Origin of the sequence: Hymenobacter aquaticus (assembly GCF_004765605.1) — a bacterium.
Lineage (GTDB): Bacteria > Bacteroidota > Bacteroidia > Cytophagales > Hymenobacteraceae > Hymenobacter > Hymenobacter aquaticus.
Window position 1 is genome coordinate 568892 of record NZ_SRLC01000002.1, and the last position, 57671, is coordinate 626562.

Annotated in this window: 48 protein-coding genes and 1 tRNA gene (2 of these 49 running past the window's edge); 34 read left to right on the top strand and 15 right to left on the bottom strand. The window is 63.1% G+C overall.

The window, feature by feature from the left end; genetic code table 11:
- The 7 genes from E5K00_RS15185 to E5K00_RS15215 all read left to right on the top strand — a co-directional run.
- Positions 1-122, top strand: the 3' end of a protein-coding gene (locus tag E5K00_RS15185) for an ABC transporter ATP-binding protein (RefSeq protein WP_135464166.1). Its footprint begins 547 nt before the window's first position; 122 of the gene's 669 nt are visible here — the last part of the coding sequence; the start codon falls outside the window, past its left edge; the stop codon is at positions 120-122.
- Between the two features lie 162 nt (positions 123-284).
- Entirely contained in the window at positions 285-1526 is a 1242-nt protein-coding gene (locus E5K00_RS15190) for an ABC transporter permease (protein WP_135464167.1), read from the top strand.
- Positions 1527-1695: 169 nt separating this feature from the next.
- Positions 1696-2937: an ABC transporter permease gene (locus E5K00_RS15195; RefSeq protein WP_135464168.1), complete on the top strand. Its 1242-nt coding sequence runs from the start codon at positions 1696-1698 to the stop codon at positions 2935-2937.
- A 134-nt stretch (positions 2938-3071) separates the two neighbouring features.
- Positions 3072-4301, top strand: a complete 1230-nt coding sequence (locus E5K00_RS15200) for an efflux RND transporter periplasmic adaptor subunit (protein ID WP_245328308.1) — start codon at positions 3072-3074, stop codon at positions 4299-4301.
- Between the two features lie 90 nt (positions 4302-4391).
- On the top strand, positions 4392-5492 hold the full coding sequence (locus E5K00_RS15205; protein ID WP_135464170.1) for a DUF3616 domain-containing protein: 1101 nt from the start codon (positions 4392-4394) through the stop codon (positions 5490-5492).
- Between the two features lie 68 nt (positions 5493-5560).
- Entirely contained in the window at positions 5561-6082 is a 522-nt protein-coding gene (locus E5K00_RS15210) for an acyl-CoA thioesterase (protein WP_135464171.1), read from the top strand.
- A gap of 98 nt (positions 6083-6180) precedes the next feature.
- The gene (locus E5K00_RS15215; RefSeq protein WP_135464172.1) at positions 6181-6753 is read left to right on the top strand and encodes a type 1 glutamine amidotransferase domain-containing protein; all 573 of its coding nucleotides are present in this window, start codon (positions 6181-6183) and stop codon (positions 6751-6753) included.
- 84 nt (positions 6754-6837) lie between these two features.
- Here the strand turns inward: E5K00_RS15215 and E5K00_RS15220 are convergent, their stop codons facing one another.
- The 3 genes from E5K00_RS15220 to E5K00_RS15230 form a co-directional block, all read right to left on the bottom strand.
- A complete protein-coding gene (locus tag E5K00_RS15220) occupies positions 6838-7320 on the bottom strand; it encodes a GNAT family N-acetyltransferase (RefSeq protein WP_135464173.1) in 483 nt (160 codons plus the stop codon).
- A gap of 24 nt (positions 7321-7344) precedes the next feature.
- A complete protein-coding gene (locus E5K00_RS15225; RefSeq protein WP_135464174.1) occupies positions 7345-7872 on the bottom strand; it encodes a DUF6992 family protein in 528 nt (175 codons plus the stop codon).
- Positions 7873-7949: 77 nt separating this feature from the next.
- On the bottom strand, positions 7950-8678 hold the full coding sequence (locus tag E5K00_RS15230) for a porin family protein (protein ID WP_135464175.1): 729 nt from the start codon (positions 8676-8678) through the stop codon (positions 7950-7952).
- 202 nt (positions 8679-8880) lie between these two features.
- Here E5K00_RS15230 and E5K00_RS15235 point away from each other — a divergent pair.
- Positions 8881-8958, top strand: a tRNA-Val gene (locus tag E5K00_RS15235).
- A 62-nt stretch (positions 8959-9020) separates the two neighbouring features.
- Complete coding sequence (locus E5K00_RS15240) at positions 9021-9926, top strand: histone deacetylase family protein (RefSeq protein WP_135464176.1); 906 nt, start codon at positions 9021-9023, stop codon at positions 9924-9926.
- A 17-nt stretch (positions 9927-9943) separates the two neighbouring features.
- Here the strand turns inward: E5K00_RS15240 and E5K00_RS15245 are convergent, their stop codons facing one another.
- Genes E5K00_RS15245 through E5K00_RS15255 form a run of 3 tightly spaced genes read right to left on the bottom strand, consistent with a single transcriptional unit; the run spans position 9944 to position 12957 of the window.
- A complete protein-coding gene (locus tag E5K00_RS15245) occupies positions 9944-10645 on the bottom strand; it encodes a methyltransferase domain-containing protein (RefSeq protein ID WP_135464177.1) in 702 nt (233 codons plus the stop codon).
- A gap of 12 nt (positions 10646-10657) precedes the next feature.
- Complete coding sequence (locus E5K00_RS15250; protein ID WP_135464178.1) at positions 10658-11770, bottom strand: type III polyketide synthase; 1113 nt, start codon at positions 11768-11770, stop codon at positions 10658-10660.
- Between the two features lie 50 nt (positions 11771-11820).
- Positions 11821-12957, bottom strand: coding sequence for an NAD(P)/FAD-dependent oxidoreductase (locus tag E5K00_RS15255; protein ID WP_135464179.1), 1137 nt, complete (start codon positions 12955-12957; stop codon positions 11821-11823).
- A gap of 175 nt (positions 12958-13132) precedes the next feature.
- Between E5K00_RS15255 and E5K00_RS15260 the strand changes: the two genes are divergently transcribed.
- The gene (locus E5K00_RS15260) at positions 13133-13504 is read left to right on the top strand and encodes a T9SS type A sorting domain-containing protein (RefSeq protein WP_135464180.1); all 372 of its coding nucleotides are present in this window, start codon (positions 13133-13135) and stop codon (positions 13502-13504) included.
- A gap of 338 nt (positions 13505-13842) precedes the next feature.
- Here E5K00_RS15260 and E5K00_RS15265 read toward each other — a convergent pair whose 3' ends face one another.
- From E5K00_RS15265 to E5K00_RS15275, 3 genes are read right to left on the bottom strand one after another with little or no spacing between them, the layout of a single operon-like run.
- Positions 13843-14913 carry a flavin-containing monooxygenase gene (locus E5K00_RS15265; protein WP_135464181.1) on the bottom strand — a complete coding sequence of 357 codons (1071 nt, stop codon included), beginning with the start codon at positions 14911-14913 and terminating at the stop codon, positions 13843-13845.
- A gap of 32 nt (positions 14914-14945) precedes the next feature.
- Positions 14946-18479 (bottom strand): PAS domain-containing hybrid sensor histidine kinase/response regulator, encoded by a 3534-nt coding sequence (locus E5K00_RS15270; protein WP_135464182.1) that lies wholly within the window; start codon positions 18477-18479, stop codon positions 14946-14948.
- 11 nt (positions 18480-18490) lie between these two features.
- Positions 18491-19879 carry a sigma-54-dependent transcriptional regulator gene (locus tag E5K00_RS15275; protein WP_135464183.1) on the bottom strand — a complete coding sequence of 463 codons (1389 nt, stop codon included), beginning with the start codon at positions 19877-19879 and terminating at the stop codon, positions 18491-18493.
- Positions 19880-20227: 348 nt separating this feature from the next.
- On the opposite strand from E5K00_RS15275, the gene E5K00_RS15280 reads away from it, so the two are divergent.
- The 3 genes from E5K00_RS15280 to E5K00_RS15290 all read left to right on the top strand — a co-directional run bounded on the left by E5K00_RS15280 (position 20228) and on the right by E5K00_RS15290 (position 25564).
- On the top strand, positions 20228-22183 hold the full coding sequence (locus E5K00_RS15280; RefSeq protein WP_135464184.1) for a T9SS type A sorting domain-containing protein: 1956 nt from the start codon (positions 20228-20230) through the stop codon (positions 22181-22183).
- Positions 22184-22623: 440 nt separating this feature from the next.
- On the top strand, positions 22624-23505 hold the full coding sequence (locus E5K00_RS15285; protein ID WP_135464185.1) for a DNA/RNA non-specific endonuclease: 882 nt from the start codon (positions 22624-22626) through the stop codon (positions 23503-23505).
- Positions 23506-23836: 331 nt separating this feature from the next.
- Positions 23837-25564: a lysophospholipid acyltransferase family protein gene (locus E5K00_RS15290; RefSeq protein ID WP_167856915.1), complete on the top strand. Its 1728-nt coding sequence runs from the start codon at positions 23837-23839 to the stop codon at positions 25562-25564.
- 88 nt (positions 25565-25652) lie between these two features.
- On the opposite strand, the gene E5K00_RS15295 is transcribed toward E5K00_RS15290, so the two are convergent.
- Positions 25653-26225: a DUF4468 domain-containing protein gene (locus tag E5K00_RS15295; RefSeq protein WP_135464187.1), complete on the bottom strand. Its 573-nt coding sequence runs from the start codon at positions 26223-26225 to the stop codon at positions 25653-25655.
- Positions 26226-26712: 487 nt separating this feature from the next.
- Here E5K00_RS15295 and E5K00_RS15300 point away from each other — a divergent pair, with 487 nt between their 5' ends.
- From E5K00_RS15300 to E5K00_RS15370, 15 genes are all read left to right on the top strand, one after another.
- The gene (locus E5K00_RS15300) at positions 26713-26922 is read left to right on the top strand and encodes a hypothetical protein (RefSeq protein WP_135464188.1); all 210 of its coding nucleotides are present in this window, start codon (positions 26713-26715) and stop codon (positions 26920-26922) included.
- Between the two features lie 29 nt (positions 26923-26951).
- Positions 26952-27986, top strand: coding sequence for an amino acid--tRNA ligase-related protein (locus tag E5K00_RS15305; protein ID WP_135464189.1), 1035 nt, complete (start codon positions 26952-26954; stop codon positions 27984-27986).
- 228 nt (positions 27987-28214) lie between these two features.
- The gene (locus E5K00_RS15310; protein WP_135464190.1) at positions 28215-29060 is read left to right on the top strand and encodes a dihydroorotate dehydrogenase; all 846 of its coding nucleotides are present in this window, start codon (positions 28215-28217) and stop codon (positions 29058-29060) included.
- Between the two features lie 119 nt (positions 29061-29179).
- Positions 29180-29941, top strand: coding sequence for an orotidine-5'-phosphate decarboxylase (gene pyrF, locus E5K00_RS15315; RefSeq protein ID WP_135464191.1), 762 nt, complete (start codon positions 29180-29182; stop codon positions 29939-29941).
- Between the two features lie 152 nt (positions 29942-30093).
- The gene (pyrE, locus tag E5K00_RS15320; RefSeq protein WP_135464192.1) at positions 30094-30717 is read left to right on the top strand and encodes an orotate phosphoribosyltransferase; all 624 of its coding nucleotides are present in this window, start codon (positions 30094-30096) and stop codon (positions 30715-30717) included.
- A 124-nt stretch (positions 30718-30841) separates the two neighbouring features.
- The gene (locus E5K00_RS15325; protein WP_135464193.1) at positions 30842-33931 is read left to right on the top strand and encodes a phosphoribosylformylglycinamidine synthase subunit PurL; all 3090 of its coding nucleotides are present in this window, start codon (positions 30842-30844) and stop codon (positions 33929-33931) included.
- A gap of 2 nt (positions 33932-33933) precedes the next feature.
- Positions 33934-35448 (top strand): phosphoribosylformylglycinamidine synthase subunit PurQ, encoded by a 1515-nt coding sequence (locus E5K00_RS15330; protein WP_210114327.1) that lies wholly within the window; start codon positions 33934-33936, stop codon positions 35446-35448.
- A 106-nt stretch (positions 35449-35554) separates the two neighbouring features.
- Positions 35555-36955 carry a phosphoribosylaminoimidazolesuccinocarboxamide synthase gene (locus tag E5K00_RS15335; RefSeq protein ID WP_135464194.1) on the top strand — a complete coding sequence of 467 codons (1401 nt, stop codon included), beginning with the start codon at positions 35555-35557 and terminating at the stop codon, positions 36953-36955.
- Between the two features lie 12 nt (positions 36956-36967).
- Positions 36968-37351 (top strand): nuclear transport factor 2 family protein, encoded by a 384-nt coding sequence (locus E5K00_RS15340; RefSeq protein WP_135464195.1) that lies wholly within the window; start codon positions 36968-36970, stop codon positions 37349-37351.
- A gap of 66 nt (positions 37352-37417) precedes the next feature.
- Positions 37418-38698, top strand: a complete 1281-nt coding sequence (gene purD / locus E5K00_RS15345) for a phosphoribosylamine--glycine ligase (RefSeq protein ID WP_210114328.1) — start codon at positions 37418-37420, stop codon at positions 38696-38698.
- Positions 38637-39407 (top strand): phosphoribosylglycinamide formyltransferase, encoded by a 771-nt coding sequence (gene purN / locus E5K00_RS15350; protein ID WP_135464196.1) that lies wholly within the window; start codon positions 38637-38639, stop codon positions 39405-39407. The genes purD and purN overlap by 62 nt, the downstream gene beginning before the upstream one ends.
- Positions 39408-39471: 64 nt before the next feature.
- A complete protein-coding gene (gene purF / locus E5K00_RS15355) occupies positions 39472-40977 on the top strand; it encodes an amidophosphoribosyltransferase (RefSeq protein WP_135464197.1) in 1506 nt (501 codons plus the stop codon).
- Positions 40978-41155: 178 nt separating this feature from the next.
- Positions 41156-42256, top strand: coding sequence for an AIR synthase-related protein (locus E5K00_RS15360; RefSeq protein WP_135464198.1), 1101 nt, complete (start codon positions 41156-41158; stop codon positions 42254-42256).
- 560 nt (positions 42257-42816) lie between these two features.
- Positions 42817-43869, top strand: coding sequence for an outer membrane beta-barrel protein (locus tag E5K00_RS15365; RefSeq protein WP_135464199.1), 1053 nt, complete (start codon positions 42817-42819; stop codon positions 43867-43869).
- A gap of 62 nt (positions 43870-43931) precedes the next feature.
- Positions 43932-45299 carry an ammonium transporter gene (locus tag E5K00_RS15370; protein ID WP_135464200.1) on the top strand — a complete coding sequence of 456 codons (1368 nt, stop codon included), beginning with the start codon at positions 43932-43934 and terminating at the stop codon, positions 45297-45299.
- Between the two features lie 61 nt (positions 45300-45360).
- Here E5K00_RS15370 and E5K00_RS15375 read toward each other — a convergent pair whose 3' ends face one another.
- Both E5K00_RS15375 and E5K00_RS15380 read right to left on the bottom strand, forming a co-directional pair.
- Positions 45361-45906, bottom strand: coding sequence for a hypothetical protein (locus E5K00_RS15375; RefSeq protein ID WP_135464201.1), 546 nt, complete (start codon positions 45904-45906; stop codon positions 45361-45363).
- A 302-nt stretch (positions 45907-46208) separates the two neighbouring features.
- Complete coding sequence (locus tag E5K00_RS15380; protein ID WP_135464202.1) at positions 46209-46421, bottom strand: heavy-metal-associated domain-containing protein; 213 nt, start codon at positions 46419-46421, stop codon at positions 46209-46211.
- A gap of 201 nt (positions 46422-46622) precedes the next feature.
- Here E5K00_RS15380 and E5K00_RS15385 point away from each other — a divergent pair, with 201 nt between their 5' ends.
- The gene (locus E5K00_RS15385) at positions 46623-47168 is read left to right on the top strand and encodes a DUF4240 domain-containing protein (protein ID WP_167856916.1); all 546 of its coding nucleotides are present in this window, start codon (positions 46623-46625) and stop codon (positions 47166-47168) included.
- A gap of 81 nt (positions 47169-47249) precedes the next feature.
- Here the strand turns inward: E5K00_RS15385 and E5K00_RS15390 are convergent, their stop codons facing one another.
- Positions 47250-47765 (bottom strand): GNAT family N-acetyltransferase, encoded by a 516-nt coding sequence (locus E5K00_RS15390; protein ID WP_135464204.1) that lies wholly within the window; start codon positions 47763-47765, stop codon positions 47250-47252.
- Between the two features lie 70 nt (positions 47766-47835).
- Positions 47836-49332, bottom strand: a complete 1497-nt coding sequence (locus E5K00_RS15395) for a nicotinate phosphoribosyltransferase (RefSeq protein ID WP_135464205.1) — start codon at positions 49330-49332, stop codon at positions 47836-47838.
- Between the two features lie 407 nt (positions 49333-49739).
- Here E5K00_RS15395 and E5K00_RS15400 point away from each other — a divergent pair, with 407 nt between their 5' ends.
- From E5K00_RS15400 to E5K00_RS15415, 4 genes are all read left to right on the top strand, one after another.
- A complete protein-coding gene (locus E5K00_RS15400) occupies positions 49740-52742 on the top strand; it encodes a kelch repeat-containing protein (protein WP_135464206.1) in 3003 nt (1000 codons plus the stop codon).
- Positions 52743-52780: 38 nt separating this feature from the next.
- Positions 52781-52981 (top strand): PID-CTERM protein-sorting domain-containing protein, encoded by a 201-nt coding sequence (locus E5K00_RS15405; protein ID WP_135464207.1) that lies wholly within the window; start codon positions 52781-52783, stop codon positions 52979-52981.
- Positions 52982-53280: 299 nt separating this feature from the next.
- The gene (locus E5K00_RS15410) at positions 53281-54528 is read left to right on the top strand and encodes an efflux RND transporter periplasmic adaptor subunit (RefSeq protein WP_135464208.1); all 1248 of its coding nucleotides are present in this window, start codon (positions 53281-53283) and stop codon (positions 54526-54528) included.
- Between the two features lie 11 nt (positions 54529-54539).
- The gene (locus E5K00_RS15415; protein WP_135464209.1) at positions 54540-56024 is read left to right on the top strand and encodes a TolC family protein; all 1485 of its coding nucleotides are present in this window, start codon (positions 54540-54542) and stop codon (positions 56022-56024) included.
- A gap of 210 nt (positions 56025-56234) precedes the next feature.
- On the opposite strand, the gene E5K00_RS15420 is transcribed toward E5K00_RS15415, so the two are convergent.
- Positions 56235-56627 (bottom strand): YybH family protein, encoded by a 393-nt coding sequence (locus tag E5K00_RS15420; protein WP_135464210.1) that lies wholly within the window; start codon positions 56625-56627, stop codon positions 56235-56237.
- 435 nt (positions 56628-57062) lie between these two features.
- On the opposite strand from E5K00_RS15420, the gene E5K00_RS15425 reads away from it, so the two are divergent.
- Positions 57063-57671 carry the 5' portion of an ABC transporter ATP-binding protein gene (locus tag E5K00_RS15425; protein ID WP_135465014.1) on the top strand. It continues 60 nt past the right edge of the window, so only the first 609 of its 669 coding nucleotides appear in the window; the start codon lies at positions 57063-57065; its stop codon lies beyond the right edge, outside the window.

Here is a 57671-nt window from a genome sequence, read left to right on the forward strand (position 1 = left end):
ACATTTTCAAGGCCGTGAACAAGGAAGGCATGACGGTCGTCATCGTGACCCACGAAAACGACATTGCCGAGCAGACCCAGCGCCTGATCCGCATTCGGGACGGGCTGATTGTGAAGGACTAGATGGTGAGATGGTGAAGTTGTGAGTTTGTGGTTTTGCCTGGGGCATTCAGAGCCGAATATGGCCACTCATTCCGCCGCATTTCGCACATTTTTCACATTCCAACCACATCAGCACATTTCTCACATTTCCCACATTTCCCACATTCCCCACATTAACAACTCATGTTTGACCTCGACAAATGGCAGGAAATCCTGGGGACGATGCGCCGCAACAAGCTGCGCACGTTCCTGACGGCTTTCGGCGTGTTCTGGGGTATCTTCATGCTGGTGCTGCTGCTGGGCGCGGGCAAGGGCATGGAAAACGGCATTTGGAAAGAGTTTGGCGGCGGGGCCATGAACAGCCTGTTCGTGAGTGCGGGCAAAACCTCGTTGCCGTGGCAGGGCCTGCAGCCGGGCCGGGAGCTGAAGTTCACCAACGACGACCTGGAAGCCATTCGCCAGCAGGTAGATGGGGTGGAGCTGCTGGCCGCGCGCAACCGGCTGTTTGGCGAGTACACCATCGTGAACAAAACCAAAAACGGCTCCTACCAGGTGTTTGGGGCCAATGCCGAGTTTTTCCAGCTCAACGGCGAAACCCTCACCCAGGGCCGCCTGCTGAGCCCCCTCGACGGCATGGAGCGGCGCAAGGTGATGATTATGGGCGAAAAGGTGCGCAAGGTGCTTTTCGGCGACGCGCCGGCCATCGGGCAGTACGTGCAGGTGAAAGGCGTGTTTTTCAAGGTGGTCGGCATCTTCACCACCACCCAGAACAACGGCCGCAACGAGGAGCGGGCCTTCGTGCCGTTCAGCACCTTCCAGACCACCTTCAACCAGTACAACCAGGTGCAGCGCATCGGCATCAGCAGCACCAAGGGCACGCCCGTGAAGCAGCTCGAAGACCAGGTCCGCACGTTGCTGGCCCGCCGCCACCAGTTCGACCCGGCCGACAAGCAGGCCCTGGAGCTGGACAACAACGAGGAAGAAGTGAAGCGCTTCGAGGGCCTGTTTACCGGTATCAAGCTGTTCGTGAGCGTCATCGGGGTGCTGACGCTGGTGGCCGGGGTGGTGGGCGTGAGCAACATCATGCTCATCATCGTGCAGGAGCGGACCCGGGAAATTGGGGTGCGCAAGGCCCTGGGCGCCACGCCCTGGAGCATCATCAGCATGATCGTGCAGGAGTCGGTGGTCATCACCAGCTTCTCGGGCTACCTGGGGCTGCTTTTTGGCGTGGCTTTGCTGGACTTCGTGCGCTACCTGCTCGAAAAAGCCGGCGGCACCACCTCCTACTTCGACCACCCCGAGGTGAACCTGGGCGTGGCCGTGAGTGCCACTTTATTGCTGGTCATATCCGGGGCCGTGGCGGGCCTGATTCCGGCCATGAAAGCGGCCAACGTGAAACCGATTGAAGCCCTGCGGGCCGAATGATTTAGAAACTAGTTCCCCTCCTTTTTTCAAGGAGGGGTTAGGGGTGGTTAGCTAAGGCTAAAAAGTTTAGAGCTAGTAAACGACCCAATGGCCCAACGATTGAACCACCCCGCCCTTCGGGCACCCCTCCTTGAAAAAAGGAGGGGAATTGAAAACTAACTGACTACCCATGTTTGACCTCGACAAATGGAGCGAAATCTGGAGCACGGTGCGGCGGCACAAGCTGCGCACGGGGCTCACCGCGTTTGGCGTGTTCTGGGGCATATTCATGCTGGTCGTGCTGCTGGGCGCGGGCAAGGGCTTCCGCAATGGGGTCGAAAAGGAGTTTGACGTGGCCAAAAACGCCGTGTTCGTCTGGACCCAGCGCACGAGCGTGCCCTACGCCGACCTGAAGGTGGGCCGCTTCATCCAGTTTACCAACGATGACGTGGCCGCCCTGCTGCGCGAGGTGCCCGAGGCGGCCGTGGTGCTGCCCCGCAGCTCCCTCGACGGGGCCTTCACGGTGCAGTACGGCCCCAAAAGCTCGGCCTTCACGGTGAATGGCGAATACCCCGGCTACCCCGCCGTGAAGGCCCTGCACCTCACGGCCGGCCGCTTTATCAACGACGTCGACATCGACGAGCGGCGCAAGGTGGCCATCATCGGCGACCGGGTGGCCGAGGTGCTGTTCGGCACCGACAACCCGCTGGGCCAGGAAATCCGCATCAAGGGCATCTTCTTCCGGGTGGTGGGCTTGTTCAAGGCCGAGGGTAAGCCCGAAAATGCCCAGCAGGACGCCCAGACCATCATGATTCCGCTCACGGCCCTGCAAGTCACCTTCAACCAGGTGAACAAGGTGGGCTACTTCGCCTTTATTCCCAAGCCCGGCATTCCGGCCGCCGTGGTCGAAACCAAGGTGAAGCAGCTGCTGGCCCGGCAGCACAAAGTGGCCCCCACCGACGACCGGGCGTTTGGCTCGGCCAACGTGGAGGAGGAATACGCGCGGGTGCAGGGCCTGTTCACCGGTATTTCGGGCTTTAGCTGGCTGGTCAGCATCGGCACCATCCTGGCCGGCATCATTGGGGTCAGCAACATTATGCTCATCGTGGTGAAGGAGCGCACCAAGGAAATCGGCATCCGCAAGGCCCTGGGCGCTACTCCCGGGAGCATCATCAGCCTGATTGTGCAGGAAAGCATCGTTATTACGGCCGCCGCCGGCCTGGTCGGGCTGCTGTTTGGCACGGCTCTTATGGCCGGCATCAACTCGCTCATTGCGGGCCAGGACGTGGGCTTTTTCGCCAATCCGCAGGTCGATATCGGCGTGGCCCTTACGGCCGTGGTGCTGCTGGTGGTGGCCGGCGGCGTGGCGGGCCTCGTGCCAGCCGCCATTGCCGCCCGCGTGCAGCCCGTGGTGGCTCTTAAGGATGAATAAGCGGTGATTTAGAGACTTAGTGACTTAGTGACTTAGTGAGTTTGATGTTCGGCTTGCGCCACTTGGACGACAACTCACCTAAGTCGCTAAGCCACCAACTCACTAAATCACCAACTCACTAAATCACACTGGCTATGAACAACCAAGCACTGCCCGATGAAGCTGTCGACGTGGAGCCGCTCACGGCTCCGGCGCGTCCCTCCCACGAGTATCAGGCGCCATATCAGGCGCCCAAACCACCGTTGATTACTATGAAGCGAATTTTCCTCGGCATCCTGGTGCTGCTGTTGCTGGCCGGGTTTGGCTGGCTGGCCAACTATTTCTGGAAGCAGGCCCACACCGACCCCATCACCTACAAAACCGAAACGCCCTTCCTGACCGACATCGTGAAGAAAACCGTGGCCACGGGCAGCATCGTGCCCCGGCGCGAGGTCCAGATCAAGCCCCAGGTGTCGGGTATCGTGGAAGAGCTGTTCGTGGAAGCCGGGGAGCCCATCAAGGAAGGCCAGCTCATTGCCCGCATCCGCACGGTGGCCAACGCGGCCAACGTGAACAACGCCCAGAACCAGATTCAGGCGGCCCGCGTGGCCCTGGAAACGGCCCAGACCGAGCTAAACCGGCAGCGGCCTTTGTTTGAGCAGAAGGTCATTGCCGAGCAGGAATACAACCGCCTGCTGGCCGACGTGCGCGCCAAAAAGCAGGCCCTGAACGCCGCCGAAAACGACCTGCAGATTGCCCAGCGCGGCGCCTCCCGTAACACCGGCGGGGCCTCCAATACCGTCCGCTCCACCATTACCGGCCTCGTGCTCGACGTGCCCATCAAGGTCGGCTCGTCGGTGGTGGAACGCAACAACTTCAACGAAGGCACCACCATTGCCGCCATTGCCGACATGAAAAGCCTGGTGTTTGAGGGCAAAGTCGACGAGAGCGAAGTGGGCAAGGTGCGCGAAGGCATGGACCTGAACCTGACCGTGGGCGCGCTGGAAGGCGAGAATTTCCCGGCCACCCTCGAATACATTGCCCCCAAGGGCATCACCGAGGAAGGCGCCATCAAGTTTCAGGTGCGGGCCAATGTGCGCCTCAAGCCCGGGCAGTTCCTGAGGGCTGGCTACTCGGCCAACGGCGACATCGTGCTGGGCCGCCGCAAGCAGGTGCTGGCCATCCGGGAGAGCCTGCTGCAGTTCGGTAAAATCAACAAGGATAGCGTGTTCGTGGAAGTGCAGACCGCGCCCCAGCAGTTTCAGAAGCGCCTGATCAAGACCGGGCTGTCGGATGGCATCAACGTGGAAGTGCTGTCGGGCCTGAAAAAGGACGACCAGATAAAGGTGCTGGGCCCGCCGGCGGAAGGCGAGAAGAAGGGGTAGCAGTTCGCACAGCTAATCGGACAACGCCCAAACGGCCCAACCCTGCGCGGGGTGGGCCGTTTGCTGTTTACGTTTAATCTTTTTCTAATCATGCGCCCCCAGCCCTACACCCTGCATTTCAACCCCAAGCTCAGCCTCAACGCCGCCGGCAAGCACGTGCGCGACGGCTTGTCCACGGTGCTCCAGACCGGCGACAACCTCTGGGTGAGCTGCGACGAGCGCACCAGCATCGAGCGGCTGCGGCGCACCGGGCCCCACGAGTTCGGGCAGCACACCTGCTACCAGCTCGCCGATCTGCTCGACCTGCCCGCCGACGAAGCCAGGGAAATCGACATTGAGGGCCTCGCCGAGGCCGACCACTACCTCTGGCTTATCGGCTCCCACAGCCTCAAGCGCAAAAAGCCCGACCACGAGCACGAAGACGTGGTCAAGCAGCTGGGCAAGCTGGCCAAAATTGAAACCGACCCCAACCGCTACTTGCTGGCCCGTATTCCGCTGATCTTAAATGAGAAAACTGGCGACTACGAGCTCTGCAAAACAGCGCCGCACCCCACCAAAGCCACCGAAACCCTGCGGGCCGCCCAGCTCCACGGCAGCACCGAAACCAACGAGCTGATGGACCTGCTGGCCGACGACCCGCACCTGAAGCCCTTTATGAAGCTGCCCGGCAAAGACAACGGCTTCGACATCGAGGGCCTGGCCGCTACTCCCGACGGCCGGCTGTTTGTGGGTCTGCGCGGGCCGGTGCTGCGCGGCTGGGCCGTGGTGCTGGAGCTGCTGCCCGAGCTCGACAAGCACGGCCGGCTGCGGCTGGGCAAAATCGGGGGCGAGCAGAAGTACTACAAAAAGCATTTCCTGGCGCTGGGCGGCATGGGCCTGCGCGAGCTGCGCCAGCAGGGCCAAGATCTGTATCTGCTGGCTGGCCCCACCATGGACCTCGACGGCACCATTGCGGTGTACTGCTGGCCCAACGCCCTGCGCCAGGAAACCGACAGCCTGATTGGGCCCGATAAAATCAAACGGCTGTTCGACGTGCCGCACGGCCACGGCCCCACCGCCGGCCAAGACCGGGCCGAGGGCATGGGCCTACTCGACGACCGGCACCTGCTCTTCGTATTCGACAGCCCGAGCGACGCCCGCAAGCCCGCCGCCCACCAGGTGCGGGCCGATGCCTACCGCCTGCCCGCCTAACCCGGCGCGGGTCTGGGCCCTTTCCCCGTTCTTTACGCCTCTCTTTACCACCGCCCCACACCCCACGTATGGCTGCCAAATTGCTCCAAACCCCGGAAACCACCTACCGCATCCATTTTCAGGACTGCGACATGCTGGGCCACCTCAACAACGCCCGCTACCTCGACTATTTCCTCAACGCCCGCGAAGACCACACCACCGAGCACTACGCCCTGAACCTGGGCCAGATGGCGCAGCAGCAGGGCGCCGGCTGGGTGATTACCAAGCACCACATTGCCTACCTGCGCCCCGCCAACCACGGCGAAACCGTGCGCATCCGCACCCAGCTCATCAACTTCGACAACTCCAACCTGGTGGTCGAGATGCAGATGCTCAGCGAGGACGGGCAGCGCCTGAAGTCGGTGCTGTGGTCGGAAATGGCCTTCGTGCGGGTGGCCACCGCCACCCGCACCGACCACACCGACGAGCTGATGGACCTGCTCGACCAGCTCGACGTGGAAGACGTGAGCTACGACCCCGACGGCTTCGACGACCGGGTGAAGCGCCTGCGCAAGCAGCTCAAGCGCGACCGGGCCGGCTCCGACGAGTAACCCCGCTTCCCGATTCCCGTACTACCAAAGCCGGTTCTGCCCAGCGCGAACCGGCTTTTTCGTTCTCTTCCTACCCCCCAACCTAAACAACCTACCCCATGAGCATCTTTGGCAGTGATAAACTAAAAGGCAAGAAAATAGCCATTGTGGCCACCGACGGTTTCGAGCAGTCGGAGCTGGAGTCGCCCAAAAAATACCTGGAAGGCGAAGGCGCCGAAACCCACGTTATTTCCCTGAAAAGCGGCTCCATCAAGGGCTGGGACGAGAAAGACTGGGGCAATAAAGTCGACGTGGATAAAACCATCGACGAAGTCAGCGTGGGCGACTACGACGCGCTGGTGCTGCCCGGCGGGCAGATGAACCCCGACGTGCTGCGTACCGAAAAGAAGGTGGTAGACTTCGCCGCCGAGTTTATGCGCTCCGGTAAAGTAGTGGCCGCCATCTGCCACGGCCCCTGGACGCTGATTGAAACCGGTCTGGTCCACGGCAAGAAAATGACCAGCTGGCCCAGCCTGAAAACCGACCTCACCAACGCCGGCGCTCAGTGGGAAGACAGTGAAGTAGTAGTCGATAAAGGCCTCATCACCAGTCGCAACCCCAACGACCTGCCGGCCTTCAACAAGAAAATCGTGGAGGAAATTCTGGAGGGCAAGCACGCGCCCCGCTCGTAATTTGCGCTGAACCCTCGCCCATAAAAAAGCCCCGACCAGCAACCTGGTCGGGGCTTTTTTGTAGCCTTGCGTGAGCAGTCTGGCTTATAAGTCGACGGCCATTTTGATGTCGCCGCGCTTGTACATGACGGTTCCCAGGGGAATTTCCCGGAAGCCCAGCTTGCCGTACACATGCAGGGCAGGCAGCAGGGTGCGGTTGGATACCAGCTCGACGCGCTTGACGCCCATCGTGCGGGCCCGGTCCAGAATGGCTTTGCACAACGTATAGCCAATGCCGCGGCCCTGCATCTGGTCGGTAACAGCCATTTTGGCCAGCTTCCAGTTGCCGTCGGGGTTGTAAAGCAAGGCACCGGTTCCGACTATCGAGCCCTGGGCGCGGGCCAGCAGAATAAAGCCGCCGGGGTCAAGAATGTGCGTTTGTGGGTCGCCCAGCGTGATGTGGTCGGCGGGCTCCAACTCGAAGTAGCGCGTTATCCATTCCTCATTGAGGCGGCGGAAGTCGGGTTGGTACTGGGGCGCGTAGTCAATGATGTCGATATCGGCGGCAGCGGTAGTCTGGTTGTTCATGCGGCAAAGATGCCGGGAGTAGCGTTACGGCTGCACCAAAGCCAGCAGCGCGGCGGCGAAGCGGTGGTACATCAGGTAGAACCCCAGGTCGAAGAAAAGCAGAAAGCCACCCTGCAGCCACAACGACCGGCCGAAGCCCAGCAGGCGTTCGGGCCGCTTACCGGCCACCAACCCGCGGGTGCGCAGCCAGCTGCCCGTCACCAGGTAGGCCACGTCGAGGCCCACGTTCAGCAGCAGGATTTTCTCGAAGTCGAACTGGGCCGAGAGGCTGGCGGCCAGCGTGAGGCCGGCCACCTGGCCCGGGTGGGCCCGCAGAATGCCCACCACGGCCAGCACGGCATTCACGAAGTTCCAGCCCACGTTCATCTGGTGGAAGTAGTGGGCTTCGGTGCGCGGGTCGGTGCGGGCCACCCGGTAGCCGCTCACCAGCAGGTTCAGCAGGGCCCAGGTGCCGAGCACGGCCATGCCCTGCTCGGCCAGCAGCTCCCGGCTATGGTTGAGGGCCGGCAGCAGGGTGGCCGGAGCACTGGCGAGTAGCGTTGGTAGCGGCATAAGACAAATGAAAGGCTACGGCACAAAAAAAGGAAGCCCCGCGAGGCTTCCTTTTTCAGAAGAGGTATCCGGGTCGGCTACTGGGTGAAGCCAATGCCTACGTACACCTGGAAGTTGCTGTTTTTGATGTCGCTCAGGGCTTTGTTGCCCGTCGTAGCCAGGTTCTGATCCTTGATGATGTTGGCAAAGCCAGCGTTGTAGCGGGCCCCAACGCGGGCCGGGCCTACGCGGGCCTCGGCGCCCACGGCCAGACCGTAGTCGAAGCTGGTGTAGCTGTAGCCATAAACGCCGCCGTCATCGGCAATTTTCCGCTCTTTGCCGTCTTCCACCACTTTCGTCAGCAGCGAAACCTGGGGTCCGGCGTGGATGCTCACGTTGTCCAGAATGTTGAACACCATCAGCACGGGCACTTGCAGGTAGTCCAGGCGCCGCTCTTTCACGGTGCTGGTGCTGGTGGCGGTACCGGTTGTGGTAGTTTTGGTAGAGTTGCCCTCGAAGCCCTGGCGGCTGTAGAGCAGCTCGGGCTGGATGGACAGCCGGTTATTGAAGCCATACTGGCCGTAGATACCGGCGTGGAACGACTTGTAGTTGGAGCCGTCGGTGAAGTTCTTCTTGTCGTCGCCATACACGTCCGACAGGTTGAAGCCGCCTTTAATCCCGAAGCCGGTGTTGCGCGAGTCGGTGGTGCCGGTGCCGTAGTCGGTAGAGGAGCGGAGCCCGACGGGGCCGTTGGTGTCTTTGGTATTCTGGGCAAAGGCCGTCAGGCTGCCGAGCGAAAGCGCGAGGAGTACGGTGATTTTTTTCATGGGAGCAGGGAAAGTCTGGTGTGGGAGCAAGTGCCGGCCTTGGGAAAATGCAGGCCGGCATTTGTATGCGACTATACTTGCCCGCCGAAAGCAAGGTTGCGCCCGAGTGCTATTCCCCGGAAATATTTCTGCCGCGCGTAGTTGGATCAATCAGGGAAGCCCGTATCTTTGGCGCTTTCCGGCCGCCGCCAGAGTGTTTATTGGGATATTAGCTCAGTTGGTTCAGAGCACTACCTCGACAAGGTAGGGGTCATTGGTTCGAGCCCAATATGTCCCACCAAACGCCTTCAATACCCGCCCTTACCCGGCGGGTATTGCTGTTTCTGGCCTTTTCCTTCCGCTATGCTCTCTGTTGCCTGGGCGCCGCTCTACGCCCACCCGCTGCCCGAAAACCACCGGTTTCCCATGCTCAAGTACGAGCTGCTGCCCGAGCAGCTGCTGCGGGAAGGCATTATCACGGAAGCCGACCTGTTTGAGCCTCGGCCCCTGGCGGAAACCGAGATTCTGCGCACCCACGACGCGGAATATTACCGCCGCCTGGTGGCCGGACAGCTTACGCGCCAGGAAGAGCGGGCCACCGGCTTTCCGTGGTCCGAGCAGCTGATCCGGCGCGAAGTCACGATTCTGGATGGCACCGTGGAATGTGCCCGCCGGGCCCTGCTGCACGGCATTGCCCTGAATATTGCCGGCGGCACCCACCACGCCTTTGCCGACCGGGGCGAGGGGTTCTGCCTGCTCAACGACCAGGCCGTGGCCGCCAACTACCTGCTGGCCCACGCGCCCGGCGTCCGCACCATCTTGATTGTGGACCTCGACGTGCACCAGGGCAACGGCACGGCGGCCTTGTTCCAACACGAGCCGCGGGTGTTCACCTTCAGCATGCACGGGGCCCGCAACTACCCGCACCGCAAGGAGCAGTCGGACCTGGACCTGCCCCTGGCCGACGGCACCGACGACGCGGCCTACCTGCAGCTGCTGGCCGCCACGCTGCCCCGCCTGCTCGACGAGGTGCAGCCCGATTTCGTGTTCTACCTGGCCGGCGTCGACGTGCTGGCTACCGACAAGCTGGGCCACCTGAGCCTCACGCGCGAAGGGTGCCGCCGCCGCGACGAGCTGGTGCTGCGCCTGTGCCGGCAGCACGCCCTGCCCGTGGTAGTGTGCATGGGCGGTGGCTACTCGGTGCGCATCGCCGACATTGTAGAAGCCCACGCCAACACGTTCCGGCTGGCGGCTGAGCTGTTTGGCTGAGAAAAGCGCCTGGAAACCTAGAAAATAACCTGCCAGCGGAACGCCCAGCACCAGCGCAGCGTGTACCGCTCGATGCCGGCGGCGGCCAGAATAGCCTGCCACTCGCGCCGCGTAAAGGCCCGGGCCACCGACAGCGGCGCGTCGTTCTGCACCAGGTACGAGCCCCGAAACAGCCGGGTGAGCCACTTGATGCTGTAGTAGGCCAGGGGCTGGCGGTGCAAGTCGTTGATGATAACCCCGACCTGGGCCTGCCCGTGCAGCTGCCGCAGCAGAACGGCCAGCGCCTCGCTGGAAAAATGGTGGCAGAACAGGCTGCACGTAATAACGTCGAAGCGCTGCCGCCGAAACTCGGCCGAGAAAATATCCTGCTGGGCAAAGCTGATTTCGGGAAAGCCGGCGGCTTTTTCGGCCGCGTACGAAATCATAAAAGCGTTGGCGTCGACGCCCACCAGCTCGGCCGGCACGCGGTGGCGGCGGGTCCAGGCGGCAATGTGACGCAGGGTGTCGCCGCCGCCGCTGCCTAGGTCGGCCAGGCGCAGGGCACGGCCCGGCGGGAAGCGGGGTTGCAGCCGGCGCAGGCCACCGAGTACCACCCGGTAGCCGCCCAGCCAGGTGTTGATGGTTTCCAGCTCGTCGAGGTTTTGCCGCAGGGCGTCGGAGGCCAACGATAGGTCGTCCATCAGCTCCTCTTCCGTGGCGCGGCGGCTTAAATCGGGCATGGCGGCGGCAGGTTAGGCAAGATGCACCTGAAGCAGCATGGCCTCCAGCGTCAGGCCCGGCCCGAAGGCAAAGCTCAGCACCGGCGCCCCGGCCTCGGCAGCGGTGAAGGAGGCCAGCAGGTCGCGCAGCACAAACAGCACCGTGGCCGACGACATGTTGCCGTAGTCGCGCAGCACGTTGTAGGCGAAGCGGTTGTCGTGGGTGGTCAGGCCCAGCTCCTGCTCAATGGTTTCCAGGATTTTCCGCCCGCCCGGATGAATGGCAAAGGCGTGAATGTCCTTGAGCTTAACCGGCAGCTTGCGCAGCAGCCCGTCGGTAAGCTGCCGGATGCCTTTCTGAATCATTTTCGGCACGTACGACGACAAGGTCATTTCAAACCCGAAGTCGTTGATGTGCCAGGCCATGTCGGCGCGGCCGTCGGGCTCCAGCTCGCAGTGAAAGGCTTCCAGGCTCAGACTGTAGCCGCTTGTGGCCGGCTGGGCCTGCACCAGCGCCGCCGCCGAGCCGTCGCCGAACAGGGCATTGGATACCAGGTGGTCTTCCTCCTTGTTTTTCTGGAAGTGAATGGTGCACAGCTCGGTACACACCAGCAGCACCTTAGCCGTGGGGTCGGCCAGGCAGAACGCCTGGGCCAGCTTCAGGGCGTTGAAGGCCGCGTAGCAGCCCATAAAGTTGACGCAGGTGCGGCGCACGTCCGTCCGCAGCCCCAGCTTTTCAACCAGCTCAATGTCGAGGCCCGGGGCGTACATGCCCGTACAGCTCACCGTAATCAGGTGGGTGATGTCGGCCACCGTCACGTCGGGCTGCTGCTGCAGGCAGTTGCGCACGGCCTCCACCGAGAGCGGCAGCGCGTACTGCCGGTACGCCGTCATGCGCTGCCCCACGGTGGGAAAGGGTTCCAGGTCGGGGGTGTTGGGAAAAAATTCGAACGAGCCGTTGGCCCGGCCGTAGTCGGCCAGCACGGAGTAGCGCTGGGCAATGCCCGTGACGCGGTACAGGGCCCGCAGCTTGCGGGTTTCGGCCGCGTCGAGCTGAAGGCCCTCGGCCATGAAGGTGGCAATCTGGGGTTGCGGAATACGGTGGGGCGGGGTAGCGGTGCCAATGGCACAGAGGTAGCTCGTCATTGCTGGCAGTATACGGAATTACCGGTGGTTCGGCTTAGCGGGGCAACAAACTAATTGGCGGGCTGTTCGGCCCCAAAGGGCGCGCCGTGGGTGCGCCGCATCAGGGCCCGCACGCCACCCGGCCAGTGCCGCATGCCGCCCACCACCACTTCGCTCAGCAGGGGCCGGCCAAACAAGCGCTGCACGGCCCGGCCCACCCACAGGCGGGGCCCGAAGTGCTGCTGCCAGTCGTGGGCGTAGGCCGTTTCCAGGGCCGGGCGCGCCACCTGCCCGCGCAAAAACCGGTCGATGTGGACGGCGGCCCGCTCGGCCCCGTGGATGGCCATGGCCATGCCGTTGCCGCAGAGCGGGGTAATCAGGCCGGCCGCGTCGCCGCACATCAGCACGTGGCTTTCCACCGGGTTTTTGGGGGCGAAGGATATTTCATTGATAACCTCGGGCTGGTCGTAGAGAAACTCCGCCTCGCGCAGCACGGCCCGCAGGTAAGGGTTCTGGGCCAGCACCTGCCGCTCCATTTCCGCAATGGTGCCGTGGGCTTTCAGGTTCTGGCGGGTGGTGAGGTAGCAGAAGCAGTACTTACCGTCCTCAATGGCCGACAGCCCCGCGTAGCCATCGGCGAAGTTGTGCAGGGCAATGGTGTCGCGCGGGAAGTCGAGGCGCAGGTGGTATTTGACGCCGACGTAGGGGGAGCGTTGCTGAAAAAACTCCCGCTGCAGCTGCCGGTCGAGGTTGGCGCGCTTGCCGTAGGCCCCCAGCACCACGCGGGCCGTCAGTTGCCGCCCGTCGGTGAGCTGTACCGTGTGCCGCTGGGCCGTTTCGTCGAACGTTACCTCGCTTACCGTCGCGCCCTGGTGCACGGCCACGCCCCGGGCTTCGGCCGCCTGGCACAGGAAATAGTCCAGCGCGTAGCGGCTCACCCCGAAGCCGCCCAGGTCGAGGGGGCAGGCCAGGGTGCGGCCGGCCGGCGAGCTGAGCGTGAAGCGCGAAATGGCCGCCGGCCCCAGCGGGGCGGGGTCGACGCCGAGGCGGCGCAGGTAGGGCAGCACCTCGTTGGAAACGTACTCGCCGCACACTTTATGAAACGGATAGTGCTTGCGCTCCACCAGGGCTACGGCGTAGCCGCGCTGCCGCAAATCGAGGGCTGCGGTGAGTCCGCCCAGGCCGCCGCCAATAATGAGAACGTCCAACTTAATTCGGGTAGTAACTGGGTGAGAAAGAGAGAAGAAACAAATCTTTTATCCGCGCGTAGTTATATTTCATAACTCTAATGAATATTCCGTATTATCTTTGCAAACTTAATCGGGAGCCGGCCGTTAATCTATCTGCTTACCCGGTTTGCCCCGTCCCACCCTACAGTATGCTATGATGCAACGCTTACGCTTTTTCTTTCTACTACTCGTGCTCGGCTTCGGTTTCGTCCGCAGCACCTTGCCCACGGCAGCTGCCCAGGCCACCGTGCGCCCCACGGTTCCGGGGCGCGTTGCCGACGAGAAATCGTTTCTGGTGTACCCCAACCCCAGTAGCGGTATAGTCCATATTGCCATCAACGGGTTTGAGGGCCGTCGCCTGGAGCTGCGGATTCTCAACGTTATTGGCACCGTTATATACCGCGAAGCCATTACGGAGCTGAACGGCCCCAAAACCCTGGATTTGAGCAAGTTTGCCAGCGGCCTGTATTACGTAAAGCTGGAAGGTGAAAACGCCAGCGAAATGCGCAAGCTCGTAATCCGCTAGCCGACCCTGGTTTCTCATAGCACCCACAAAAAAAGCAGCCCCGGAAGAGGCTGCTTTTTTTGTGCATTGCCGGGGCGGCAATGCCCGGGGCCTAGCGGTTGTGGCGCGCCCGGACCCGAACCGGGACCGGTTGGAGCTTGGGTTGCTGCTTACCGAAAACGTTCAAAGAGAAAAGGGCAGTGGCCAGGGCCAATCCGCTGAAAATGAGCAATGACATACGAGCAGTATTAGGAACAATACAAATTCAATCGGCGAAAACGAACAACAACGCTTGCTGATCCTTCACGATTGGTTACTGCTAAGCTAACCTTAAAAGTCGGGAATGGGTTTCTATATAATTATGTCTTTTTTAATAAAACCTCCACAACATGGCGGGCATCGGCGCCTACACCCCCCATCAGGGCCGAGCTGCGGGTGCCCAGCCACGGCAGCCCCAGAAAAGCCAGGCCCGGCGCGGCCGTCAGGCCCCGCTGATGCACGGGCCGGCCGTGCGCATCAAATACCGGCACCCGAATCCAGTCGAAGGCGGGGCCGTAGCCGGTGGCCCACACCACGGCCTCTAGGGCGGGCGTGGTAGCCTGCTGCCCGCGCAGCCGGGTGCCGGCTTCCACGCCCTCGGCCCGGCCGATAAAGTGCACGTTGGCAAACGTGCGCAGCCGGGCCAGGTCGCCGCTGACCACGGCCTCGGGCCGCTCCCGCAGCCGCCGGCCCAGGACCGAGTGAGTGGGTATCCGCAGCATGCCCGTTGCCGTGAGAAAAACCCACATGGCCGTGTTGTTGGGCAACGTCGGCGTCTGCTCGTGGTAGGCCGCGTACACGGGCCGGCCGGTGGCGGCCAGGTCGGCGGCAATCTGCAGGGCTGAATTGCCGCTGCCCACCACGGCCACGGGGCCGAAGCCCGGCAGTTGACCGGCGCGGCGGTAGGCGCTGCTGTGGAGCTGAACCACTTCAGCGTGCAGCTCGGGGGCAAAAGCGGGCCGGCGGGGCGCGTTGTAGGCCCCGGTGCACACCAGCACGTAGCGCGCCCGGTAGTGCTGGCCCTGGGCCGTGCTGATGGTGTAGCCCTGCTCGGGAGCGGCGGCCGGCGCCACCTGCACCACGCGCTGACCCAGCGCGAGCGGAAAGCGGAAGTGCGCGGCGTAGCGCCGCAGGTAGTCGGCGGCTTCGTCCTTGGTGGGGTAGCGCCGCTGCCGGCCCGGCCACGCGTAGCCGGGCAGGGCACTGGCCCAGGCCGGCGAAAACAGGCGCAGACTATCGTAGCGCGTGGCCCACACGTGGCCCACGGCCGGGTGCTCGTCGAGAACGACAAACCGCAGGCCGCGCTGCTGCAGATAATAAGCCGCGGCCAGCCCGGCCTGACCAGCACCAATTACAACGGCATCAAGGGAAACAATGGTTGGTGCAGGCATGGGAAAGCGGGGAAAGGGCGCCGCGAAGGTACTTAGCCCGGGCTAGGAAACTCCTGGCGCAGCCGGACAATGACCTGCCCGGTGAGAGTGTCCACCTGCTGCACCAGCGCCTGAATGGTGGGCAGGTCGGGGCTGGGCTCGTGGGCCAGTAGCTCAAGGCGGCGCACGGCTTCACTCAGGGTATGCACCTGTAGGCCGGTAAAGGAGCTTTTCAGGTGGTGGGCCGTGGCCCCGAGCTTGGGCCAGTTGTGCTCCGTCAGGGCCTGCTCCAACTCCCGGATAATGGCGGGCGTAGTTTGGATAAACACTTCTACCAGCCGGCCCACAAATTCCTCGTTGCCGTGCGCGATGCGCCGGATGCCGCTCAGGCTGTAGAGCGGCTCCGGCTCGGCCGCGTGCGGCGTTGCGGCGGGAAGCGTTTTATTCAGCGCCTGAAAAAGCTCTTCCTGACGGAAGGGCTTGGAAAGGTAGCCATCGAAGCCGGCGGCCCGGTAGCGCTCCGCCTCGCCCGGCAGGGCATGCGCCGTCAGGGCGATGACCGGGGTAGCGGCCCGGTGCGCGTCGGGGTGCTCGCGCAGCAGGCGGGTCGTGGCCATGCCATCCAGGCCCGGCATCTGAATATCCATCAGCACGGCATCGTAGCGCCGCTGCTGAAACAGCAGCCAGGCCTCTCGGCCCGTGCCGGCAATGTCGACCTGGCAGCCCCAGCCGCGCAGCTGCGCTTCCACCAGCAGTTGATTGACGGCATTGTCTTCGGCCAGCAGAATGCGGCGCGGGCCCAGGGTGCGGTACTCGGCCGATGGGGCGGGGGCGGCCGGCAGGCGCGGCACCGACTCGGCGGGCGTGAAGGACAGCGTGACCCGGAAGGTGCTGCCCTCGTGCAGGCGGCTTTCTACCGTAATGCTGCCGCCCAGCAGCTCGACCAGCTCCCGCGAAATGCTCAACCCCAGCCCCGAGCCGCCATACTCGCGGGCCGTGCTGGCGGCCGCCTGCGTGAAGGGCTCAAACACCTGCTCGAGCTGGTGGGGCGGAATGCCGATGCCGGTATCGGTAACGGAAAACTCAAACACCAGCGTCCCGGCCGGGGCAACCAGGCGGCGGCAGCGCAGGCACACCCGGCCCTGGTCCGTGAACTTTACCGCGTTGCCGAGCAGGTTCAGCAGAATCTGGCGCAGCCGGTACGGGTCGCCGATAACCAGGGTGGCCTCGTCGGGCGGGGGCAGCTCCAGCTCCAGGGCAATGTCTTTCTCGGCCGCTTTGGGCAGCAGCAGCTGGCGGCAGGCGGTCAGCACCTCGCGCAGGTCGAAGGAGGTGGTTTCGAGCCGGATTTTGCCCGCCCCCAGCTGGGCCATGGCCAGAATGTCGTTTATCACGACCAGCAGCTGCTCGGCGGCGTGGCGGATGTGGTCCAGGTACTGGCTTTGCCGCTCATTCAGGGGCGTTTTGTGCAGCAGCTCGGCCAGGCCCAGAATGCCGTTCATGGGCGTGCGAATCTCGTGGCTCATGTTGGCCAGGAAATCCTGCTTCACCTGGGCATTTTCCTCGGCCGTTTCCTTGGCCTGCCGCAAGGCCTGCTGGGTTTGCTTTAGCGCCGTGATGTTGCTGTCGACGCCCAGGACCCGGATGGTGCCGTCAGCCATCCGGAATGGCCGCTTGATGCTGTGAAACCACAGCACCTCGCCCGAGGGACGGGTGAAGGTCTCTTCGGTCACCATTTCCTGGCGGGCCGCAATCACCTGCCGGTCGGCGCGCAGGTAGCGGGCCGCGTCGGCCGCTACGCCGGGCAGGCGGGCCGTGTTGGTGCGCGTCACGGCCTCCAGGCTCAGGCCGTACAGGTCGGCCGTGGCCTGGTTGGCCAGCAGGTAGTTGCCGTCTCCGTCTTTGAGGTACACCAGGTGGGGCGTGGTGTCGATAACCTGGCGAAACAGGTTGTTTTGCTCGGCCAGGCTGCGGTTGGCCGCCCGGCGCTGCTCCTCGGCCTGCTTCCAGTGCGAAATATCCTCGCCCGCCCCCACTACCAGCTTCACCTCGCCCGCGGCGTTGCGCTCAAACGGTGTGTTGTTCAGCCGCAGCCAGCGCAGGCTGCCGTCGCGGTGGTAGAGGTAAAGCTCCAGGGAACGGGTTTCGCCGTCGGCACAGCGGGCCACCTGCACGAAGTGCTCCTGCAGTAGCAGCAGCTGGTCGGGCGGGGCCATCTGCTGGAGCAGGCTGGGGCCCATCGACTGCAAATCGGCCTCGGTGTAGCCCAGCACCTGCTCCACGTACTGGTTGCAGTACACGTTGCGCCACTGCTCGATGTCGAGAATGTAAATCAGGTTGGGCACGGTGCTGGCCACGCGCTCCACGAAGAGCTGACTATGGCGCAGCCGCGCTTCGATGCAGCGCCGCACCGTCACGTCCTCGGCGCTGGCCACCATCTGCTGCACGCGCCCGTCGGGGTGGCGGCGGAAGGGCGTGCTTTTAAACTTCATCCAGCGCCAGCTCCCGTCGCGGTGGCGCAGCTGGTACTCGGCTTCCAGGGTTTGCCCGTCGGCGGTGCGGGCCAGGTCGGGCACGTGCTGCTGCAGGGTGCGCAGGTCGGCGGGGCGCAGAAACGTGGGCAGCGCCCGTCCGCCCAGCGTTACCATTTCCACGTCGGAGTAGCCCAGCAAGGCCTGGCTTTGGGAGTTGCAGTACAGCAGCCGGCTTTCGTCCAGATCCAGCACCACCACCAGGTTGGGAATGGTGTCGGTGATGCGCTGGGCAAACAGGCGACTGTGCTCCAGCTCCCGCTCGGCCTGGTAGCGGGCCGTAATGTCGGTCAGGTACACGTTGGCGCCTTCCTGCTCGGGTAGGGGCGCGATGGTCCAGAGGTAGCGGGCGGCCCCGAGGCTGTACTCGTACACGCGCGGCTCCCGGGCCGCCAGCACCGCCCCGATTTCGTCGCGCAGTATGCCGCGGCAAGCGGCTTCCGCGGGGCTTTCCAGGGCCTGCAGCACGGGTTGGGCGGCCGGGTTGGCATAGCGGGCCCGGCCATCGGGGGTGAAGCAGATAATGGGGTTGGGGCACTGCTCGGCCAGGCGGGAAAGCTCCTGCACGTGCTGCCGGATGCGCTGCTGCTGGGTCACGTCGTCGTAGCTCCACAGGTGCAGCCGGGTTTCGCCCTGGTGCACCACCGGCAGGTAGTCGACTTGCAGCACCGTGCCGTCGGTGAGTTCCTGGAGCAGCCCTTTCACCTGCGCCTGGCCGGCCACGGCAGCCTGCATCTGGGCCCGGGTTTGGTCGGGGTGAGCAAAAGGCGCCTGGGCCAGCATGGCCGCGCCGCGCCGGCCCAGGTAAGCGGCCGGCGGCTGGGGTAGTTGCAGCAGCTGCCCCAGCCGGGGGTTGAGCGTAACGATGCCCTGCTGATTTTCGACCAGCAGGCCCGTGCTGATGGTTTGCAGCAACGCCTGGGTTTGCTGCGTGGCGGCCGTCTGCTGCTGTTCCAGCTGGGCGCGCAGCGTGTGCAGCTCAAGCCGGGTGGCCGCCTGCTGCTGCTGAGCGTGCCGCAAGCGTCGTCGCAGGTGCCGGGAAGCCGCTGTAGTCATAGTGCCGTGGGCTAGGAGGACGAGGAAGGAAGCTCTACTTCTCTTTTCTGAACCATACGATAAATAGTCGACTTCCCGATTTGCAGGCGGGCGGCTACTTCCATGATATTGCCCTGGTAAAGCCACAGGTAGCGCTGCACGATGGCCGCCGTCTGGCTGCGCAACGACTCATCGGCTTCCGGCCCGGGCAGCTCCGGGGGCGCGCTGCCGGGCCGCTCGCCCCGCAACGACAAGTCCTGGGGCTGGATAACGTCGCTTTCGGCCAGCACGGCGGCCAGCTCTACCACCGCTTTCAGCTCGCGCACGTTGCCGGGGAAATGGTACTGCAGCAGCCGGCTCTGCGCCGCCGCCGACAGCGTGCAGGCCGTCATGTTGTTCTGCCGGCAGAAAGCCTGCAGAAAGGAGTTGGCCAGCAGCAGAATGTCGTGGCCCCGGTCGCGCAGGGGCGGCAGCTCGATGGGCAGGCCCAGCAGCCGGTAGTACAGGTCTTCGCGGAAGCGGCCCTCCTTCACGCGCTGGTTCAGGTCGCGGTGGGTGGCCACCACCAGGCGGGCGTCGAAGGGAATGCGGGCGTTGCCGCCCACGCGCACCACTTCGCGCTCCTGGAGCACGCGCAGCAGCTTGGCCTGCAAGCTCAGCTCCATTTCGGAAATCTCGTCCAGAAACAGCGTGCCCCGGTTGGCTTCCTCAAACCGGCCAATGCGCCGGTTGAGGGCCCCGGTGAAAGCACCTTTCTCGTGCCCAAACAGCTCACTTTCCAGCAGCTCACTCGGAATAGCGGCCACGTTTACGGCCACGAAAGGGGCGTTGCGCCGCTCCGAACGGAAGTGAATGGCCTTGGCCACCAGCTCCTTGCCCGTACCGGTCTCGCCGCTGATCGACACCGAGATATTGGCCCGGGCCGCTTTGTCGATGAGCGTGAACAGCTGCTTGATCTGCGGGCTTTCGCCCAGGATGGCCCGCTCGGAGTCGTACTGCTGCCCGATCTGTTCGCGCAGCCGCTGGTTTTCGCGCCGCAGCAGCAGCTGCTTGCGCCAGTTGCCCACCGAGTTCCAGAGCCGGTCCAGGGTTTCCTCATCCTTCACGAGGTAGTCGTAGGCGCCCTGGTGCAGCAGGCCAATGGCCGTCCGCACGTCTTCCTGCCCCGAAATAACGATGACGGCCACCTCCGGCAGCCGGTCTTTAATCAGCCGCAGCACCTGGTCGCCCGAGCCATCGGGCAGGGAATAATCCAAGGTGATAAGGTCGGGTTTCTCGTGCAGGCAGGCCAGGCAGTCCTGGGCCGTGGTGAAGCGGCGGATCTGGTGGTCAGGGTTTTGAGCCAGCCGGTACTCCAGCAGCTCACCATACAAGGCGTTGTCCTCGACAATAAAGATGGTGATAATAGGGGAGGTAGGCATAAGAATAGGGGGAATAAAGCCAGGTTGCGTAGTGCACAAACTGGGGTGCTAGTTTCAAAGTGAGAAAAACGTAATAACTAGGAATAATTCAATTGATTCCGGGTTAGTTTGTGCAAAACAGGGGTGAGAATGACTTTAAAACGCGAGTATAGGCGTAAAAACGGGTTTTGGCAAAGTTTCTCAAATTGGGAAGTACAATCTAAGATTGGGAAAATATGTTTCTATTGAAATGTACATAATTTATTGATTTTAAGAGTGTTAAATATTTGGTCGTGACTTGGCAAACCGATTGATTATCCGGCCCCAACTGCCAGTCGGTTGAGCAGCCAAACAAATTGGTTTTTTTATATGAAACACTCTTTACTCTTCCCGGTTCGTACGCTTGGTGCTCTGCTGCCGGCCTTGTTGGCCGGTTTCAGCGCTTTTGCCCAAAGCGGCGCGGCTTATTACTCCACGTTCGAGAACCCCGTGCTCAACTCTACTTACGCGGTAAGCTCCACGGGTGACGGTCTTTGCCTGGGCTGCTTCGTGGCCAACCCGGAGCGGGCGGCCGATACGGACATCAACAACTACGCCGTGGTCCAGAACTCGCTGGGCGTGGTAGGGGGCGGCGTAGCGCTGAATCTGCGCCTGAACGGGGCCGGCCTGGCCAACTACCGCGCCGGGGTGGTGATTAGCACCGGCAGCCTGCTGAACGTCAGCACGCTGGCCACGCTCACGCTACGCACCTCCCTGAACGGAATTCCGCAGGAGGAAGTGAAGGGCTCGGATGCTATTGTCAGCACCCGGCTGCTGGCCGACAGCCGCTACGGCGTTGAGTTTGGGGCCAGCAAGGCGTTCGACAAAGTCGAATTGGTAGTGGGTGGCCTGCTCAACGGCATTAATACCGTGCGGGTACTGTATGCCTACGCCGTGCCGGCCGCCACCCAGCTCGACCGGGCCGTGGGCTACATTTCGCGCAGTGCCCAGCCCGCCGCCGGCGACTACGTGGTCCGCTCGGGTGGGGGCAGCCCGCTGGCCGTGTGCGTCGGCACCGGTGTTACCAACCCCGAAAACACGGTTGACGCCGACTTGGACAACTTCGCCACGCTCAACACGGTAGCCGGCGTGAACGGCTGCACCACGGCTCTGCAAGTGAAGCTCGACGGCCTGGCGCCGGCCGGCTACCAGGCGGGCTTCGTGGTGGGCAATGGCAGCCTGCTCGACCTCAACGTGCTGGATGGCCTGCAACTCACGACCTACCTGAACGGCGTGCAGCAGGAAACGCGGCGCGGCGCCGACCTGCTGACCCTGACCCTGCTGCCCGACAACCGCTATCAGGTGAGCTTCAAGTCGACGGCGGCCTTCAACCAGGTTGAGCTGCAGCAGGGCGCTCTGGTTAGTGCCCTGAACACGCTGCAGGTCTACTACGGCTTCGGCATCGAGCCCCGGGCCTTCCGCGACGTGACGCCGGTGCTGTCGAACTTCACGGCTCCGCAGCGGGGCACCGAGTTTCAGGAGTCGGCTGGCGGCCTGCTGTGCCTGGGTTGCAACTCCTATAACACTGCCCGCGCGGCCGACAACGTCTTCACCCCCGGCGACTACGCCGGCGTGCAGTTTCCGGTGCTAGCGCTGGGCACCTACCGGCTGAAGCTGCGCCTGAACGGCAGCGGCAAAGGCGGCGACCGGGCCGGCATCGTGCTGCGCACCAACAAGGGCCTGCTCAACACGACCCTGCTCCAGAACATCCGCATCAACACGTACTCGGGCATCAACGGCACCCAGCTGGAGGAGTCGGCCTCGGGTAGCAGCCTGCTCGACCTGGGCCTGATCAGCGACAACCGGCGCTCGGTAGCCTTCCTCACCAAGCGTAACTTCGACTGGGTGGAAGTGGAGCTGACCGGCGGCGTGGGCCTGTTCTCCGATGCGCGCATTTACTATGCCTTCGCCGAAGACCCGAACCCCGGCTTCCCGGCCGTGGTTGGCCCTCCGGTTATCGTGCCCCCAGGCGGTGGCGGCGGCGAGTCGGAGTTGCGGGTTGGTCGCGGCAGCGGCTTCAGCTCCTCCTCCGACGCCCTGGACCTGTTCCCGAACCCGGCCGCTGGCGTCCGGCAGGTGGAAATCAGCTTGGCTACGCCTCCCACGGCTGGCTCGAGGGTGCAGGTCTACACCACGCTGGGGCAGCTGGTGCGCAACGTAGCCGTTACGGAACGCACCGTGCAGCTGTCGACCACCGGCCTTGGTGCCGGCCTCTACCACGTGGTGCTGCTGAATGGCAGCGGGCAGCGGGTCGCCAGCAAGAGTCTGCTGCTGGCTGAGCGCTAAACGGCGCACACTGCTTACCAAAAAGCCCCGTCACCGCAAGTGACGGGGCTTTTTACGTAATGTTGGTTCTTTTTTAAATTCAACTTTCTCTATTCTGGAAACATGGTGGTGAGGTACACGAGTTGTGTTAAAGAGTGGGGCAGAGGCTGGGTTGTAAACAGGATATAGCCGGGATTAAATATGTGTAAGATTATGGGCTGAGTTCAAGGCTAATTGAATAACAATAGTTGCTTTTTGGGCTGTATGACGCGTTCTATTGAAATAAATTCAATAAAACGACTAGTAAAATAATAATGTGATAGAACTGGATTTGTTTGAGGAAGAGAAAATGGTAATATTTCGGTAACACATTTGGGTGGCCGGCCCGGCATCTTTGCGCCCGGTTTCCAGCCCCCGGTCTGATCTTTCTTTCTTCTCTTTTTTCACCAAACCTCTTTCGAATGAAGCGTACCCTCTACCGCTTGCTCAGCTTTGGCCTGCTCGGCACCCTGGCTGTTTCGTGTTCTAAAGACGAAACCGTAGCGCCCGCCGCGCCCACCGCTGTTTCACAGAGTTTTGATGCCACCCGGGACAGCAACCTGGCTATGGGTAACCCCAGTGGAGCTACCACCAGCACCACCAACTACACCAATTACCTGATGACGAAAACCCAGTACTCGATGTCGTATCACCGCGACCGGGCGATTCCAAACTGGGTAAGCTGGCACTTGAGCAGCGCCTGGCTGGGCAGCACGCCCCGCCAGGATAACTTTGCGTCCGATGCGACCCTGCCCACGGGCTGGTTCCGGGCCACGAGCAGCAGCTACACCGGCTCGGGCTTCGACCGGGGCCACAACTGCCCCTCCGCCGACCGCACCGGCTCCGTGGCCGACAACTCGGCCACGTTCCTGATGACCAACATGATGCCCCAGGCTTCGGTGAACAACCAGCAAACCTGGGCCGGGCTCGAAAACTACTGCCGTACGCTGGTCAACCAGGGCAATGAGCTGTACATCATCTGCGGCAGCTACGGCAGCGGCGGCACCGGCCTGAACGGCTACGCTACTACCATTGCGGGCGGCAAAATTGCCGTGCCCGCCCGCTGCTGGAAGGTAATCGTGGTGCTGCCCGAAGGTAGCTCCGACGCCAGCCGCGTGACCACCAGCACCCGCGTTATTGCCATCAATACGCCCAACACGACATCCATCGGCACCAGCTGGGGCAGCTACCGCACCACCGTCGACGCCATCGAGCAGGCCACCGGCTACAACATCCTGTCGGCAGTGTCTTCCACGGTGCAGGCCACCATCGAGTCGCGCGTAGATACCGGCCCGACGAGCTGATTCGGACCACCGATTTAATTTGCGGAATGCCCTGGCGACTATTTGGTTGCCAGGGCATTTTCGCTATATTGTTGCTGTGCTATGCCGCCGTTTAAAGTTTAGCTGGCTGGTGCTTTTTCAAGAATTTATCCTTTACTCTATCCTGTAATTTTTCCGTGTCCTGAAAGGAGTGAAAGGTGATAAGTACCCGAAAGCCGCGCTGCAACGCGGCTTTCGGCATATAGGGGCGGGTAATAAATTGGTAATACCCTCGTAACGCTCACCCAATATCCAGGAGTGAAATTTGTAGAGTGCCGGTGCCCAATCAGTTATGGTGCCGGGCCTCCCGCCGATGGACTTCTCCGCTACGCCCAGCTTTCCATTCCCGTCTTTCCTCGGCCGCCGGGCCACCGAGCTGTTGCGCCCTGTGCTCGACCCCCTGGCCGGCCTGCGGGAGCTGCGCCGCCTGCACCAGCAGCATGCCCATCTGCAGGGGCGCGAATACATCGGCATGCTGCTGCGCAGTCTGAATATCTCCCTCGACTATGATGCCGCTGAGCTGCGCCACGTGGCCAGTACCGGGAGCTTTCTGGCCGTGAGCAACCACCCCTGCGGCCTGCTCGACGGGCTGGTGCTGCTCTACGTGCTGGGCGAGGTGCGCCCCGACTTCCGGCTGGTGGCCAACGATCTGCTGGCGCCGCTGCTGCCCCAGCTGGCCCAGCAGCTGATTCTGGTGACCCCTGCGCCCCGCAAGGCCAGCCACAACGTGCCCGGCGTGCGCCACCTGCTGCGCTACCTGCACAACGAGGTGCCCGTGGGCCTGTTTCCGGCGGGGGAGGTGGCCAGCCGGCCGGCTCCTTTTCGGCCCGCCACCGAGGCCGACTGGCACCCCACGGCGGGCCGCCTGCTGAGTGCGGCCCACGTGCCCGTGGTGCCGGTGTGGCTGAGCGGCCACAACAGCGAAACCTTCAGCGTATTGGGGATGCTGCACCCCTGGCTGCGCACGGCCCGGCTACCGGCCGAGCTGCTCAACAAGCGCGGGCAAACCATTCGGGTGCGGATCGGCCAGCCGATTCAGCCTCCGACGCTGGCCCGGGTACCAGCCTGCGAGCGGCTGGCCTACGTGCGGGCCCGGGTGTTTGCCCTGGGTTCGGGAGCAACCATAGCCGACCCTGAAGCCGCTCTGGCCGTGCCCGCAGTAGCCGCCGAAACGCCCGCCGAAAGCATTGCGGCCGATATTGCGGCGTTGCGCCCGTCGCGGTGCCTGGTGCGCGCGGGGCGCTGGGAAGTTTACATCGCCAGCCAGGCCGAAGTGCCGCACGTGCTGCGCGAGCTGGGCCGGCTGCGGGAGCTGACGTTTCGCCGGGAAGGCGAAGGCACCCAGCAGCCCCTCGACCTGGATGCCTACGATGAATACTACCGCCATCTGTTTCTCTACGACCGCGCCGCGGGCCAGCTGGTGGGCGCCTACCGCATCGGCCGGGGCCGCGTGATTCTGCGTCGGCACGGGCGGCGGGGCTTTTATCTGCACTCCCTGTTTCGGATGAAAAAAGCCCTGGAGCCGTTTCTGGCCGAGTCGCTGGAGCTGGGGCGCTCCTTCGTGCGGGTCGAGTACCAGAAGCAGCACCAGCCGCTGGCGCTGCTCTGGAAGGGCATTGCCGAATACCTGAGCCGCCACCCCGAATACCGCTACCTGATTGGCCCGGTCAGCATCAGCAACCGGTTTTCCAGCGTGTCGCGGGCCGTCATGGTCGATTTTCTCACCGCGCATTATTTCCACCCCGAGCTGGCCCAGCTGGTGAAGCCGCGCAAGCAGTTCCGCTACCGGCCGCTCGACCGTCAGGAAGCCCCGGCCACGCTGCAAACCGGCCTCAGCAGCGTGCAGGACCTGCACCAGCTCATTGGCACCTTCGAGCCGGGCGGGGCTGGTATTCCGGTTATGCTGCGGCACTACCTCAAGCAGAATGCCCGCCTGTTGGCCTTCAACGTGGACCCAAACTTCAGCAATGCCCTCGACGGCTTTATCGTGCTGGATGCCCGGGAGCTGCCGGCTCGCACCACCGGTCTGCTGGCGCGCTGAGCTTTCGTTACGAGTAGCTGCCCAAGCACAAAAAAGGCTTCTAACGGGTGTTAGAAGCCTTTTTTGCAAGGAAAGACGAGCGGTGTTTCTAATTCGCGGCGGGCTGGCCCAGGGTGTTTTCCTCGGCGGCGGGCATCGTGTTCATGTAGGAGCGGAAGCTCATGGCAGCTTCGCTGGCCAGGGCGTTGGCCTGGGCCGTTACGCGCCGGTCGTTGAAGGTCTTGCCGTTGCCTTTCTCGGTGGCCAGCTGACCGATATAGTCGCTGAGCATTACCGTGTTTTCGGGCTGATTGGGGTCGGGAATCACGCGGAAGGAGCCCACGCTGTAGTCGTAGCCCTTATCGGTGGCCCGGAAGACGAAGTCGAAGCGAATCGTCTGCACCAGCTCTTTGCCGTTGGTAGTCACCGGCGTCACTTTGCCCGTGCCCGTAACACGCACGGTGCCGGCGGCCAGGTCCGACTTAGCGCCGGTTTTGGGGCCGTAGGAGAAGTGGTTTTCCGTCCAGTCGAGGGCGCGGCGAAACAGGATTTCCTTGCCGATTTCCTCTGCCAGCACGTTTTCAGTGTAGCTGACGGCGGGCCCGGAACCACTCTGAGCAACAGCTACCTGCGTGGTAGATACCAGACCGGCCAACAATAAGCTAAACAGCACTTTTTTCATGACAGAAACGAAAGCGAAGTGGTAGTAGAAATATGACAGAAGCAAAGAAAGCTGGTGGGTACTACAGTTGAACTTTACGGTAGTAGGAAGAAAGCAAAAAGAGAAGTAGCGGTAGAGCAATAGGCAGGCCAGAAGAATGGATTTGCGGAAAGAGGCTAGGAGCTGCTGAAAAACGTTGCCGACGACAGAAGTTGCTGATTGATGGGCGGATAAATAATATTGTATTTTACGAAGTAAAGATGTTGATATGTATGAACCTGATATTTGACTTTTGTTAAGTTTATACAAAGATACACAACGAGGATAAAAAACGGATTTGAATTTTTTGTTACCTCTAAAAAATTGCAGGTCACGGATTTATGTAACCAGTATAATACAGTGTAGCCAAGCACAGGTAGGCGGCGTTCTGGATCGACATAACATTTTGGTAACATAAACTTAATGTTACGAACGGCACTGCGCTGGTAACAATTAGTACTTTTGCGACGTGCTTCACCTCAATCAACAACATTTGATGGAGCGCAGAACCTTCCACGAGAACGTTCTGCGAGATGACCGGAAGGTCGTTTCCCCCGTTGATTTTTCCGTTTTTCTGGCTTTTGTCCCGTTCACCGCTCCGGTTTCCGAAGCGGTTTTTTTATGTCCTGTCGGTTCGTCCGGCGGGGTAGGGCAGGCCCGCGCCTACGACTTTTTCTAATTCTTCTCAACCCATACTGGTAAACCCCCATGAACGACAACACCACCCTCGCCCAACAGATGGTAGCCGCCGCTCCTGCCGCCACCCGCAACGTGAACCTGAGCACGGACCCCAAGCGGATGGCCGTTATCAAAGTATGGGACGCCATGTTCCGCGGCGCTCGTAAGTACGTCGAGTCGGAAGGCTTCGTGGCCATCCACAACATGCCCCACATTGTGGGCGTAACCGGTGCCTGCGAAAACACCGACACGCTGTTCACCATCGACTGGTACGACGGCAAGAAAATGTTCCTGCCCCAGTCCAACCAGCTCTACATCGAGATGCTGACCCAGGCCATCGAAGGCGGCCGGGTGTACGGCGAAATCCAGAGCTTCCGCAAGGAAATGAAGGCCGACGGCCGCCGTCTGGCGCAGTTCAGCCTGTTCGAAATCGAGCACATCGGTGACCTCGACGAGCTGCTGGGCCACCTCTCGGGCATCGTGGCCTCGGCTTCGCGCCAGGTAGCCCAGGATTGCGCCAAGGAGCTGGAGCTGTTCGGCCGCAACCCCGCCGACCTGACCAACGTGACCTTCAAGCGCATGACCTACGACGCCGCCGTAGAGCTGCTGAAAACCGAAGGCTTCCCCGAGCTGCAGTTCGGCGACGACCTGGTAGCCGAGCACGAAGGCCGCCTGACCGAGCTGATGGGCCCGATGTTCGTGACGCACTACCCCGAGGAAATCAAGTTCTTCAACATGAAGAACAACGACGAAGACTCCCGCGTGGTAAACTCCAGCGACCTGCTGCTGCCCCTGGCCGGCGAGTCGGCCGGCTCGGCGGAGCGCGAGTTCGACGCCGACAAGCTGCGCGAGAAGCTGATGAAGTCGTCGATGCTGGAAGGCCTGCTGCGCCAGGGCATGAAGCTGGAAGACTTCAACTGGTACCTCGACTTCCACAAAGAGCACGACGTGAAGCTGCACTCCGGTGCCGGCGTGGGTATGGCCCGCGTGGCCCAGTTCATCCTGGGTCAGAAAGACATCCGCGACTGTGTGCCGTTCCTGATCAACCGCGACAACGTCATCTAGTTGACCTTCTACCCAGCGCGCCCGGCTACCACCGGGCGCGCTGCTTTTAGGGCCAGTGGGGCGTAGTGCCCACGGGTTCCGAGAAAACATATAACCTGCCGTCCCGAGCTGGCGGAGGAAGTTCTGAGTCAGGGCGCGGTGGGTTTTTGGTGAAAAAAGAGGCTGCCGTCCCTGGTTCAGATTTCTTCGTCAGTTCTGGATGGCAGCTTTCTTTTAAACGAGCAACGCATGCAGCTAGGAACTCTCACTTTGCAAAACCCCATCTGCCTGGCCGCCGCCCCGTGGCAGCTGGGTGGGGCGGGCTACGAGCGGCTGGGCGCCATTTTTACCCGCACCGTGACGATGGAGCCCCGGCCCGGGCTCTACGAGGAAGGCATCTGGCAGGTAAACGAGCAAACCCTGCTCAACGCCACCAACATGCGCACCGAAAGCGCCGAAATTCTGGTCCAGGAGCACCTGCCGCACCTGCTTAGCTACGGCGTGCCGGTGCTGGTCAGCATCACGGCGCCGGGTATTCCGGGCTTCCGCAAAATTGCCCGCTTTCTGGCCCGGGAAGTCGGTGCCCAGATTGCCGGCGTGGAAGTCTACATGGCCCAGCCCGACACCGAGAAAGGCGCCGAGCTCAACGCCCGGTTTGTGCGCGAAGCCACCCAGGCCGTGCGCAACGAGCTGGGGCCCGACGCGGTAATCGTGGTGAAGCTGCCGCCGTGGCCCGAGCACATCCGGGGCCTGGCCCTCGGTGCCCAGGAAGGCGGGGCCACGGCCCTGGCCGCCACCAACGTGCTGAAAGCCCTGCACCTGCCCGACGACGCCACGGCCGCGCCCGTCACCGGCGGCCTGTCGGGCGAGGCCCTGCGGCCCGTGGCGCTGCGCTGCGTGTGGGAGCTGGCCCACGATGCCCGCATTACCCTGCCCATTTTTGGCACCGGCGGCGTGTTTACCGCCGCCCACGTCACCGACTATCTGCGCTGCGGGGCCAATGCCGTGCAGGTCGCCAGCGGCGAATGGCTGGAGCCGGGCCTCTCGGCCCGCCTGGCCGCCGAGTGTGGACATCTGGTGCCGGCTAATCTGTAGCGCGGAGTTTCACTGCGCGGGTCGGCCGCGCCGTAGCAACGATTGTCGTTCAACGTTTCGCGAAGAGGAACTTCGCGTTACATCCCATCCTGTACCCGCAATTTCCTTCCCACCCGAAAATGGAAAAGCTTATTCAACGCGCCCGGCAGGCCAACTCCCTGCTCTGCGTGGGCCTCGACCCGACCGGCGACGACCAACAGGTAGCGCGCCGCCTGGCCGAGGTTATCGACCAAACCAGCTCTTATGCGGCGGCTTTCAAGCCTAACTTGGCCTTTTTCCTGAGCCGGGAAGACGGGGTGAAGCTGCTGCGCGAAACCGTGCAGCGCATCCCGGAAAGCATTCCGGTGATTCTGGACGGCAAGTTCGGCGACATTGCCAACACCGCCGACCACTACGCCCGCTTTGCCTACGACGTCATCGGGGCCGACGGCGTGACGGTGAACCCCTACATGGGCGACGACGCCATTGTGCCTTTCGCCCGGCCCGGCAAGCTGGTATTCGTGCTGGCCAAAACCTCCAACAAACCAGCGCATTCCCTGCAGGACGTAGCCCTGACCCGCGGCGGCTACCTCTCCGACTGCGCCGCCCAGGTGGCCCGTAAGCTGGATGAGGAGCACGGCGGTATTGGCCTCGTCGTGGGTGCCACCAATGCCGCGGCCGTGGCCCGCCTGCGTAGCCTCAGCCCCGAGCAGTGGTTCCTGGTGCCCGGCGTGGGCGCCCAGGGTGGGGACTTGCAAGCCACGCTCCGCGCTGGTCTGCGCCCCGATGGTGCTGGGCTCCTTATTAATACGTCGCGGGCGTTGTGGCAGGCCGCTGATGCTGGAGCCGCTGCCCGGGAGCTGGTCGAGCAGATTAATCAGTTTCGGCCGGTGCTGGCGTAGTGCATTAGACCGTCATTCCGAGCAGAGCGAGGAATCTTGCGTGCTGACGTTGGATTACTAATCAGGTGTCAGCACGCGAGATGTCTCCCGTTGGTCGACATGACGTTCTGTTAAAGTAAAGCATCCTTTCGACTCCACACCTTATATATACAGTGTCACTTCCCGCCGCCACCCAAACCACATATACCGCCGAAACCCTGGAGCAGCAGCTGTTGCAGGAAGATGCGCTGCTGCGCGGGCACTTCCGGCTGTCGTCGGGCCTGCACTCCGATACCTACGTGCAGTGCGCCCGTTTCCTGCGCCGGCCCGATCTGGCCGCGCCGGCCGCGGCCGAGCTGGCCCGGCAGATCCGGGAAGCCGGCTTGCAGCCCGACGTGGTAGTGGGGCCGGCTATGGGCGGGGTGGTGATTGGCTACGAGCTGGCCCGGCAGCTGGGCGTGCCCGGCATCTTCACTGAGCGCGACGATTCGGGCCAGATGACCCTGCGGCGCGGCTTCACCATCGAGCCGGGGCAGAAAATTATCATTGCCGAAGACGTGGTGACTACCGGCAAGAGCACCAACGAAGTAGCCCGGGTGCTGGAAGGATTGGGGGCAAAAGTTTTGGCCGTGGCCAGTTTAATTGACCGCACGGGTGGGGAAGCCTCACTTTCTTTTCCGAACTTTGCCCTGCTGCCGGTCACGGCGGCTACCTACGCACCCGATGAGTGCCCGCTGTGCCGGGCAGGTATTCCGGTGGTAAAACCGGGCAGTCGGCCCGATAAAGCGTTTTCTTAAACCTACTGCGGCGCAAACGGCGCTTCAGCAAGGCATTTTCGGCGTACCCTGCGCGGGTATGCTTCCTCACGGCGGCAACTTGGCCGCGCGTGGGAAACCCGAAAAATAGACAAACCTCCCTCTTTTGGAATCTACCCAAAGAACTATTCAGCTGCTGCTCAAGCCCGGCCAACACGACGGCGAGGGCCAACGCGTAGCCGAAGCTGCCTCCCGCCACCTCGGCCTCTCGACCGGCCGGGTGCAAAGCACCGCCCTCTACACGGTGCGCTACCCCGTGACGGACCAGCAGCTGCGCGACTTCGCCACCCACTGCCTCCAGGATCCGGTGCTGCACGACGTGGCCCTCGACGAGTTCCGCCACGGCGCCGACTACAAAAGCTACATTCTGGTGGCCAAGCTGCCCGGCGTGACCGACGACGAAGGCATATCGGCCCAGAACGCCCTCGGCGACTTCCTCAACGAGCCGCTCGACACCCATACCCAGCATATTTTCAGCAAACGGCTCTACTTCCTGGAGCACGAGCTGCCGGAAAGTAGTCTGCGCCAGCTGGCCCAGGACCTGCTCGGCAACAAGATGATTAACCGCTTTGAGGTCGGCCCCATAGCCCAGATTCGCGACTACACGCCGCGGCCGGGCGGTGGGGCCGAATCTATTACGGACACCGTGCGGCTGGTGGGCCTATCGGATGAGGAGCTGGTCAAGCTTTCCAAGGACAACCTTTACGCCCTGAACCTGGAGGAAATGCGCGTCGTGCGCGACCATTACACCAGCATTCAGGCTGAACGCCAGGCCGCCGGTCTGTCCCAGGACCCCACCGACTGCGAGCTGGAAATCATTGCCCAGACGTGGTCGGAGCACTGTAAGCACAAGGAGTTTTCGGCCCTCATTAAGTACCGCGACGCCGACACCGGCGAGGAGTTCGAGGTGGATTCTTTGTTCAAAACCTACATCAAGGACGCCACCGCCGAGGTGGACCGCCAACTGCGCGCCAACGGCAACGACTGGCTGATCAAGGTATTCAGCGACAACGCCGGGGCCGTGCGCATCAACCCCAAGTCGCTGTTTGTGTGGAAGGTGGAAACCCACAACTCACCTTCGGCCATCGACCCCTACGGCGGGGCCATCACCGGCATTCTGGGCAACAACCGCGACCCGCTGGCTACCGGCATTGGGGGCGCGCGGCTGCTGTTCAACACCAACGTGCTGTGCTTCGGCAACCCCGAGTTCAACGGCACGCTGCTGAGCAACCAGCTGCACCCGCGCCGCATTTTTGAGGGCGTGCGCAAGGGCATCGAGGACGGCGGCAACAAGTCAGGCGTGCCCACCGTGAACGGCAGCATCGTGTTCGACGACCGGTACGCCGGCAAGCCGCTGGTGTACTGCGGCACCGGCGCCGTGATGCCCATGCAGCTGGCCGGCCTGGATTCCTGGGAAAAGAAAATCGACCCGCAGGACCGCATCATCATGGCCGGCGGCCGGGTGGGCAAGGACGGCATCCACGGCGCTACCTTCAGCAGCATTGAGCTGGACGAAACCTCGCCCGCCACGGCCGTGCAGATTGGCTCGCCCATCACCCAGAAGCTGGCCATGGATTTCCTGCTGCTGGCCACGCGGCGCGGCCTCATCAAGTGCAGCACCGACAACGGCGCGGGCGGCCTCTCTTCGAGCATCGGCGAGCTGGCCACCATCAGCGGCGGGGCCGTGGTGGAGCTGGAACGCGTGCCGCTGAAGTACCCCGGTCTGCGTCCCTGGGAAATCTTCGTGTCGGAGTCGCAGGAGCGGTTTTCGCTGGCCGTGGAGCCCGCCAAGCTGGACGAGCTGCTGGCGTTGGGCCGGGAAATGGAAGTAGAGCTGACCGATATCGGCTACTTCACCGCCGACGGCTACCTCGACGTGCGCTTCGCCGGCGAGCCGGTGGCCCACCTGGATATGCACTTCCTGCACGACGGCGTGCCGCGTAAAGTGCTGGAAGCCGAGTGGAGCAAGCCCACGGCGCAGGAACCCGCGCTGGCCCCTGCCACCGACTACACCGACGCACTGACCCGCCTGCTGGGCAGCCTCAACATCTGCTCCCGCGAGTCGGTGATTCGGCAGTACGACCACGAGGTGAAGGGCCGCACCATCATCAAGCCCCTGATGGGCGCTACCGGCCAGGCTCCGCAGGATGCGGCCGTGGTGCGCTTCAACTTCGAGAGCTGGGAAGGCGTGGCCGTGAGCAACGGCATTCTGCCCCGCTTCGGTGATTTGGACGCCTACCACATGTCGGCCGGCGCGTTTGATGAGGCCGTGCGCCAGATTGTGGCGGTGGGAGGGAAGCTACCCAACCTGAGCTACGGCGACGGCAACTTCTGGTCCGTGAACGACAACTTCTGCGTGCCCGATTCGGTGTACGACCCCGCTACCAACCCCGACGGCAAGCACAAGCTGGCCAAGCTGGTGCGCATGTGCCAGGCCCTGCGCGACGCCACGGCGGCCTACTGCATCCCGCTCACGAGTGGCAAGGACTCGATGAAGAACGACTTCAAGGCCGACGGCGTGAAGATTTCGGTGCCGCCCACGGTGCTGTATTCGATGACCGCCAAAATTGAGGACGTGCGCCGCACCGTTACCTCCGACTTCAAGCAGGCCGACGATGTGGTGTACCTGCTGGGCGAAACCTACGACGAGTTGGGCGGCTCGGAGTTCTACCAGCTTTTCGGAGAATTGGGCGCCAACGTGCCTAAGGTGCGGTTTGAGCGGGCCAAGGCCCTCTACACGCTCATGGGCCAGGCCAACGACCAAGGCCTGATTCAATCCTGCCACGACGTGTCGGATGGCGGCCTGGCGGTGGCGCTGGCCGAAGCCACATTTGGTTACGGCTTCGGGGCCAACATTGAGCTGCCGTTGCCTCACCCCCCAGCCCCCTCTCCGGGGGGAGAGGGGGAGCCGGGTGCTCCCCTGATAAATGGTCAGCTGCCGGTGCACGTGCAGCTGTTTTCCGAGTCGCACTCCCGCTTCGTGGCCACGGTGGCCCCGGAAGATGTACCGGCCTTCGAGCAGCACTTTGGGAGCCGCGCGACGCGCCTGGGCTGGGTAACCCCGGACGGGCAGCTGACGGTGCGGCAGGCGGGCAAAACCGTTATTCAGGCCAGTACCGCCGCCCTGCGCCACGAGTGGACCAACGGTCCGGTGAACAGAATTATCGGCTTCGGCCAGCACGAAGCAGCGCAGTAATCATGGAACAGAAGCCCCACCTGCCGGACCAGCACACGCCCCCGCGCCCCCAACACGACGACCCCGGCCACGAAGTGGTGAACCGGGAAGGCCAGATTGTGCTGCCCGGCTTCAAGAGCGTTGACCCCGGCCACGAAACCTCCGAGCCGCTAAAAAGCAAAACCGAGCAACCTAAGCACCAGGCACCAGGCACCAAGCACCAAAAAGTGCAGGCCCTGATCCTGACCGGCTTTGGCATCAACTGCGAGGAAGAATTCGCCGCGGCCTACCAGCTGGCCGGGGCCGAGCCAACCATCGTGCACCTCAACCAGGTGTTGCACGGCCACGTCAGCATCCACGACTATGACATTCTGAACTTCCCCGGCGGCTTCTCGTTCGGCGACGACCTGGGCTCGGGCGTGGTGCTGGCCAACAAGCTGCGCTACCGCAAAAACGCCGCGGGCCACACCCTGCTGGATGACATCAAGGAGTTCATTGCCCACGGCAAGTTCGTCATGGGCATCTGCAACGGCTTTCAGGTGCTGGTGAAGCTCGGTTTGCTGCCCAACCTGAGCGGCACCGTAACGCCCGAGGTGACCCTGACCCATAATGCTTCCGGAAGATACGAGGACCGCTGGGTGCGGCTGAAAGTCAACCCCGAGTCCAACTCGCCTTTCCTCAGGGGCCTCGATACGCTGGAAGTGCCCGTGCGCCACGGCGAAGGCCGCCTGATTATCAGGGGCCAGGAAACCCTGGCCGCAATTGAGGCGCAGGCGCTGAACTGCCTGGCCTACACCGATTTCGACGGCTCACCGACCGACGTGTACCCGTTCAACCCCAACGGCGCCGACCTGAACTGCGCCGGCCTGACCGACCCCACCGGGCAGGTATTCGGACTGATGCCGCACCCCGAGGCATTCCTCTCGCTCTACAACCACCCCGACTGGGCCCGGCGCAAGCGCCAAAACCCGGATCTGAGCGAGGAAGGGGATGGGCTGAGGCTGTTCCGCAACATCGTGGCGCACGTGGCTGCCCTCACCGGCAGACCCCTCCCCCCGGCCCCCTCCCCAAAAGGGAGGGGGAGCCTAGCGTCGAATGTTAAAATTAAGGGGCGGGAAAGTGTGGTAGCCGAGCCGGTTGGGGAGTTTCAGACGGCGCAGGAGCACATTTTCACCACCACGGCCCAGAAGTGGCAGACGCTTAGGCCCTGGGCGCGGGAAAATCGGAAACAGCCGACGGAAGCTGAAGCTAAGCTTTGGGAGGAGCTGCGCCGCGAAAAGCTGGGGGTGCAGTTCCGGCGGCAGCACGCTATTGATTCGTACATCGTGGATTTTGTGTGCCTGTCGGCCAAGCTGATTGTAGAGGCGGATGGGGAAATTCACGCCGACGCGGAGCAGGCTGCCTACGACCAGGACCGTACCTCCGTATTGCACGAGCTTGGCTATGAAGTGCTTCGCTTCAGCAACCAGGAAATTCTGCACCAGATGGAAAAAGTATTACGCCAGATTCAAAGTCGCCTGACTCATCAACAGGCCTGATAACGGAAGCGCAAAAACAATTCACTAACCACCAAAACCAGCCCCGCTTAACCTCGTCAGGCTCCCCCTCCCTTTTGGGGAGGGGGCCGGGGGGAGGGGTACCCACATGAACACCCTCAACCACTTCGCTACCCCTCAGCTCGAACTCCTGCACCGCGGCAAAGTCCGCGACTCGTACCGCGCCCCGTCCGGCGAGCGGCTCATCGTGGTAACCGACCGGCTCTCGGCCTTCGACTCGGTGCTGGAAACGCCCGTGGCCCACAAGGGCGCGGTGCTCAACGGGCTGGCCGCCTTCTGGTTCGATAAAACCCAGCACATCATTCCCAACCACGTTATCAGCCTGCTCGACCCGAACGTGACGCTGGCGAAGGAAGCCGAGCCGATTCGGGTGGAAATGATTGTGCGCAACTACATTACCGGCTCGATGCTGCGCGGCTACCAGAAAGGCCAGCGCACCTTCTCGGGCGTGACCGTAACCGACGGCCTGACCAAGCACCAGCAGTTTCCCGAGCCCATCGTGACGCCGACCACCAAGGAGGAGTCGGACCGCGAGATTACGCCGGAAAACCTGGTGTCGGAAGGCTGGGTGTCGGCCGAGCTGTATGAGCAGATGCGGGTCAAGTCGCTGGAGCTGTTCAACTTCGCCTCCCAGTGGATGGCCGAGCGCGGCATCATCCTGGTCGATACCAAGTACGAGTTCGGCCTGCTGAACGGGGAGCTGATCTTGATTGACGAAATCCACACGCCCGACTCGTCGCGGTTCTGGAGCGCCGAGGACTACGCCAAAAACCCCGAGGCCGTGGAGCAGATGGACAAGGAGTACGTGCGCCAGTGGCTGATTGAGAACAAGCAGGACGGCCAGTACCCCCGCGCCCTGACGCCCGAAGTTTCGCAGGAAGCCAGCCGCCGCTACCTCGACATCTACGAGCGCATCACCGGCGCCCCGCTGCCCACCGGCAACGAAATTACCACCGGCGGCGACGTGCGGACCCGCATCGTGGGTAACCTGGTGCGGGCCGGCATCATGAAGGACGCCTGGGTCAACATCGTCATGGGCTCCCCGGCCGATAAAGAGCACTGCCAGAAAATCCGTTCCTTCTTCGAGGGCTACGACATCTTCACCCAGCTGCGCGTGACTTCGGCCCACAAAAACGGGGAAGCCATTACGGGCATGGCCGAGGTGTGGAATAACTCGGTGGAGCCCGGCGTCATTATCGCCGTGGCGGGCCTGTCGAACGGCCTCGGCGGGGCCCTGGCGGCCAACGTCAACGTGCCCGTCATCAGCTGCCCGCCGTGGAAGGACTTCGCCGAGCTGACGGCCAACCTGAACTCCTCGGTGATTATGCCCTCGGCTACGCCCAACCTCACGGTGGTGCGCCCCGACAACGCCGCCCAGGCCGCCGTGCGCGCCCTGAACCTGCCCCGCCTGCGCGAGCAGCTCAGCCGCGAAATTCAGCAGACCAAAGCCAAGCTGCGCGCCGCCGACGCCGAGTTGCGGGTGCTGTAAGTAACTGAACCAATGGACGCCGCCCAGCACAAGCACCTCGTGGAAAGCTACATCGAAGCCTACAATGGCTTCGATGTAGCCGGCATGCTCCGGCCCCTGCATGAGGATGTGGTGTTTCGCAACATCACCAACGGCGCAGTCGACCTGACGCTGACGGGCAAGGACAGCTTCCGCCGGCAGGCCGAGCAGGCGTTGCAGTATTTCTCCCAGCGCGAGCAGCGCGTCACCGATTGGCAAATCAGCGCCGACAAAGTGGAAGTGCGGCTCGACTACTCCGCCGTGGCGGCAATGGACTTCCCCAACGGCCTGAAAGCCGGCGACCCACTGCGCATGCAGGGCCAGTCGGTGTTCGGGCTCAGGGGCGGCCAGATAATTTCCATCACCGATATCAGTTAGAACGACTCTGCGCACCTCCGCGAAAACCTCTGCGCCCCCTGCGGGAACCACCAAGTGAACGACACCGTGACGAATCCAAAACCCATAGTACTCCTCGGCGGCGGGGCCCGTGAGCACGCCATGGCCTGGAAGCTGACCCGCGACGGGGCCACGGTGCACGTGCTGCCCGGCAACGGCGGCATCCCCAACAGCCACCCCGACATCAGCGCCACCGACTTTCCGGCCATTCAGCAGTTCTGCGAGCAGCACGGCGTGCAGCTCATCGTGGTCGGGCCCGAAGCGCCGCTGGCGGCCGGCGTCGTCGACTACTTTGCCGGCTCCGACATCCGCGTGTTTGGCCCTTCGCGGGCCGGGGCGGTGCTGGAAAGCTCCAAGGTGTGGAGCAAGAACTTCATGCGGCGGCACGGCGTGGCCACGGCGATGTCGTGGCAGTACCGCAGCGACAAGCTGGACGAGGCCCGCGCCAAAGCCACCGAGCTCGACGGGCAGGTGGTGGTGAAATACGACGGGCTGGCCGCTGGCAAGGGCGTCTACGTCTGCTCGTCGGTAGCCGAGGCCCAGGCCGCGCTGGACGATTTGCAGCAGCAGCACACCGGCTGGTTTAGCTTCCTGCTGGAAGAAAAGCTGGTTGGGCCCGAAATCAGCATCATCGGCGTGACGGACGGCAACCGGGTGCGGCTGCTGGCCCCGTCGCAGGACCACAAGCAGCTGCTGGCCGGTGACCTTGGGCCCAACACCGGCGGCATGGGCGCCTACTGCCCCGTCCCGTTCTGCGACGACAACGTGCTGGCCGCCATCCGCACCAGCATCGTGGACCCCACGCTGCTGGGTTTGCAAAACGAGCAGTTCGACTTTAAGGGCTTCCTCTACTTCGGTATTATGCTTACCGAGCAGGGCCCCAAGCTGCTCGAATACAACGTCCGCCTCGGCGACCCGGAAGCGGAAGTGCTGCTGCCCGCCCTGGAAAGCAGCCTGCTGGAACTGATTGAGGCTACCCTGGATGGCAAGCTGCAACAAACCGTGGTGCGGCAGCGGCGCGGCTTCTACGTGGGCGTGGTGCTGGCTTCGGGCGGCTACCCGGCGGCCCAGTTCCCCACCGGCTTCCCCATCACCGGCCTCGACGAGCTGCACCCCAGCATCCTGGCCTTTCACGGGGCCACCAAGCAGCAAAACGGCGAGCTGGTCACGACCGGCGGCCGGGTGATGGTGGTGGTAGGACACGGCGAGGAGCTGGAAGAGGCTGTGAGTCACGTGTATCGGGAAGCGGAAAGAGTTAAATTTAAGGATGTCTACATCCGTACCGACATCGGCCAGCGGCCGGAACCCACCCTTGCAGGCAACTGGTAAGCATAGCCCCCGCCCAGCGCGCCTGGCCATTCTGCTGTCGGGTAGGGGCTCCAACATGGTGGCCCTGGTACAGGCCGTGCAGCACGGCGGGCTGGCGGGCCTGGCCGAAGTGGCGGTGGTGTTCAGCAACAAGCCCGACGCGCCCGGCCTGGCTACGGCCGCCGCCCTGGGCTGCCCCACGGCCAGCCTCGGCAGCCAGGGCCGGAAGCGGGCCGAGTTTGACGCCGAGGTGGTGGAAATTCTGCGCGGCTACCAGCCCGACTACGTGGTGCTGGCCGGCTACATGCGGATTTTGTCGCCCACTTTCATCCGGGCCTTCGCCGGGCGCATCGTGAATATTCACCCCGCCGACACCCACCAGCACCAGGGGCTGCACGCCTACGAGTGGGCCTTCGACAACCGGCTGCCGGAAACCAAAATCACCGTGCACCTGGTGGATGAGGGCCTCGACACCGGCCCCATCCTGGCCCAGCACCCCGTAGACCTGCGCGGGGCCGAGACCCTGGCCGAGGTAGAGCGCCGCGGCCTGGCCGTGGAGCACTTCCTTTACGCCGATACCCTGGCGCGCCTGATTCGCGGGGAGCTACCCACTCCCGCAGCCGCTCCGGTGGCTACGGCTCCCAATCCCACCTCCGAACCTCTGGTGCCATCGGCATCCGGCTCTGCTTGTCCTTCTCAAGCACCGCCGGGCCGCGAGGCTATTCGTTAACCCAGTACCACCCACCACCCCAGCCGCTAGCCTGAGAACTGGCTCCTGACTTTTTGAAACTGCCATGTGCGGAATAGTAGGTTTTTACGGTCCCGATGACGTTGCCCACGACATTGTATTCGGCCTGACGGCGCTCCAGCACCGGGGCCAGGACGCGGCCGGCATTGCCACCTTCGACGACAACTTCCACCTCTGTAAGGGCAACGGGCTGATTTCCGACGTGTTCCGGCCCAAGCAGCTCAAGAAGCTCAAGGGCAACATCGGCATCGGCCACGCCCGCTACACCACCCAGGGCTCCAACGACGCGGAGCTGGCCCAGCCCTTCACCACCAGCTACCCCTTCGGACTGGCGATGGTGCACAACGGCAACGTCATCAACTTCCGCTCGGCCGCCAAGCGCCTGCACGAGAAGTACCACGTGCTGCCCAAGACCAGCAACGACCTGGAGCTGATCATGTACACCTTTGCCTCGGAGCTGCGCCTGAAAAACCTCGACAACCTCTCGGTTATCGACATTTTCGACGCCGTGGAAACCACCCAGGAGCTGGTGAAGGGCGCCTACGCCACCATCACCGTCATTGCCGGCCACGGCCTGCTGGCCTTCAACGACCCGCTGGGCATCCGGCCGCTGGTGCTGGGCCGCCGCGACACCGAGCGGGGACCCATCTACGCCTTTGCCTCCGAAAGCACCTGCTTCGACTACCTGGGCTTCGAGTTCATCAAGAATGTGGGGCCGGGCCAGGCCATCTTCATCGACCAGAACTTCCAGGTGCACTACAAGAACCCGTACAGCCTGCCCAAGAACTTCTGCGTGTTCGAGCACATCTACTTCGCCCGCGAAGACTCCACGATTCATGGCCGGCTGGTGGCCCGGGAGCGGGTGCGCCTGGGTAAGATGCTGGCCCGTAAGGTCATCGAGTCGGGTATTCAGCCCGACATGGTGATTGACGTGCCCTCGTCGGGCTACTTCGCGGCCTCGGGGCTGGCCGAGGCCATCGGCGTGCCCTACCGCCGGGCGCTGGTGAAGAACAACCACATGGGCCGCTCCTTTATCGTGAGCAGCCAGGCGGGCCGGGAGGATATCGTCAAGAAAAAGCTCAACCCGATTCGGGAGTTCGTGGCAGGCAAGAAGATTGCCGTGGTCGACGACAGCATCGTGCGGGGTACTACCTCGCGGCGCATCGTGCGCATCCTGCGCGAGGCCGGTGCGGCCGAGGTCTACTTCATCAGCAGCGCCCCGCCCATCACCTCGCCCTGCATCTACGGCATCGACATGGCCATGAGCACCGAACTGATTGCGGCCAACTATACCGAGGAGGAAATATGCCGCTACATCGAGGCCGACAAGGTCATCTACCAGTCGGTGGAAGACTTGCAGGAGCTGTTTGCCGAGGAGCGCGGCCACGGCGGCAGCTGCTTCGCCTGCTTCACCGGCCAGTATCCCACCGGCGACGTGACCAAGTACCTGCGCCACATTCAGGAGGAGCGCCAAAGCCACCGCAGTGACAAGAAAGGGCCGGACGTCATTCCCTCCGTGAGTGCGAAAGCGCCGGAGCCAACCGAGCATTAAGCTAAGGCTAGAAGTCTAGTTCCCCTCCTCAGACGAGGAGGGGTTAGGGGTGGTTGAACGGAGTGTTGAACGACCTTTAGAAACTAGCTCTAATACTTGTTCTTCCGTTTCAACCACCCCTAACCCCTCCTCATCTGAGGAGGGGAACTAGTTTTCTAGTTTTAACCTAGTTTCTAACATGTCATCTGAGCTCAAAGCCACCGCCGGCTACTCCATCGAAGAAGGCAACGCCGCCTCCAAAAACGCCTACCACTGGGCCCAGAAAACCTTCAGCACCCGGGCGGGCAAGCCCGGGGAACCGGCCCAGGACCTGGCGGGCGGCTTTTCCAACGAAATCCGCTTTGGTGCCGAGCGGCTGGGCATCGGCTCCGACGGTATCGGCACTAAGATCGAAGTGGCCGAGCGCCTGGACCGCTACGACACGCTGGGCTACGACCTGATTGCCATGGTGGCCGACGACCTGGTAGTGGCCGGCTTCATCCCGACCAACCTGTCGAACATCATCGACGTGAATACGCTCGACTACGCGGTGGTCGACGAGCTGATGCGCGGCCTGCACGACGCGGCCCAGTTCAGCCAGATTGCCGTGACGGGCGGCGAAATTGCCGAGCTCGGCAACCGCATCGGTGGCTACCCCGGGGCCCGGATGAACTTCAACTGGTGCTCGACGGCCGTGGGCGTGCTACACCCCAGCCTGGAGCGGCCCTTGAGCGGGGCCAACGTTCGGGCTGGGCAGGCCGTGGTGGCGCTTCGCTCGCCCTCGTTCCGCTCCAACGGCTACTCCCTGGCCCGCCGCGCCCTGACCAAAGCCTTCGGGGAGAAGTGGCACGCAGCGCCCTACACCGGCCCCGATGTCGCCGAAATGGGCCAGACCTGGGGCGAGGTCATGCTGGCCCCCTCGCTCATCTTCGCGCCCGGCGTGGGTGCGGTGCTGGATGCTGGCTTGCCCCTGCACGCGGCGGCCCACATCACCGGCGGCGGCATTGCCGACAACTTCAAGCGGGTGCTGAAAAACAGCGTCGGCGCCGAGCTGACCAACCTGTTTGAGCCCCTGCCCGCCATGCAACAGCTGGCCGAACTGGCAGGCATCACGCCCACGGAAGCTTACCTCTACTGGAACATGGGCAACGGCATGCTGCTCGTAACCGACCAGGACCAGGCCGAAGCCGTGGCCGAAACCCTGCGCGCCAAGGGCTACCAGGCCCAGGTAGCCGGCCGCATCACGGCCGAGGCCGGGGTGAAGCTGAACGTAAGTGCCGGCGAGCTGCGCTACGAGTAGCCGAATTTTCCGTGGAAGCTAGCCTTAAGAAAAAGCCCGCTGCCATTTCTGGTAGTGGGCTTTTTGCTGCCCTCAATTTACGAAGGGATGTTAATAATCAGAAAGGTTATGAGACGCGAAATGGGTTAAAATAGAAGGGGTATTTTGTGAATAATAACATGTATTTCAAATAATGACATAAAATTTGATAGTGGTTTTAGGTTTTTAATATAATATTAATATATATTGGCATTGTAAATGACAGCCTGCCCATGCAGGACTAATTGGATTGCCGGCACTGCGGCGGTCCGCACTTGCCGTGGCCCTAAGTAAGGCCGTAGCTCCGCCGCCAGCGTTCCTGGCGCCGCGGGTGCCTCACTTCCCCCCGGTGAGGCCAGCACAACGCATTTCGAGTGAGAGTACCGAGTGTGCTTCCCGGGTAAAAACCGGGCAGGGGAATATCTGTCCGCCGTTTTTGGCCGCGAAGCAAGTACCAAAGTGACCCGCGCACCCCGCCGGCCCCGGCCGGTGTGCCCCGCGCTTGCCAATTCTTTGCCCGTGCCACTCCTAACCCCGACAGTATGCTGCTTTCTACTGCTGCCCTGGCCTTCCTGTGCGTCCCGCTGGCTGCCGAACCGGATGATTCCGTCAAAACCGCGCCCGTGAAGCTCTCGGGGTTTGTGGACGGCTACTACCGCTACAACTTCAACAACCCCGGCGAGGCGCCTTATAACAACCTGACCAGCTTCACCAACAGCCATAATTCCTTCGAGCTAGGTATGGTTTCGCTGAAAGCCGAGCATACGGTGGGCAAAGTCGGCTTCGTGGCCGACCTCGGCTTCGGGCGCCGGGCCGAGGAGTTTTCCTACAACGACGACCACACCCGCTTGGCCATCAAGCAGGCTTTCATCACCTACGCCCCAACCGAAAACGTCAAGCTGACCGGTGGCAGCTGGGCCACCCACATCGGCTACGAGGCCGTGGATGCCTACCTCAACCGCAATTACAGCATGAGCTACCTGTTCTCCTACGGGCCCTTTTTTCACACGGGGCTGAAGGCGGAACTCACCCTGGGCAACACCACGCTCATGGCCGGGGTAGCCAACCCAACCGACCTGAAAAGTGCCAGCAGCATGCCCAAAACCCTGATTGGCCAGGTCGCCACCACGTCGGCCGATGGGAAAGTCAAGGCCTACCTCAACTACCAGGGCGGCGCCCAGCACGACTCGTTGCGCGTGCAGCAGGCCGACGTGGTGCTGACCTACGCCGTGAGCCGCCTGCTGAGCTTTTCCGGCAACGGCACCATGCAGTACCGGCAGCAGCGGGGCGAAACCGGCTGGAGCGACTACCAGGCTTGGTGGGGCGGGGCCCTGTACGCCAACCTGGACCCCGTGCCCTGGTTTGGCCTGACGCTGCGCGGGGAGTATTTCAACGACAAGAAAACCCTGCTGGGCTTCAGTGGCAGCGTCATGGAAGCTACCCTCTCTTCCAACTTCCGCCTCGACAACCTGACCCTGATTCCGGAGGTGCGCCTGGATAGCGGCTCCCCCACTACCGGCCTGTTCGTCGACCACGCGGGAGTGGCCACCCAACGCACGGTCAGTGCGCTGCTGGCGGCCGTGTACCACTTCTAGGCGGCCCGCACCGTCGCTGTTTCTTTCGCAAAAGCCTGTTTGTTTACTCAATTAACTGCCTCATGGAAAACTCGTTACCATCGAAAGCTAATTACGGAAGCCTGGCGCTGCTCGGCCTCTTTCTTCTCAGTGCGGTGGCGGCCTTCGTGCGCGTCGACCACCCCAGCGCGGCTGCGGGCACCATCAACGGGGCCGACGTGGCCTGGATGCTCACCGCCTCGGCCTTCGTGCTGCTGATGACGCCGGGCCTGTCGTTCTTTTACGGGGGCATGGTGCGGCCCAAAAACCTGATTTCGACCATGCTGCAGAGCTTCGTGGCCCTGGGCGTCATCTCGCTGGTGTGGTACTTCGTGGGCTTCTCCCTGTCGTACGGCGACTCTCTCGGCGGCCTGATCGGCGACCCGCGCACGTTCTTTCTGCTGCGGGGCGTGGGCACGGCCACGCATCCGCTGCTCTCGCCCACCATTCCGCTGATTCTGTTCTTTGCCTTCCAGCTCAAGTTTGCCATCATCACCCCGGCCCTGATTACCGGCTCCTTTGCCGAGCGGGTCCGCTTCAAGGGCTACCTGGCCTTTATCATCCTGTTTTGCCTGTTCATCTACTGCCCGCTGGCCCACTGGACCTGGCACCCCGACGGCTTTTTGCGCCAGTGGGGCGTGCTGGATTTTGCGGGCGGCACGGTGGTGCACATTTCGGCCGGGGTTGCAGCGCTGGCCGGCGCCCTGGTGCTGGGGCCGCGCAAGAAGCACCGCGACCAGTCGTTTTCCACGCCCAACGTGCCGTTCGTATTGCTGGGCACGGGCCTGCTGTGGTTTGGCTGGTTTGGCTTCAACGCCGGCTCGGCCCTGGGCGCTAATGAGCTGGCTTCGCTTTCCTTCGTAAACACCAACCTGGCCTCGGCCGCCGCCCTGGTGGCCTGGATGCTGATTGAAGTGGCTCGTGGGGGCAAGCCCACCGCCATGGGCGCCTGCATCGGCGCCGTGGTCGGGCTGGTGGCCATTACGCCCGCCGCCGGCTTCGTCGATTATGGGCAGAGCATCCTGATTGGGGTAGTGGCTGCCTTTATCAGCTTCATGGGCGTGCACTGGAAAAACAGCCGCACCGGCATCGACGATACGCTCGACGTGTTTCCCTGCCACGGCCTGGGCGGTATCGTAGGCATGCTGCTCACCGGCGTCTTTGCCGCCAAAGTCGGGCTGGTGTACGGCACGGCCGCGGTATTCAGCTACCACGTGCTGGGTTTGGTCATCGTGGTGGCCTATACATTCGGCATGTCGTGGGTGCTGCTCAAGCTGACCGACAAGCTCTTCGGCCTGCGGGTGAAAGATGCCGACGAAGAGCTGGGCCTCGACCTGAGCCAGCACGAGGAATCCATCTACCACGTCGACGAGGAGTTCGAGAAGACTTACCGCAAGGAGCTGGTGTCCTAAGCTTTGGTCCGGTGGCCCGCTGCGGTAGTGCCGAGCGCCAGCTCGGTACGCCGCGGCGGGTTTATTGCCGGGCCAGGCCGTCGGTCTGGTTCAGCATGCGCTGGGTCAGATCTTGCAGCAGGCGGCGCAGGGCCAGGTCTATTTCCGTGAGCTTTTTGTCGCGCAGGCGGCCCGGCCGGGTATACACCAAGGTTTCAATCTTGCTCGTTACGGGGCCGGGTGCGCTGTATTTGCCAGCCCGGGCGTAGCTGGGCTGGGTGTAGGTCACGTTGGTCAGCACGTAGCGGTAGGCGCCTTCCTGGGCGGTTATCGTCACCCGGCAGCCGTACGACTCCTGGCCGTTCTTAAGCCGGACCTGGGTGCTGACGCGGCCGGTTTCGGGCGTCGCGCGCAGGGCCGAGCCTTGCGCCGGCCCGCGAAGCTGGGCGGCCCACTCCCGGGCCCGGGCGTAGAGCTGGGCCTGGGCCACGCCCTCTACGGGCACCGTGGCCGCGTACACCACCGTGTGCGTGTGGGCGTCCAGGGGCAGGGGCGAAAACTGGTACGGCTGCTGGGCGGCAACCGGCCCCCCGATCAGGAAAAGCAGGGCAACGAATAAGGCTTTCATGGGTGGGTCGAAAGCAAAAGAACGTATACGCAAATCAGGGCCGGCCGATCAGGTTGATGAGCTACCAACCAGTACAAAGCTGCCCAGCAAAGGTAACAGCCCTCGGTTTGCGTCGTGCCGGCCTGGGTACAGGCCGGATCCGCCGGCAGCTTCCCGCTGGCTTGTTCATTGGCACTAAACGCCAACGCCCTTACTCGTGCTCCACGGATAAGGGCGTTGGGATGTAAAGGCCGGCCGGCGGGGACAGAATGCCCCGCGCCGCAATGCCTGCGGTGTATTAGTTTTCGGGCCGCAGCGGCACGTTATTGAACTGGTTCAATATCAAACCCGGCCTGGGCCACCGATTTCATAATCAGCTCAGGAATCGGGTTTTCGCCTTCCACGGTCAGGATTTTGTCGGGGTTGGTGGTATCTACGCTCCACTTCTCCACGCTGGCTTCGGCGTCGAGGAAGGGCGTGACGGCGCGCAGGCAGTTGGCGCAGTTGATGCTGGTTTTGAATTTCAGGGTTGACATCAGAAGTAGCGGTAAGGGCCGTAGCGGCTGGGCGAACAGCGAGGCGGCGGGTGAGAGGTGGTTGTATTCAACGAATACAAAACAAAAATAGTGGCCCGGCAGCCAGGTGCTCGTACAGGCTTTGGCGGCCGGAGTGCAGAGTTTTGCCGTATTTCACGGCCGCGAAAGGCGCAACTGGCTCGTGTAAGCCCGCTGTGGCCGGTGCCCCTCTCTCGTATGACCCACCCCGAGTTCTGGCAGCTGATTGCCGCTTCGCGCGCCGCTGCCGCCGGCAACCAAACCGCCCAGGCCGATTTTCTGTCGGAGCAGCTGGCCACTTTGGAGCCGGCGCAGATTATCGAGTTTGAGTGCCGGCTGCGGGAAAACCTGCGGGAAGCCGATGACTACGGCATTTTGGCCGCCTTGAAAATCATGGACGGCTACGTGTCGGACGACTCCTACCTGTACTTCCGCGCCTGGCTGGTGGGGCAGGGTGAAGCCGTGTTCCGCAGCGCCTTACAGCAGGCCGACAGCCTGGCCCAAGTGGCGCAGGAAGGGTATCAGGAGTTTGAAAACCTGCTCTACGTAGCCACCGAAGCCTTCGGGCGGCGCACCGGCCGGCCGGCCGAAGACGAATCCTTCCCGCGCAGCGTCGCCGCCGAGCGGGGCCTGGACTACGACCTGGGCTCCGAAACCAAAGGCACCGACTGGCGCGAAGAGCAGCTGCCCAAGCTGCTGCCGCGCCTATGGAAGAAGTTCGGAGGATAAGAAGATACAGCTTGACACTTCTGTGTAAGCCGACACTTCCATTCCGCTACTATGGCCCCTTTTGTAGGCTTATGGCTCGTTTCACTGTTGCCATTCTGCCTTTAGCACCGACATCACGATTTTATCGTGGAACAGGCCGTTGCGGCAGCAGGCCGCCCGCAGGCGTCCCTCCACCACAAAACCGGCCTTGGTGTAGGCTTTTACGCCACCCAGATTCGATTCGGAAACCGTGAGCATGATGCGGTTGAGCTGGTGCACCGTAAAGCCTAGGGTGAGCACCTGTTTCGTCACCTCTGTGCCTACTCCCTTGCCCCAGTAGGCTTTTTCGCCAATCAGGATGAAGTATTCGCCCGACTGGTTGGTAGCCGAAAGATTCGAAAGGCCCGCATAGCCAATCAACGTGTTGGTCTCTTGCAGATAAATACCCAGGTTCAGGCTTTTCTCATCCCGTAAGGTCGCCGCGAACCAGTGGTCAATCTGCGCCGTCGTCTTCATCGTCTGGAAAGCGGACAACGAATAGTGCACGACTTCGGGGTCGGCAATCCAGGGGTAGAAGCAAGCACCTTCTTCCGGCTGCATGCGGGCGAGCTTTATCATCGCAGGTTTTCAGCGAAGATAAGACCCTGCTTTTCTTAAACGACGAAACAGCTTGTTGGCCGCAGCCCCACTATGCTGGCCGCTGCGGGCGTTTTTCCAGAATCAGGTTGGTACGGAAGGTGTTCAGACTCTCTTCCAGGCCCACGGGGTACACGTGCGGGTTCAGGAAGCGGCGGATGCTGGGGTCGAGGCTCTGCACCTCGCGCTGAGCGTGGGCCCGGCTTTGCTGCAGCGTGGGCAAGGTTGCCACCAGCTCGCCGCCCCGGAACACGGGCTCCAGCAACTCCCGGAACTGGGTGCTGCGGATCGGCCGGCGGCGGGTGGGGTCCACGGGGTCCACGATGGTGAGGTGTTCGGGCAGGGGCTCGGCCGAGTTGTAGAGCATGTCGGCCCGGGGCTGGCCTTTCTCGGTTTCGTAGCGCCGCACCTGCAGAATGCCCGGAATGCTGGTTTTGGCCAGCTGCTCCGATATTTTGACCGTGTATTCCCAGCCCGAGTCGTCGGCCCGGCGCAGGGCGGCCAGCTTGTACACGCCGCCCAAAGCGGGCTGGTCGTAGGCCGTAACCAGCTTGGTGCCGATGCCCCAGGTGTCGATGCGGGCCCCCTGCTGCTTGAGGCTGACGATGAGGTTTTCGTCGAGGTCGTTGCTGGCCACGATGCGCGTCTTGGGGAAGCCGGCTTCGTTGAGCAACGCCCGGGCCTCGCGGCTGAGGTAGGCCAGGTCGCCGGAGTCGAGGCGGATGCCGCCCAGCTCGTGGCCTTTTTCGCGCATGCGCCGCGCCACGCTGATGGCCCGCCGCACGCCTTCCAGCGTGTCGTAGGTATCAACCAGAAACACGGAGTCGTCGGGAAACGCGTCGGCGTAGGCTTCGAAGGCCTCTTCTTCCTGCCCAAACGACATCACCCAGCTGTGGGCGTGGGTGCCGCGCACCGGAATGCCGAAGTGCTGCCCGGCCAGCATGTTGGAGGTGCCGTCGGCCCCGCCCAGGTAGGCCGCCCGGCTCGCGCCCAGCCCCCCGTCGAAGCCCTGGGCCCGGCGCAGCCCGAACTCAAACACCTGGTCGTCGCCAGCGGCCTCCCGGATGCGGGCCGCCTTGGTGGCAATCAGCGTCTGGAAGTTGACCAGCGTGAGCAGGGCCGTTTCCAGCAGCTGGGCTTGCAGCAGCGGGCCTTTGATGCGCATCAAAGGCTCGTTGGCAAATACCACGGTGCCCTCGGCAATGGCGTCCACGTCGCAGGTGAAGCGCAGCTCGCGCAGATAGTCCAGAAACTCCTGCGGAAACATCGGCGTGCCCTTCGAGCCGCGCAGGCTGCCCAGGTAGGTCAGGTCCTCGGCCGAAAAGCGCAGGTTGTTCAGCCAGTCGGCGGCGTAGGCCAGGCCCGCGCACACGGCGTAGCCGCCGCCAAAGGGCGGGCGCCGGAAGTACAGGTGAAACACGGCTTCCCGGTCTTGCAGGCCCTGTTTCCAGTAGCCGTAGCTCATCGTGAGTTGGTAGAGGTCGGTAACTAAGCTCAGCGAGGAAGAATACAGGCTGGATAGCGGGGTGTTTTCCGGGGCGTTAGGCATGGTAGTCGGGGCAAAGCGCGAATCGGGCGGCGGCCGGGGTAGGGTAGAGGCGTAGGTTGCCCGGCCAGCCCAACCGTGGGCCGCCGCCGCAAAGGTTGGAGAAAATCATAACAGTGTACCGCGAACGGCCCGGCGGAGTTGTGCCCCCGGGCGTAGCCGGGGCCGGCTGCCCCACGCCGGCCTTATCCGGCCAACCCGAATGGCGGCAAATCCCGTGGTTTGCCTCCGCAGGCTCAGAATGATAGGCGCAGAATCCTTATTCGGCTGGGTAGTAATAATTATAGACTATTGGATGATTGGGTTTTAATTTTTTCATAATATTATTGCATTCAGGTTCGAAAAATTCAATTCGCTTTCTCGGGCCCGTCACTACTCTATTTGTTTTCTCCTACCCTCTGTTGCCGCACATGAAGAAATTTTTACCCGCTCTTGCGCTGGTGGCGTTGGCTATGCCCGTCACCGATTCCGCCTGGGCCCAAGTAACCCGGATTCCCGGGCAGCTTTACCCGGGCAGCACGCCGGGCGCAGCCGCTACGGTAACCCACGCCAGCCGCATGGCCTTGCCCGCGCTGCCCCAGGCCCGCATCCAGGCCCCTTGGACCGCCCTGGCCAGCATGAGCCAGATCCGGGGCCAGCACGCGGCCGTGGCCCTGAACGGCAAGATTTACGTGTGGGGCGGATACGTCGGGACCTACGAAAGTGCCACCACGGAATTTTCGAGCCTGGAAATCTATAACCCGGCGACCAACACCTGGAGCGCCGGGGCCAACTACCCGACGCTGGTGCGGGGCCAGGCGCATACCGTGGGCCAGGACGGGCTGATTTACAGCTTCGGCAATGGCTTCGCCGGCACCGACGCCTACCGCTACAACCCGGCCACAAACACCTGGGCCGCCATTGCGCCCCAGCCCACGGGCACCTGGGAAGCGTCGGCCATTACGGCTCCCGATGGAAAAATCTACCTGTTCGGGGGCTTCACGTCCAACAACCCTACTTCCCCCATTACCCAGATTTACAACCCGGCCACCAACACCTGGGCGTCGGGCGCCAGCATGACCGTGGGCCGGCATGGTCACGCGGGCGTGCTCGACGCGGCGGGCCGCGTGCACATCATTGGCGGTACCAACAGCACCAACGGCGGCAACACGGCCATAACGTCGCACGAAATCTACACCATTGCCACCAACACCTGGTCGACCGGGGCGGCGCTGCCCGTGGGCATCAACCAGCCCGGCGCCGTGCTGGGAGCCGATGGCAAAATCTATATTATCGGCGGCAAGCAGAGCTACTATAATAACGCGACGCCCTTCTATGCCACCACGTACGTCTACGACCTAAGCACGAACTCCTGGAGCGCGGGCACCAGCCTGCCCATCGTGCTGGGCGAAAACCGGGCAGTAACCATTGGGGGCGACATCTACACCGTGGGCGGCTGCACGGGCGCCGCTCCCTCGACGACTGGCACCCAGCAAAGCGTGCTCTACCGTACGAGCGTTACCAACAGCTACACCTGGACCGGCGCCACGTCCACCAACTGGAACGTGGCCTCCAACTGGTCGGGGGGCGTAGTGCCCACGGCCACCGACAACGTGACGATTCCGGCGGGCCTGTCGCGCTACCCCAGCGTGAGCACCCCGACGGCGGCGGCCAGCGTGGTAACCGTTAACGGTGGCGCCTCGCTGAGCATTGCCGATGGGGGCACGCTGAGCGTCGCGGGCAACTTCGTGAACAACGGTACTTTCGACGCCGCCGGCAACGCCACCGTGAGTTTGACGGGCAGCACCGCCCAAACGGTGGGCGGCACCAGCATGACGCAGTTTCGCAACCTGACGGTGGGCGCGGCCGGCGCTTCGCTGAGCGGGCAGGTGGAAATCCAGCGCCTGCTGACCCTGAACGGCAACCTGAGCACCAACGGCCAGCGCTTCCTGATCTTGTCCAACAACGTGGGCACGGCTATGGTCGTCAATAACGGCGGCGTGGTGACGGGCAGCACCGTGGTGCAGCGCTACATCGACGTGGCCAGCAACGCGGGCTTCGGCTACCGCCACCTCGCGCCGGCCGTCAGCGGGGCTACGCTCAGCAACCTGACCATCTTCCCCATTCTGCCGGGGGCGCAGCCGGCCGGACCCATCCAGTTCAACGCCGCCTACAACTCGGCCGCCGAGCCGGGCCTGGTAACGCCTTATCCCACGATTTTCTCCTACGACCAGAACCGGGTGGGCACCGTCGCGGGGCCGGCCGGCTTCAACCAGGGCTGGGCTTCCCCAACGGCCGCCAGCCAGATCCTGACCCCAACCCTGGGCTACACCATCAATGAGCCCGCCGGCAACTTCTTCGAGCTGACGGGAACCTCGCTGAACACGGGCAACATCAGCCGTGTCGGCATGGGGCGCGTCGGCCAGGCCGATGGCGGCTGGCACCTGATTGGCAACCCCTACCCGGCGCCTATCGACTGGAACCGCGTCGGGCGCACCAACCTCGACGCGGCGGCCTACGTGTACCGCTCGACCGGGCAGTACGCGGGCGGCTACACCAGCTACGTGAACGGCGTGGGCGTCAACATTCTGCCGATGGGCCAGGCATTCTTCGTGCGCGTATCGACCGTAGGCGCCAGCGGCAGCGTGAACTTCACCAATGCCTCCCGGGAAACTACCTTCTCGGACCCGGCCTACAGCCGCCCCGCCCGTACCGAAACCCGGCCGCTGCTGCAACTCACCCTGCAGCGCCAGGGCGCTACCGATGCCACCGCCCAGGACGATTTCTACGTGTATGAGGAAACCGGCGCTACTTCCGGCTTCGACTCGGCCTTCGACGCGCTGAAAGTGCAGCTCAACGGCGGCGAGCAGCCCAGCCTCTACCAGCTGGCCGGCTCCGAAGCCCTGGCTATTCAGGGCTTGCCGGCCGACAACGCCCCGCGCAGCCTCGCGCTGGGCATGTACGCGGCGGTTGGCGGCAGCTACACCTTCGTGCCGGCCCAGCTGCTGAACTTCGCAACCACTGAACCCCTGTGGCTCGAAGACAAGCTCACCGGCACCTGGCACGACCTGCGCCAGGGCGCCTACAGCGTGCAGCTGAGCCAGGGCCCGAGCACGTCGCGCTTCGTGCTGCACCTGCACCAGGCGCGGCCGCTGGCCAACGGCAAAGCCAACACCTGGGCCGGGGAAGTGCAGCTGTTCCCCAACCCCGCTACCGGCGGCGCCGTAACGGTGGCCGTTAGCGGCGTGGCCGGGGCCACGGCCGAGCTGACGCTGCTCAATGGCGTTGGGCAGCGCGTATGGCAGCACACCGCCGCCATTACGGCCCGGGAGCTGCGCGGCAGCGTGCCCGTAGCGGGCTTGGCCAAAGGCATCTATACGCTGCAGGTTCGCAGCAGCGCCGGTCTGCTCACCCGCAAGCTGGTAGTACAGTAGAGTTTTAACGAATAGAAAAAATACTAGACCCCACGAGAATGATCAATCTGTCAATCCGCCGCATTGCCCTGTGCATCCTATTTCTCGGCGTAACTCAACTACCGGTACTGGCTCAGGGCCCCGGCAATGGCGGTCCGCAGCCGGGCGCCACCAATGCTCCCATCGACGGCGGCGCCAGCCTGCTGTTAGCCGGGGGCGTTGCTCTGGGCCTGCGCCGCTTGCGCCGTCGGCAGGCTTAGCGCTCCGCTAGTAGGTTGCGGCCGGCGCTAGTCCGGCTGACCTGGTTTCTACCGCCCATCGTGCCTGGCACAGTGGGCGGTTTTTTTATGGGCCGACTTGCGGCAGCTGGTTCTGCTGAACAACCCGAACAAACCGGGACGGGCAGGGCTCCACTTCCGAACAGCCTGTCCATTTCCGGACAATGTTTTGCGGCGGCTTTTGGCTAGTTTGATTTGTTTGCATCAGATAGTCAGCGGGTTAGATGAATGGCACGGGCCTTGGCTGCTAGTAGGGGAAACTATACCCTTCCTGCACGAAAATGGACAGAGCTATTTCATCTTCCACCCAAAACCGCCGCCAGCGTAAGCGCTGGCTGATGGCCGCCGGCGTGCTGGCCCTGGCCGTGGCGGCGCTGCTGGCTTTCCGCTCGGTGCTGCAGCCGAGCGTGTCGCGGCGCGAGCTGCTGACGGCCCGCGTCGAAACCGGCGACGTCGAGGCCTCGCTCACGGCGTCGGGCCTGATTATTCCCGGCCGCGAAGCCGTTATTACCAGCCCCATCCAAAGCACGATTCGGCGGGTGGTGCTGCAGGTGGGCGAGAAGCTGCACCCGGGCCAGACCATCGTGGAGCTGGACAAGGAGCTGACGACTACGGCCCTGGCCAAGCTCCAGGACGAGCAGCAGCAGAACCGCAACAAGAACGGCCAGCTTCAGCTCAGCCTGGAAAAAGCCCTGAACGACCTGGAGTCGCAGGAACAGGTGCAGCAGGTGAAGGTGCGCAGCCTGCAGTCGACGCTGCGCGACGAGCAGTACCTGCTCAAAATCGGGGGCGGCACGGCCGAGAGCGTCCGGCAGGCCGAGCTGAACCTGAAAGTAGCTCAGCTGGAATTGCAGCGCCTGCGCGAGCAGATCCGCAACCAGCGCGCCGCCAACGCCGCCGACGTGCGCGAGCTGGGCTTCACGATGCAGATTCAGGACCGCAGTATCAGTGAGCTGGCCGGCAAGCTGGCCCAGGCCAACATCAGCAGCCAGCAGCCCGGCGTGCTGACCTGGGTGAACGAGAACATCGGGAGCACCGTGAACCAGGGCGACGCGCTGGCCCGCGTGGCCGACCTGAGCAGCTTCCGGGTGCGGGCCACCATTTCGGATACCTACGCCGATGCCCTGCACCTGGGCGACGCGGTGGTGGTGCGCGTGAACGACACCGACCTGCGCGGCACCGTCACTACCGTCAGCCCGGCCGTGGATAAGGGCGTCGTGACGTTCTACGCCAAGCTGGCCGACGACCACAGCCCCGTGCTGCGGGCCAACCTGCGCGCCGACGTATTCGTGGTGACGCGGGCCCACCAAGGGGTGCTGCGCGTGAAAAATGGCCCCTTCTACCAGGGCGGGAAAGAGCAGGCCGTGTTTGTGGTGCGCGACGGCAAGGCCGAGCAGCGCACCGTGCGCTTCGGCGACAGCAACTTCGACTACGTGCAGGTGCTCAGCGGCCTGCAGCCCGGCGACGAAATCGTGCTCAGCGACATGAAGCAGCACGCCGATACGCCCCTGCTGACCATCAACGACTAAGCAGCCGCGCCATGAAAAACCCGTTTCCTTTCCGAGCCGCTTTGCTGACGGTCGCCAGCGGGCTGCTGAGCGTGGTGGCCCCGGCCCAGAACCGGCCCCAGCCGCAGGCGGGGCAGGCCGTGAGCCTAACGCAGGTTATCGACCTGGCCCTGGAGCAGTCGTCTATTGCCCGGCAGGCCATCACCAACCGCGAAACCAGCTACTGGCAGTACCGCACCTACCAGTCGAACTACCGGCCCCAGCTGGCTTTGCAGGGCATGGTGCCCAATTTCAGCCGGGAAATCAGGCTCGTGACCCAGCCCGATGGCACCAACGCCTACCGGGCCGTGCGCAACAACTTCGCCGACCTGGCCGTGACCCTCAGCCAGGCCATCGGGCCCACGGGCGGGCAGGTGTACCTGAGCTCGGCCGCGCAGCGCATCGACGACTTCTCCCGCGACGAGCGGACCTACAACAATCAGCCCTTCAGCATCGGCCTCAGTCAGCCCCTGGGGCGCTACAACAGCCTGCGCTGGGCCCGCAAGATCGAGCCGCTGCGCTACGAGGAGTCGGGAAGGCAGTACGTGGAGGAGCGTGAGACGATTGCCCAGCGCATCACGGAGCTGTATTTCGACGTGCTATTGCAGCAGGTAAACGCCGACGTGGCCCGCCAGAACGCGCAGGCCAACGAGGAGCTGCTGCGCCTGGGCAAAGAGCGGTTTCAGCTCGGCCGCCTCTCGCAGAGCGACCTGCTGCTGCTGGAGCTGAACCTGCTGAACTCGCGCAAAGCCCTGGGCCAGGCCCGCCTCGATGCCCAAAACGCCGCCGTGAGCCTACAGAGCTACACCGGCCTGGCCACCGACGCACTGCAGCTGACGATTCCGGAGGCTACGGCCAAGCTCACCATTCAGCCGGAGCAGGCCCTGACTCAGGCCCGGCAAAACCGGCGCGAAACCCTGGCGTTCCGGCGCCGGCTGCTACAGGCCGAAAGCGACGTGGCCCAGGCCAAGGGCACCACCGGCTTGCAGGCCACGCTGCTGGCCAACCTGGGCTACACCAACAGCGCCGCCAGCTTCTGGAACACCTACAACAGCCCCCAGGACAAGCAGCAGGTAAGCCTGGCCTTTTCGATGCCGCTGGTCGACTGGGGCCGGCAGAAGTCCATCATCAAAACCGCCGAGCTGAACCGCCAGCAGGTAGAGCAGACCGTAGCCCAGGAGCAGATGACCTTCGAGCAGAGCGTCGTGACGCAGGCGGCGCAGCTGAGCAGCCTGCGCGAGCAGCTGGAGCTGTCGGCCCAGGCCGATTCGCTGGCCCAGCGGCGCTACGCCATTGCCCGCGCCACCTACCAGGTCAGCCGCATCAGCCTGACGGACCTGAATATCGCGCTGGCCGAAAAAGACCAGGCCCGCCGCGCCTACATTGCCGCGCTGCGGGCCTGTTGGGTGGCCCACTACCGCCTGCGCGCCCTCACCCTCTACGATTTCGAGCGGCAGCAGGCCCTGGCGGCGAAGTAGTGAGATGGTGAGGTTGTGAGTTTTTGTTCGACTGGCCTTACCTGCCATGTAGGGCGAGGCCTCTTCGACGCAAAAAGCCCTGTACCATCGACGTGGTACAGGGCTTTTTGCGTTGTCATCGACTGAGAGTAGATGAGACAAGTTCCTCATTGCCGCTTTCCGCGCAGACCACTCCGGATAAACAACTCACCATTTCACTATCTCACCATCTCACTGCGCGGGCAGGTTGGTGTTCCAGATGTCCTGGTGCAGGCGCCACTGGCCCTGCTGCTCTTTCCAGACGACGAGGTACTTGCCTTGGTCGAGCTGCTGGCCGGCGGCGTCGAGCAGCGTGTAGGTGCCCAGCTCGATGGCCGTTTCCTCCAGCTCTTCGATGTCGCGGGTTTTGAGCTTGACTTGTTTCACGCCCATGCCCATCGCGCCCTGCCAGAACGCCTGAATGCCGGCCGCATCCTGAATCGGCTCCATGCCGGTGGGCAGCAGCACGGCCGTGGAGGTGTAGAGATTCGCAATGCCGGCGGCATCGCCCCGCGCGAAGCTGGCTTCGAACGTGTCGTTGGCGTGCCGGATTTCGTCGCGGACGCTGGTGGCGGTAGTGGTCATGGGAGGTGGGGTTAGGTAAGGAAAGAATCAGGAGTAGAAGATAGGGTTTTTTGGGGCAATACCAGGGTGACTGCCAGCGGTGTAAAGCCCGGCGACGCACGCCGGCCGGGCTGGCAGCAGCAGAAATTTTCAAAAGCGTACAGCGCAGCCTCCATTTTCGAACACCCTGTCCGTTTCCGGACAATATTTTCATGGGGATATTCTTGCTGGTTGAATGTAAAATACTGAAAGTAAATAGCTTATAAAGTTGGCACAGGCCTTGGCTACTACCAGGAGAACCAGCCCCGCGGCCGCACAAAAACGGACACGGACACCGGGGCCGCTGCCACTACCCGCTTTGACCTCAAACCGCTCGAACCCATGAACTCCACGACTGCGCAAAACAACCTGTTTGCCTCGCCCGAAGTCGGGCTGCACCCCGCTCCGGCCCCGGCCATGCTCAAGCTCACCGACATCGAGAAGGTGTACCAGACCAAAACCATTGAGACGGTGGCGCTGAACCGCGTGAACCTGACCATCAACAAGGGCGAGTTCGTGTCGGTGATGGGGCCATCGGGCTGCGGCAAATCCACGCTGCTCAGCATTATGGGCCTGCTCGACGAGCCTTCTTCGGGTCAGGTGGAAATTGCGGGGCGCCCCGTCACGTCGTATTCCGACAAAGAGCTGGCCCACTTGCGCAATCAGAAAATCGGGTTCGTGTTCCAGAGCTACCACCTGATCAACGACCTCTCGGTGCTGGACAACGTGGAGCTGCCTCTGCTCTACCGCAGCAGCGTGAGCGGCAAGGAGCGGCGGCAGCGCGCCCACGCCGCCCTCGACAAAGTAGGCCTGAGCGCCCGCACCACCCACTTTCCCTCGCAGCTTTCGGGTGGGCAGCGCCAGCGCGTGGCCATTGCCCGGGCCCTGGCCGGCAACCCCGAGCTGATTCTGGCCGACGAGCCCACCGGCAACCTCGACTCGGTGATGGGGGAGGAAATCATGGACCTGCTGCTGGGCCTCAACCGCCAGGACGGCGTGACCATCGTGATGGTCACCCACGACGAG

Bases quoted from the DNA above. Each gene is read 5' to 3' on its own strand.
- E5K00_RS15190 (WP_135464167.1), top strand. From the start codon at position 285: ATGTTTGACCTCGACAAATGGCAGGAAATCCTGGGGACGATGCGCCGC.
- E5K00_RS15195 (WP_135464168.1), top strand. From the start codon at position 1,696: ATGTTTGACCTCGACAAATGGAGCGAAATCTGGAGCACGGTGCGGCGG.
- E5K00_RS15200 (WP_245328308.1), top strand. From the start codon at position 3,072: ATGAACAACCAAGCACTGCCCGATGAAGCTGTCGACGTGGAGCCGCTC.
- E5K00_RS15205 (WP_135464170.1), top strand. From the start codon at position 4,392: ATGCGCCCCCAGCCCTACACCCTGCATTTCAACCCCAAGCTCAGCCTC.
- E5K00_RS15210 (WP_135464171.1), top strand. From the start codon at position 5,561: ATGGCTGCCAAATTGCTCCAAACCCCGGAAACCACCTACCGCATCCAT.
- E5K00_RS15215 (WP_135464172.1), top strand. From the start codon at position 6,181: ATGAGCATCTTTGGCAGTGATAAACTAAAAGGCAAGAAAATAGCCATT.
- E5K00_RS15220 (WP_135464173.1), bottom strand. From the start codon at position 7,320: ATGAACAACCAGACTACCGCTGCCGCCGATATCGACATCATTGACTAC.
- E5K00_RS15225 (WP_135464174.1), bottom strand. From the start codon at position 7,872: ATGCCGCTACCAACGCTACTCGCCAGTGCTCCGGCCACCCTGCTGCCG.
- E5K00_RS15230 (WP_135464175.1), bottom strand. From the start codon at position 8,678: ATGAAAAAAATCACCGTACTCCTCGCGCTTTCGCTCGGCAGCCTGACG.
- E5K00_RS15240 (WP_135464176.1), top strand. From the start codon at position 9,021: ATGCTCTCTGTTGCCTGGGCGCCGCTCTACGCCCACCCGCTGCCCGAA.
- E5K00_RS15245 (WP_135464177.1), bottom strand. From the start codon at position 10,645: ATGCCCGATTTAAGCCGCCGCGCCACGGAAGAGGAGCTGATGGACGAC.
- E5K00_RS15250 (WP_135464178.1), bottom strand. From the start codon at position 11,770: ATGACGAGCTACCTCTGTGCCATTGGCACCGCTACCCCGCCCCACCGT.
- E5K00_RS15260 (WP_135464180.1), top strand. From the start codon at position 13,133: ATGATGCAACGCTTACGCTTTTTCTTTCTACTACTCGTGCTCGGCTTC.
- E5K00_RS15265 (WP_135464181.1), bottom strand. From the start codon at position 14,913: ATGCCTGCACCAACCATTGTTTCCCTTGATGCCGTTGTAATTGGTGCT.
- E5K00_RS15270 (WP_135464182.1), bottom strand. From the start codon at position 18,479: ATGACTACAGCGGCTTCCCGGCACCTGCGACGACGCTTGCGGCACGCT.
- E5K00_RS15275 (WP_135464183.1), bottom strand. From the start codon at position 19,879: ATGCCTACCTCCCCTATTATCACCATCTTTATTGTCGAGGACAACGCC.
- E5K00_RS15280 (WP_135464184.1), top strand. From the start codon at position 20,228: ATGAAACACTCTTTACTCTTCCCGGTTCGTACGCTTGGTGCTCTGCTG.
- E5K00_RS15285 (WP_135464185.1), top strand. From the start codon at position 22,624: ATGAAGCGTACCCTCTACCGCTTGCTCAGCTTTGGCCTGCTCGGCACC.
- E5K00_RS15290 (WP_167856915.1), top strand. From the start codon at position 23,837: ATGGACTTCTCCGCTACGCCCAGCTTTCCATTCCCGTCTTTCCTCGGC.
- E5K00_RS15295 (WP_135464187.1), bottom strand. From the start codon at position 26,225: ATGAAAAAAGTGCTGTTTAGCTTATTGTTGGCCGGTCTGGTATCTACC.
- E5K00_RS15305 (WP_135464189.1), top strand. From the start codon at position 26,952: ATGAACGACAACACCACCCTCGCCCAACAGATGGTAGCCGCCGCTCCT.
- E5K00_RS15310 (WP_135464190.1), top strand. From the start codon at position 28,215: ATGCAGCTAGGAACTCTCACTTTGCAAAACCCCATCTGCCTGGCCGCC.
- pyrF (WP_135464191.1), top strand. From the start codon at position 29,180: ATGGAAAAGCTTATTCAACGCGCCCGGCAGGCCAACTCCCTGCTCTGC.
- E5K00_RS15330 (WP_210114327.1), top strand. From the start codon at position 33,934: ATGGAACAGAAGCCCCACCTGCCGGACCAGCACACGCCCCCGCGCCCC.
- E5K00_RS15335 (WP_135464194.1), top strand. From the start codon at position 35,555: ATGAACACCCTCAACCACTTCGCTACCCCTCAGCTCGAACTCCTGCAC.
- E5K00_RS15340 (WP_135464195.1), top strand. From the start codon at position 36,968: ATGGACGCCGCCCAGCACAAGCACCTCGTGGAAAGCTACATCGAAGCC.
- purN (WP_135464196.1), top strand. From the start codon at position 38,637: ATGTCTACATCCGTACCGACATCGGCCAGCGGCCGGAACCCACCCTTG.
- purF (WP_135464197.1), top strand. From the start codon at position 39,472: ATGTGCGGAATAGTAGGTTTTTACGGTCCCGATGACGTTGCCCACGAC.
- E5K00_RS15360 (WP_135464198.1), top strand. From the start codon at position 41,156: ATGTCATCTGAGCTCAAAGCCACCGCCGGCTACTCCATCGAAGAAGGC.
- E5K00_RS15365 (WP_135464199.1), top strand. From the start codon at position 42,817: ATGCTGCTTTCTACTGCTGCCCTGGCCTTCCTGTGCGTCCCGCTGGCT.
- E5K00_RS15370 (WP_135464200.1), top strand. From the start codon at position 43,932: ATGGAAAACTCGTTACCATCGAAAGCTAATTACGGAAGCCTGGCGCTG.
- E5K00_RS15375 (WP_135464201.1), bottom strand. From the start codon at position 45,906: ATGAAAGCCTTATTCGTTGCCCTGCTTTTCCTGATCGGGGGGCCGGTT.
- E5K00_RS15380 (WP_135464202.1), bottom strand. From the start codon at position 46,421: ATGTCAACCCTGAAATTCAAAACCAGCATCAACTGCGCCAACTGCCTG.
- E5K00_RS15390 (WP_135464204.1), bottom strand. From the start codon at position 47,765: ATGATAAAGCTCGCCCGCATGCAGCCGGAAGAAGGTGCTTGCTTCTAC.
- E5K00_RS15395 (WP_135464205.1), bottom strand. From the start codon at position 49,332: ATGCCTAACGCCCCGGAAAACACCCCGCTATCCAGCCTGTATTCTTCC.
- E5K00_RS15400 (WP_135464206.1), top strand. From the start codon at position 49,740: ATGAAGAAATTTTTACCCGCTCTTGCGCTGGTGGCGTTGGCTATGCCC.
- E5K00_RS15405 (WP_135464207.1), top strand. From the start codon at position 52,781: ATGATCAATCTGTCAATCCGCCGCATTGCCCTGTGCATCCTATTTCTC.
- E5K00_RS15410 (WP_135464208.1), top strand. From the start codon at position 53,281: ATGGACAGAGCTATTTCATCTTCCACCCAAAACCGCCGCCAGCGTAAG.
- E5K00_RS15415 (WP_135464209.1), top strand. From the start codon at position 54,540: ATGAAAAACCCGTTTCCTTTCCGAGCCGCTTTGCTGACGGTCGCCAGC.
- E5K00_RS15420 (WP_135464210.1), bottom strand. From the start codon at position 56,627: ATGACCACTACCGCCACCAGCGTCCGCGACGAAATCCGGCACGCCAAC.